The organism is Flavobacterium artemisiae, from assembly GCF_042678225.1.
Lineage (GTDB): Bacteria > Bacteroidota > Bacteroidia > Flavobacteriales > Flavobacteriaceae > Flavobacterium > Flavobacterium artemisiae.
In genome coordinates, this window is sequence record NZ_JBHUDZ010000007.1 from 575,000 (window position 1) to 632,670 (window position 57,671).

At 33.0% G+C, this 57,671-nt stretch carries 59 protein-coding genes (1 of these 59 cut by a window edge); 42 read left to right on the top strand and 17 right to left on the bottom strand.

Annotation, left to right across the window (positions count from 1 at the left end):
* Positions 1 to 14 precede the first annotated feature (14 nt).
* The 4 genes from ACFSC2_RS07710 to ACFSC2_RS07725 all read right to left on the bottom strand — a co-directional run bounded on the left by ACFSC2_RS07710 (position 15) and on the right by ACFSC2_RS07725 (position 4,349).
* A complete protein-coding gene (locus tag ACFSC2_RS07710; protein WP_379816819.1) occupies positions 15 to 869 on the bottom strand; it encodes a hypothetical protein in 855 nt (284 codons plus the stop codon).
* A 300-nt stretch (positions 870 to 1,169) separates the two neighbouring features.
* Positions 1,170 to 2,246, bottom strand: coding sequence for a cytochrome d ubiquinol oxidase subunit II (gene cydB, locus ACFSC2_RS07715; RefSeq protein WP_379816820.1), 1,077 nt, complete (start codon positions 2,244 to 2,246; stop codon positions 1,170 to 1,172).
* Positions 2,247 to 2,248: 2 nt separating this feature from the next.
* Positions 2,249 to 3,595: a cytochrome ubiquinol oxidase subunit I gene (locus ACFSC2_RS07720; protein WP_379816821.1), complete on the bottom strand. Its 1,347-nt coding sequence runs from the start codon at positions 3,593 to 3,595 to the stop codon at positions 2,249 to 2,251.
* Positions 3,596 to 3,758: 163 nt separating this feature from the next.
* Positions 3,759 to 4,349, bottom strand: coding sequence for an HD domain-containing protein (locus tag ACFSC2_RS07725; protein WP_379816822.1), 591 nt, complete (start codon positions 4,347 to 4,349; stop codon positions 3,759 to 3,761).
* Between the two features lie 203 nt (positions 4,350 to 4,552).
* Between ACFSC2_RS07725 and ACFSC2_RS07730 the strand changes: the two genes are divergently transcribed.
* The 25 genes from ACFSC2_RS07730 (at position 4,553) to ACFSC2_RS07850 (ending at position 29,764) form a co-directional block, all read left to right on the top strand.
* Positions 4,553 to 5,971, top strand: coding sequence for an MBL fold metallo-hydrolase (locus ACFSC2_RS07730; RefSeq protein WP_379816823.1), 1,419 nt, complete (start codon positions 4,553 to 4,555; stop codon positions 5,969 to 5,971).
* A gap of 255 nt (positions 5,972 to 6,226) precedes the next feature.
* Positions 6,227 to 6,790, top strand: a complete 564-nt coding sequence (locus tag ACFSC2_RS07735) for a YeeE/YedE family protein (RefSeq protein WP_379817014.1) — start codon at positions 6,227 to 6,229, stop codon at positions 6,788 to 6,790.
* 10 nt (positions 6,791 to 6,800) lie between these two features.
* The gene (locus ACFSC2_RS07740) at positions 6,801 to 7,277 is read left to right on the top strand and encodes a DUF6691 family protein (RefSeq protein ID WP_379816824.1); all 477 of its coding nucleotides are present in this window, start codon (positions 6,801 to 6,803) and stop codon (positions 7,275 to 7,277) included.
* A 423-nt stretch (positions 7,278 to 7,700) separates the two neighbouring features.
* A complete protein-coding gene (locus tag ACFSC2_RS07745; protein WP_379816825.1) occupies positions 7,701 to 9,278 on the top strand; it encodes a glycerol-3-phosphate dehydrogenase/oxidase in 1,578 nt (525 codons plus the stop codon).
* A 287-nt stretch (positions 9,279 to 9,565) separates the two neighbouring features.
* Entirely contained in the window at positions 9,566 to 10,024 is a 459-nt protein-coding gene (locus ACFSC2_RS07750; RefSeq protein WP_379816826.1) for a MarR family winged helix-turn-helix transcriptional regulator, read from the top strand.
* Positions 10,025 to 10,037: 13 nt separating this feature from the next.
* Complete coding sequence (locus tag ACFSC2_RS07755; RefSeq protein ID WP_379816827.1) at positions 10,038 to 10,670, top strand: NAD(P)H-dependent oxidoreductase; 633 nt, start codon at positions 10,038 to 10,040, stop codon at positions 10,668 to 10,670.
* A 39-nt stretch (positions 10,671 to 10,709) separates the two neighbouring features.
* Positions 10,710 to 11,276: a YceI family protein gene (locus ACFSC2_RS07760; RefSeq protein ID WP_379816828.1), complete on the top strand. Its 567-nt coding sequence runs from the start codon at positions 10,710 to 10,712 to the stop codon at positions 11,274 to 11,276.
* A gap of 208 nt (positions 11,277 to 11,484) precedes the next feature.
* Positions 11,485 to 12,765: a hypothetical protein gene (locus ACFSC2_RS07765; RefSeq protein ID WP_379816829.1), complete on the top strand. Its 1,281-nt coding sequence runs from the start codon at positions 11,485 to 11,487 to the stop codon at positions 12,763 to 12,765.
* A gap of 293 nt (positions 12,766 to 13,058) precedes the next feature.
* Complete coding sequence (locus tag ACFSC2_RS07770) at positions 13,059 to 14,459, top strand: anthranilate synthase component I family protein (RefSeq protein ID WP_379816830.1); 1,401 nt, start codon at positions 13,059 to 13,061, stop codon at positions 14,457 to 14,459.
* Positions 14,460 to 14,547: 88 nt separating this feature from the next.
* Positions 14,548 to 14,991 (top strand): hypothetical protein, encoded by a 444-nt coding sequence (locus tag ACFSC2_RS07775; RefSeq protein WP_379816831.1) that lies wholly within the window; start codon positions 14,548 to 14,550, stop codon positions 14,989 to 14,991.
* Positions 14,992 to 15,080: 89 nt separating this feature from the next.
* The gene (locus ACFSC2_RS07780) at positions 15,081 to 15,647 is read left to right on the top strand and encodes an anthranilate synthase component II (protein WP_379816833.1); all 567 of its coding nucleotides are present in this window, start codon (positions 15,081 to 15,083) and stop codon (positions 15,645 to 15,647) included.
* Between the two features lie 120 nt (positions 15,648 to 15,767).
* Positions 15,768 to 17,459, top strand: coding sequence for a right-handed parallel beta-helix repeat-containing protein (locus ACFSC2_RS07785; RefSeq protein WP_379816834.1), 1,692 nt, complete (start codon positions 15,768 to 15,770; stop codon positions 17,457 to 17,459).
* A gap of 44 nt (positions 17,460 to 17,503) precedes the next feature.
* Complete coding sequence (gene trpD / locus ACFSC2_RS07790) at positions 17,504 to 18,496, top strand: anthranilate phosphoribosyltransferase (RefSeq protein ID WP_379816835.1); 993 nt, start codon at positions 17,504 to 17,506, stop codon at positions 18,494 to 18,496.
* Between the two features lie 148 nt (positions 18,497 to 18,644).
* A complete protein-coding gene (gene trpC, locus ACFSC2_RS07795) occupies positions 18,645 to 19,424 on the top strand; it encodes an indole-3-glycerol phosphate synthase TrpC (RefSeq protein ID WP_379816836.1) in 780 nt (259 codons plus the stop codon).
* A 202-nt stretch (positions 19,425 to 19,626) separates the two neighbouring features.
* Positions 19,627 to 20,259 carry a phosphoribosylanthranilate isomerase gene (locus ACFSC2_RS07800; protein ID WP_379816837.1) on the top strand — a complete coding sequence of 211 codons (633 nt, stop codon included), beginning with the start codon at positions 19,627 to 19,629 and terminating at the stop codon, positions 20,257 to 20,259.
* Between the two features lie 11 nt (positions 20,260 to 20,270).
* Positions 20,271 to 21,452, top strand: a complete 1,182-nt coding sequence (trpB, locus tag ACFSC2_RS07805) for a tryptophan synthase subunit beta (RefSeq protein WP_379816838.1) — start codon at positions 20,271 to 20,273, stop codon at positions 21,450 to 21,452.
* A 70-nt stretch (positions 21,453 to 21,522) separates the two neighbouring features.
* A complete protein-coding gene (locus ACFSC2_RS07810) occupies positions 21,523 to 21,843 on the top strand; it encodes a gamma-glutamylcyclotransferase family protein (protein ID WP_379816839.1) in 321 nt (106 codons plus the stop codon).
* Positions 21,844 to 21,849: 6 nt separating this feature from the next.
* Positions 21,850 to 22,587 carry a carbon-nitrogen hydrolase family protein gene (locus ACFSC2_RS07815; protein WP_379816840.1) on the top strand — a complete coding sequence of 246 codons (738 nt, stop codon included), beginning with the start codon at positions 21,850 to 21,852 and terminating at the stop codon, positions 22,585 to 22,587.
* A gap of 190 nt (positions 22,588 to 22,777) precedes the next feature.
* Positions 22,778 to 23,539: a tryptophan synthase subunit alpha gene (trpA, locus tag ACFSC2_RS07820; protein WP_379816841.1), complete on the top strand. Its 762-nt coding sequence runs from the start codon at positions 22,778 to 22,780 to the stop codon at positions 23,537 to 23,539.
* Positions 23,540 to 23,657: 118 nt separating this feature from the next.
* Positions 23,658 to 24,212 (top strand): hypothetical protein, encoded by a 555-nt coding sequence (locus ACFSC2_RS07825; protein ID WP_379816842.1) that lies wholly within the window; start codon positions 23,658 to 23,660, stop codon positions 24,210 to 24,212.
* A 41-nt stretch (positions 24,213 to 24,253) separates the two neighbouring features.
* A complete protein-coding gene (locus tag ACFSC2_RS07830) occupies positions 24,254 to 24,967 on the top strand; it encodes a hypothetical protein (protein ID WP_379816843.1) in 714 nt (237 codons plus the stop codon).
* 173 nt (positions 24,968 to 25,140) lie between these two features.
* Entirely contained in the window at positions 25,141 to 25,770 is a 630-nt protein-coding gene (locus ACFSC2_RS07835; RefSeq protein ID WP_379816844.1) for a TetR/AcrR family transcriptional regulator, read from the top strand.
* Positions 25,760 to 27,079, top strand: coding sequence for a TolC family protein (locus tag ACFSC2_RS07840; RefSeq protein ID WP_379816845.1), 1,320 nt, complete (start codon positions 25,760 to 25,762; stop codon positions 27,077 to 27,079). Before ACFSC2_RS07835 ends, ACFSC2_RS07840 begins: the two co-directional genes overlap by 11 nt.
* A gap of 11 nt (positions 27,080 to 27,090) precedes the next feature.
* Positions 27,091 to 28,170 (top strand): HlyD family secretion protein, encoded by a 1,080-nt coding sequence (locus ACFSC2_RS07845; protein WP_379816846.1) that lies wholly within the window; start codon positions 27,091 to 27,093, stop codon positions 28,168 to 28,170.
* A 4-nt stretch (positions 28,171 to 28,174) separates the two neighbouring features.
* On the top strand, positions 28,175 to 29,764 hold the full coding sequence (locus ACFSC2_RS07850) for an MDR family MFS transporter (protein ID WP_379816847.1): 1,590 nt from the start codon (positions 28,175 to 28,177) through the stop codon (positions 29,762 to 29,764).
* Between the two features lie 227 nt (positions 29,765 to 29,991).
* On the opposite strand, the gene yaaA is transcribed toward ACFSC2_RS07850, so the two are convergent.
* Positions 29,992 to 30,750, bottom strand: a complete 759-nt coding sequence (yaaA, locus tag ACFSC2_RS07855) for a peroxide stress protein YaaA (protein WP_379816848.1) — start codon at positions 30,748 to 30,750, stop codon at positions 29,992 to 29,994.
* A gap of 450 nt (positions 30,751 to 31,200) precedes the next feature.
* Here yaaA and ACFSC2_RS07860 point away from each other — a divergent pair, with 450 nt between their 5' ends.
* From ACFSC2_RS07860 to ACFSC2_RS07870, 3 genes are all read left to right on the top strand, one after another.
* Positions 31,201 to 32,631, top strand: a complete 1,431-nt coding sequence (locus ACFSC2_RS07860; RefSeq protein WP_379816849.1) for a CCA tRNA nucleotidyltransferase — start codon at positions 31,201 to 31,203, stop codon at positions 32,629 to 32,631.
* Positions 32,632 to 32,983: 352 nt separating this feature from the next.
* Entirely contained in the window at positions 32,984 to 34,009 is a 1,026-nt protein-coding gene (locus ACFSC2_RS07865) for a COX15/CtaA family protein (RefSeq protein WP_379816850.1), read from the top strand.
* Between the two features lie 23 nt (positions 34,010 to 34,032).
* Positions 34,033 to 34,545, top strand: coding sequence for a hypothetical protein (locus tag ACFSC2_RS07870; RefSeq protein ID WP_379816851.1), 513 nt, complete (start codon positions 34,033 to 34,035; stop codon positions 34,543 to 34,545).
* 2 nt (positions 34,546 to 34,547) lie between these two features.
* Here ACFSC2_RS07870 and ACFSC2_RS07875 read toward each other — a convergent pair whose 3' ends face one another.
* The 9 genes from ACFSC2_RS07875 to ACFSC2_RS07915 all read right to left on the bottom strand — a co-directional run bounded on the left by ACFSC2_RS07875 (position 34,548) and on the right by ACFSC2_RS07915 (position 41,595).
* Entirely contained in the window at positions 34,548 to 35,315 is a 768-nt protein-coding gene (locus ACFSC2_RS07875; RefSeq protein WP_379816852.1) for a LytR/AlgR family response regulator transcription factor, read from the bottom strand.
* Positions 35,316 to 35,363: 48 nt separating this feature from the next.
* Complete coding sequence (locus ACFSC2_RS07880) at positions 35,364 to 35,732, bottom strand: 2TM domain-containing protein (RefSeq protein WP_379816853.1); 369 nt, start codon at positions 35,730 to 35,732, stop codon at positions 35,364 to 35,366.
* Positions 35,733 to 35,747: 15 nt separating this feature from the next.
* Positions 35,748 to 36,065: a 2TM domain-containing protein gene (locus tag ACFSC2_RS07885; RefSeq protein ID WP_379816854.1), complete on the bottom strand. Its 318-nt coding sequence runs from the start codon at positions 36,063 to 36,065 to the stop codon at positions 35,748 to 35,750.
* Positions 36,056 to 36,385 carry a 2TM domain-containing protein gene (locus ACFSC2_RS07890; RefSeq protein ID WP_379816855.1) on the bottom strand — a complete coding sequence of 110 codons (330 nt, stop codon included), beginning with the start codon at positions 36,383 to 36,385 and terminating at the stop codon, positions 36,056 to 36,058. Before ACFSC2_RS07890 ends, ACFSC2_RS07885 begins: the two co-directional genes overlap by 10 nt.
* A gap of 2 nt (positions 36,386 to 36,387) precedes the next feature.
* Positions 36,388 to 36,690, bottom strand: coding sequence for a 2TM domain-containing protein (locus ACFSC2_RS07895; RefSeq protein ID WP_379816856.1), 303 nt, complete (start codon positions 36,688 to 36,690; stop codon positions 36,388 to 36,390).
* 2 nt (positions 36,691 to 36,692) lie between these two features.
* The gene (locus ACFSC2_RS07900; RefSeq protein ID WP_379816857.1) at positions 36,693 to 38,036 is read right to left on the bottom strand and encodes a histidine kinase; all 1,344 of its coding nucleotides are present in this window, start codon (positions 38,034 to 38,036) and stop codon (positions 36,693 to 36,695) included.
* A gap of 18 nt (positions 38,037 to 38,054) precedes the next feature.
* Positions 38,055 to 38,675, bottom strand: coding sequence for a hypothetical protein (locus ACFSC2_RS07905; protein ID WP_379816858.1), 621 nt, complete (start codon positions 38,673 to 38,675; stop codon positions 38,055 to 38,057).
* Positions 38,676 to 38,721: 46 nt separating this feature from the next.
* Positions 38,722 to 39,129: a DUF2141 domain-containing protein gene (locus ACFSC2_RS07910; protein WP_379816859.1), complete on the bottom strand. Its 408-nt coding sequence runs from the start codon at positions 39,127 to 39,129 to the stop codon at positions 38,722 to 38,724.
* A gap of 306 nt (positions 39,130 to 39,435) precedes the next feature.
* Complete coding sequence (locus ACFSC2_RS07915) at positions 39,436 to 41,595, bottom strand: TonB-dependent receptor (RefSeq protein ID WP_379817015.1); 2,160 nt, start codon at positions 41,593 to 41,595, stop codon at positions 39,436 to 39,438.
* A 228-nt stretch (positions 41,596 to 41,823) separates the two neighbouring features.
* On the opposite strand from ACFSC2_RS07915, the gene ACFSC2_RS07920 reads away from it, so the two are divergent.
* The 12 genes from ACFSC2_RS07920 to ACFSC2_RS07975 all read left to right on the top strand — a co-directional run bounded on the left by ACFSC2_RS07920 (position 41,824) and on the right by ACFSC2_RS07975 (position 49,692).
* Positions 41,824 to 42,282, top strand: a complete 459-nt coding sequence (locus ACFSC2_RS07920; RefSeq protein ID WP_379816860.1) for a DinB family protein — start codon at positions 41,824 to 41,826, stop codon at positions 42,280 to 42,282.
* A gap of 10 nt (positions 42,283 to 42,292) precedes the next feature.
* Positions 42,293 to 42,553, top strand: coding sequence for a hypothetical protein (locus tag ACFSC2_RS07925; protein ID WP_379816861.1), 261 nt, complete (start codon positions 42,293 to 42,295; stop codon positions 42,551 to 42,553).
* A gap of 21 nt (positions 42,554 to 42,574) precedes the next feature.
* A complete protein-coding gene (locus ACFSC2_RS07930; protein ID WP_379816862.1) occupies positions 42,575 to 42,781 on the top strand; it encodes a hypothetical protein in 207 nt (68 codons plus the stop codon).
* A 54-nt stretch (positions 42,782 to 42,835) separates the two neighbouring features.
* Positions 42,836 to 43,294: a YciI family protein gene (locus ACFSC2_RS07935; protein ID WP_379816863.1), complete on the top strand. Its 459-nt coding sequence runs from the start codon at positions 42,836 to 42,838 to the stop codon at positions 43,292 to 43,294.
* Positions 43,295 to 43,329: 35 nt separating this feature from the next.
* Positions 43,330 to 43,854, top strand: coding sequence for a hypothetical protein (locus tag ACFSC2_RS07940; RefSeq protein WP_379816864.1), 525 nt, complete (start codon positions 43,330 to 43,332; stop codon positions 43,852 to 43,854).
* Between the two features lie 73 nt (positions 43,855 to 43,927).
* Positions 43,928 to 44,503: a sugar O-acetyltransferase gene (locus ACFSC2_RS07945; RefSeq protein WP_379816865.1), complete on the top strand. Its 576-nt coding sequence runs from the start codon at positions 43,928 to 43,930 to the stop codon at positions 44,501 to 44,503.
* Positions 44,503 to 44,892 (top strand): SMU1112c/YaeR family gloxylase I-like metalloprotein, encoded by a 390-nt coding sequence (gene gloA2 / locus ACFSC2_RS07950; protein WP_379816866.1) that lies wholly within the window; start codon positions 44,503 to 44,505, stop codon positions 44,890 to 44,892. Before ACFSC2_RS07945 ends, gloA2 begins: the two co-directional genes overlap by 1 nt.
* 461 nt (positions 44,893 to 45,353) lie before the next feature.
* Positions 45,354 to 46,631 carry a chloride channel protein gene (locus ACFSC2_RS07955; RefSeq protein ID WP_379816867.1) on the top strand — a complete coding sequence of 426 codons (1,278 nt, stop codon included), beginning with the start codon at positions 45,354 to 45,356 and terminating at the stop codon, positions 46,629 to 46,631.
* Positions 46,632 to 46,725: 94 nt separating this feature from the next.
* On the top strand, positions 46,726 to 47,325 hold the full coding sequence (locus ACFSC2_RS07960; RefSeq protein WP_379816868.1) for an HPP family protein: 600 nt from the start codon (positions 46,726 to 46,728) through the stop codon (positions 47,323 to 47,325).
* A 254-nt stretch (positions 47,326 to 47,579) separates the two neighbouring features.
* Entirely contained in the window at positions 47,580 to 48,122 is a 543-nt protein-coding gene (locus tag ACFSC2_RS07965) for an IS1096 element passenger TnpR family protein (RefSeq protein WP_379816869.1), read from the top strand.
* Between the two features lie 109 nt (positions 48,123 to 48,231).
* Positions 48,232 to 48,591, top strand: coding sequence for a four helix bundle protein (locus ACFSC2_RS07970; protein WP_379816870.1), 360 nt, complete (start codon positions 48,232 to 48,234; stop codon positions 48,589 to 48,591).
* A gap of 42 nt (positions 48,592 to 48,633) precedes the next feature.
* Positions 48,634 to 49,692 (top strand): nucleoid-associated protein, encoded by a 1,059-nt coding sequence (locus ACFSC2_RS07975; protein ID WP_379816871.1) that lies wholly within the window; start codon positions 48,634 to 48,636, stop codon positions 49,690 to 49,692.
* 84 nt (positions 49,693 to 49,776) lie between these two features.
* On the opposite strand, the gene ACFSC2_RS07980 is transcribed toward ACFSC2_RS07975, so the two are convergent.
* Together ACFSC2_RS07980 and ACFSC2_RS07985 are read right to left on the bottom strand one after the other, a co-directional pair.
* On the bottom strand, positions 49,777 to 50,358 hold the full coding sequence (locus ACFSC2_RS07980; RefSeq protein WP_379816872.1) for a TetR/AcrR family transcriptional regulator: 582 nt from the start codon (positions 50,356 to 50,358) through the stop codon (positions 49,777 to 49,779).
* Positions 50,359 to 50,431: 73 nt separating this feature from the next.
* Complete coding sequence (locus ACFSC2_RS07985; RefSeq protein WP_379816873.1) at positions 50,432 to 51,184, bottom strand: SDR family oxidoreductase; 753 nt, start codon at positions 51,182 to 51,184, stop codon at positions 50,432 to 50,434.
* Positions 51,185 to 51,411: 227 nt separating this feature from the next.
* On the opposite strand from ACFSC2_RS07985, the gene ACFSC2_RS07990 reads away from it, so the two are divergent.
* Complete coding sequence (locus ACFSC2_RS07990) at positions 51,412 to 53,781, top strand: GAF domain-containing protein (RefSeq protein WP_379816874.1); 2,370 nt, start codon at positions 51,412 to 51,414, stop codon at positions 53,779 to 53,781.
* Positions 53,782 to 54,116: 335 nt separating this feature from the next.
* Here ACFSC2_RS07990 and ACFSC2_RS07995 read toward each other — a convergent pair whose 3' ends face one another.
* A complete protein-coding gene (locus ACFSC2_RS07995) occupies positions 54,117 to 55,310 on the bottom strand; it encodes a Pycsar system effector family protein (RefSeq protein ID WP_379816875.1) in 1,194 nt (397 codons plus the stop codon).
* Positions 55,311 to 55,336: 26 nt separating this feature from the next.
* Here ACFSC2_RS07995 and ACFSC2_RS08000 point away from each other — a divergent pair, with 26 nt between their 5' ends.
* Positions 55,337 to 57,671, top strand: the 5' portion of a protein-coding gene (locus tag ACFSC2_RS08000; protein WP_379816876.1) for a metallophosphoesterase. It continues 1,397 nt past the right edge of the window; 2,335 of the gene's 3,732 nt are visible here — the first part of the coding sequence; its start codon is at positions 55,337 to 55,339; its stop codon lies off the right edge, out of view.

The following is a 57,671-nucleotide window of genomic DNA, read 5'->3' on the forward strand; positions in this document are numbered from 1 at the left end:
GAAAAAATAAAATTTTATCTCAATTCATAAGTCCATTTTGATGTCTTCTCATCAAAATCTACAGAAATATAAGCCATGTAATCGACGGCCATTTGTGTTGATTTAATTCTTTTTAGCTCCCAAACCTTTATCTTTTTCAGTAATTCTATAGTATAAATTTCAAATTCCGTTATAGGTCTTCTACTCTTTACATTAAATTCTTTAATTAAACCAAAATTCGGATCAATTTTGAAATCTTCAGAAGATTTATGCCAATCAAAAAAATTAAAAACAGAAACTAATTCTCCCCTTTTATTAATGTACAATGCAAAAAGCCCCGATGGTTTCTCAAACTTTAAAGATTTTGCATTATTAAAAATAGAATCCAGATTGGTAATTGGTTTCGGACTATTAAAATCATTTATATCTTGATAGTTTGAATCGTATATATAATCGTTCAATCTAAATTCATTTCCGTGATCCAAGACTTTTTGCAGTGTAGGATCTATACCATTTTTACCAATAGTATGAGAGTTGGAACACGTTTTATCAAAAACTAATTTACCTTTATACTCAGAAGCAAAAACAAGCAATTTCTGATTCTTGTAAACCTCCCAATAACAAGAACTTCCAACAAAATTCTCTTTTTTATAATAAAGTGTAAAAGACAGTTCTTTTGGGATATTTCCTTCCTTGTAGCTCTTAAGCACTTTAACTTTAATAGTATAAGTTGCAGAATCTTTTATGAATTTTTTATCTGTAATTAATCCTTCAAAAACATATTTGGAAGAATAAAACTCTAAAATTGGTTTTGATGTATAACAATCGCAAGCAGTTGCTTTTATACATACAAATAAGAAAATAAGTACCGTTATTATTTGTTTTTTCATAGATATTTTTCTGAATTGCCTACAGTTTTAACTGAAGGTAAACAAATGTAAGAGGAGATTATCATTAAAATTAGTTTTTTCATGGTTTAATTTATATTCTTCTTGAATTGCCTCCGGCTTTAGCTGGAGGTAATCAAATGTATACAAAAAAGGCTTTAGCCAAACTTTACATTTTTTTGGCTAAAGCCTAATCGAAATCCAAACAAAGACCTCCAGTTAAAACTGGAGGCAATTGATTTTATAGCGATATTAAAATAAAATTAGTGTAAATTGGTGTAATTCGTGGCAAATAAAAAAAACTCAATGTTCCCCATATCCAATATCATCCATTTTACCACTGAAAACACGATATTGAATAATGAAATAAACAACAACCAACGCCAAAGCCACAAAAAACCAACTTAAACCGGCATTCAAGCCATATTCGTGAGCGGCAGTGTTATAAATTGTCAAGGACGGATTTACTTTATTGGTTGAAGGCAAAACATTCGGGAAAATTGAAACCGCCGTTGAAGCAAATCCGCCGACTAGAAATAAAGTTGAAAATATAAAAGCTTGTCCGTCTTTTTTGAAGGAACGAACTTTAAACAATCCCAAAATTCCAATAAAAGTCATTAAAGGAAAAACCCATAAAATCGGATTCTCAATAAAATTATGAAATGGCTTCGGCTCGATAAAATGCCAGATTTGCAACGAAATACAAACTAAAATCAATAGAACGATATTCAAAGCAAAAACCACTTTTTTAAGTTTTTCATTTAAAGAAGAATTTGTTTTATAAATAATCCAGTTTGCTCCGTGAATTGTCAACGCAACAACACTTACAATTCCTAAGAAAAGTGTAAACCAATCGATAATTCCCAATTCATTCGCCTGCGGACTAAAAGTTGGATTCCACAACGGAAGAAAGAAATAATGTGCTTCCTGCGTTGAAACTCCGTTTTGGACCATTCCGAGATTGACACCGCGAACAATATTTCCTAAAGCGATTCCGAAAAACAAAGCCAAAAGCAAACTCGCAATTCCGAAAGCTTTGTCCCAAATAGCTTCCCACATGTGATTGTGAATCTGTCCGCGCATTTCTAATCCGATGGCACGGAAAATCAAAAGCCATAAAATCATAATCAAAGGCAGATAAAATCCACTGAAAGAAGATGCGTATAAAGTTGGAAAAGCAAAAAACAAAACGCCTCCCGCAGCAATCAGCCAGACTTCATTGGCGTCCCAAAAAGGTCCAATTGAATTTGTGATTACTTTTTTATCTCTTTCTGTGTCAGCAAAAAATAAATGAATAATTCCTGCGCCAAAATCATAGCCGTCTAAAACCAGATAAACAGCCAGAATTCCCATTAAAACTACGTACCAAAAAAATTCCATACTTATATTTTTTCTGTTGAAAGTTCCACATGATGAGGTCCTTTATTGATAATTTTTCCAACTAAAAGCAAAAACAGCATTCCGAGTAAAAGGTATAAACCAATGAAACCTAACAAGGTAAACAAGGTATTTCCTGAAGAAACTGTTGGCGAAGCTCCTGCTGCTGTTCGCAATAAATTGTACACCAGCCACGGCTGTCTTCCTAATTCGGCCGTATACCAGCCTGTTGTATTGGCAATATACGGAAAGGGCATCATGAACATGAGCGACCACAAAATCCATTTGGTTTGGAATAATTTTCCTCTGATTAATTGAAAAAGAGATAGAACCATTAAGCCGATAAAAACAGTTCCGAGTCCAACCATAATATGATAAGCATAATACAATCCCGAAATATTTGTTGGATGCAAATCTTCTTCAAACTGATCCAGACCTTTAATTTCCTGATCCCAATTTCCGTAAGTCAGGAAACTCAAAATATTTGGAACCGCAATTTTATTGTCCAACTTTTTATCTTTTACATCGGGCTGACCGATTAAAACAATTTCTGAACCTCTTTTTTCGGTATGAAAAATCCCTTCCATTCCTGCAAAAGTTACGGGTTGATATTTTACGACATTTTTCGCCAATAAATCTCCCGTTGGAACGGCTACAATAATGCTTGAAATCAATCCGAAGATTACTCCGGTTTTAAGAAACAATTTTCCGAAAGAAACATTCTTTTTACTTAAAATATAAAAAGCGCCAATTCCAGCAACCACAAAAGAACTTGTAACCAAAGAAGCTGCTTGATTGTGAAGATAAGAAGGCCAAAGCCAAGGATTTAGGAATAAAGCTTGAAAATTATTCAAAACAAATTTTCCGTTTTCTAAGATTTCGTAACCAACCGGATTCTGCATCCACGAATGTGTTGCAATAATTAAAAAACCGCTAGCCCAAGAACCAATCATAATTAATAATCCAGTTACAAAATGCCATTTATGTCCGAGGAGTTTTTCTCCAAATAAAAATATGCCTAAAAAAGATGATTCTAAGAAAAACGAAAACATTCCTTCCATCGCCAGCGTCTGGCCGATAATTCCTCCAGTTAATTCAGAGAACTTCGCCCAGTTGGTTCCAAACTGAAATTCCATCGGAATTCCGGTTACAACGCCCATTGCAAAATTGAGGGCGAAAATCTTCATCCAGAAATGGGTGGCGTGATTGTATTGTTCGTCTTTAGTTTTTAGATATTTCCACTTGAAGTATACAATGATGAGCGAAAGACCCATCGTAAGTTGTGGAAAAAGATAATGAAAAGTAATGGTGAACGCGAACTGCATTCGGTCATAAAAGAGCATTTCTTCCATAAGGTAATTTGTTTATGAAGTTCCACAAATTTAACCATTACAACCCGAATTGCCTCTTAAAACAACAGTTTCTTTTTAAAATTTTAAACCATATAAGTTATATAAGTAAATATAAATTTTGCTTAAAACTAAAATGAACTTATATGACTTATATGGTGAAATATTATTTCTCCAAAATTCCTTTTTCTACACTTTCGTTAATTAATCCTTCGGCATAATTCCATAGAATTTTCGAGCCATTTTTAATTACACTCTTTTTCTCATAAACTTTATCGTACTTTACTCCGAATTCTTTCCAGGTTCCGCCATTGTTAGACGTATTTTGCAAAAGAGGTTCCAAACGGTCCATAGATCTTGCAAATTTGGCTTCATTGGTTTCTCCGGCTTCAAATTCTTCCCAAATGGCAATAAATTCTCCTTTTTGCTTTTCAGGAAGTAAACCGAAAATTCTGTTTGCGCCTAAACGTTCTTCATCCGTATTATCGTGATTTTTTACAGTATCATAAATAAAAACATCTCCTGCATCTATTTCTACAATATCGTGAATCAAAACCATTTTTACGACTTTCAAAACATCAATCGGTTCGTTGGAATGTTCTGCGAGAACTATTGCCATTAAAGCCAGATGCCAACTGTGTTCCGCATCATTTTCACAGCGGTCGCTGTTGAATAATTTGGTCTTGCGCTGAATGTATTTTACTTTATCAATCTCTTTTATAAAAGCAATTTGATCTAATAAGTCTTTTGTGTTCATTTTATTTTTTGTTTTGAAATGACATTCATCATATGCAAAATTAAAGCTTAAAGCGTAATTGCTCAACTTTAAAATCATATATCTCAAATCACATGGAAGAATCTACATTTTTTTACACAAAAACCTAATTTCTGTAACATTAGTCACCCAATTTATTAAAAAACAAAGTTACCTTTGTAACCCATCATTTTACAATACCTATCATGAAAATAGAACAAATTTACACCGGATGCTTGGCACAAGGTGCATATTATATCACTTCAAATGGCGAAGCGGCCATTATTGATCCGCTTAGAGAAACACAGCCTTACTTAGATCGTTTGGAACGCGATGGCGTGAAGCTGAAATATATTTTTGAAACGCATTTTCACGCTGATTTCGTTTCTGGACACGTTGATTTAAGCAAAGAAACTGGAGCGCCAATTGTGTACGGACCAAATGCGGCCTGCGAATTTGACTGCATTTCTGCAAAAGACGGACAGGAATTCAAAATTGGAAAAATTACAATTAAAGTTTTGCACACTCCTGGACATACTATGGAAAGCTCTACTTTTTTATTAATTGACGAAAACGGAAAAGATCACGCGATTTTCTCTGGAGATACTTTATTTATTGGCGATGTCGGCCGTCCGGATTTAGCGCAAAAAGCTGCTGGAATGACACAAGATCAATTAGCTGGTATTTTATATCATTCGTTAAGAGATAAAATTATGACTTTGGCTGATGAGGTTATCGTTTATCCTGCGCATGGTGCGGGAAGTGCTTGTGGTAAAAACATGAGCAAAGAAACCGTTTCAACAATCGGAAATCAAAAAGCAACTAATTATGCTTTGCGCGCTAATATGACCGAAGCTGAATTTATTGAAGAAGTTACAGACGGTTTATTGCCTCCTCCAGCCTATTTCAGCATGAACGTTGCCATGAACAAACAAGGCTATGAAAGTTTTGAAACGGTTCTTCATAACGGAATGAAAGCTATAAACGTGAAAGAATTTGAAGCAGTTGCTGAAGAAACTGGAGCGTTAATTTTAGATACCAGAAGTGCTGTCGATTTTAGCAAAGGATTTATTCCGCAATCTATCAATATCGGAATCAACGGTGATTTTGCGCCGTGGGTTGGGACTTTAATTGCTGATGTAAAACAGCCAATTATTCTGGTTACTACAGTTGGTATGGAAGAAGAAACCGTTACGCGTTTAAGCCGTGTTGGTTTTGATACTATTATAGGACATTTGGAAGGCGGTTTTGAAGCTTGGCAAAAAGCTGGCTTTGAAACTGATACCGTAAACCGAATCACCGCAGAACAATTTGCAAACAATTTTAAATTTGGCGAAGATAAAGTGGTTGACATTCGTAAAGAGACAGAATACGAAGCAGAACATATTGATGAAGCTTTCAGCAAACCTCTAGCTTATATTAATGATTGGGTAAAAGATATTAACCCAAATGAGCATTTTTATTTGCATTGCGCCGGAGGTTACAGAAGTATGATTGCGGCTTCTATTTTACAAGCAAGAGGTTTCAGAAATTTCTCTGAAGTAGAAGGCGGTTTTGGAGCAATTTCAAAAACGAATATTCCGAAATCGGATTTTGTCTGCCAGAGTAAGGTTTTGAAAGCATAATATTGAACAAATTTTTCACCATATAAGTAATATAAGTTCATTTTAGATTGGGCGTAATCTTAACTCTTATATTTGCTTTAACTATCTAAGTCATATAAGTAAAATACGCTCCAACTTATAATTTCTTACATCACTTATATGGTTAAAAAATAAAAATCTAATTTTTTAAGGTACAGAGATGCAAAGGTGCAAAGCGACAAAGTTTTTCCCTTTGAACCTCTGCCCCTTTGAACCTTTGAACCTAAAAAAATGAGTATACTCGAAATCATTAAAGAACCTTGGCCTTGGTATATTGCAGGTCCACTAATTGGATTAACTGTTCCAATTTTATTAATTATCGGGAATAAATCTTTCGGGATTAGTTCTTCTCTTCGTCATATTTGTGCGGCTTGTATTCCTTCAAATATTTCGTTTTTTAAATACGACTGGAAAAAAGAAAGCTGGAATTTATTCTTTGTTTTGGGAATATTTTTTGGCGGTGTTATCGGGGCATATTTTTTATCAAATCCAAATCCGGTAGAAATTGCGCCTGAATTATCAGAGAAATTAGCCACTTACGGAATCACAGATCACAGTGGTTTAGTTCCGTCACAATTATTTTCTTGGGAAAGCTTATTAACGCTTCGCGGATTTATTATGATTGTTGTCGGCGGATTTTTAGTCGGTTTCGGTACTCGTTATGCGGGTGGATGTACGAGCGGACACGCTATTATGGGATTATCAAACTTACAATGGCCTTCATTAGTAGCAACAATCTGTTTTATGATTGGCGGTTTTGTAATGTCTCTTTTGATTTTACCTTATATTCTTTCACTTTAAAATTTCGAAAATGAGTTTAGAAAATAAAAATATCGACGGCGAAGGAATTAACGCAAGTCAGAAAAAAGAAAACGCATTCGCAAACCTTAAATATCTAATTGTCGGCATCTTTTTCGGAATTGTTTTCGTTAAAGCCGAAATTATCAGCTGGTTCAGAATTCAGGAAATGTTTCATCTAGAGTCATTCCACATGTATGGCGTAATTGGATGTGCTGTTTTTGTTGGATTACTATCAGTTCAATTGATTAAAAAATTCAATATTAAAACCCTTGACGGAGAAAAAATCGAAATTCAACCAAAAACATTCAGCAAAGGTCAAATCTACGGTGGATTGATGTTTGGTTTTGGATGGGCCATTACAGGTGCTTGTCCAGGTCCGCTTTTTGCGCAGATTGGAACTGGAGCAACGGTAATTATTATTACATTATTAAGTGCGATTGCCGGAACTTGGTTTTATGGATTAATTAAGGATAAGCTGCCACATTAAGATTTGTTTCATGTTTTATTTGTTTGGAGTTTCAAGTTATAAAGCACGATAAACCCGACAGGTTTTAAAAACCTGTCGGGTTTGTTGTTTAAGAAGATCTCATTCCGTTAGGAATGTCTTGTCGGTGGACTAAAATTTGTATGATGATTTTTCGTTCCGTAGGAACGTTTGATTCATATCGGATATATCATTCACATCATAACAGGTGTCCCTACAGGACACGATGACAAACAATCTTTTTTTTCTACATATGAGATATTCCTACGGAATATTAAGCATTCCCTATTTGTATTACTTTGAAATACTTGAAACCTGAAACTTAAAACAAATAAAAACTAGATTTTTTTCTTCATCCATTTTTAATTTCATTTCGTTAAGTTTGCTTCAAACAACATTTCCCAAAATAAATACCTAGAATAAAGCATGAATCGCTCCGAACAATTATCCAAATTACAAAATACCGAAAAATGGGACGTAATCATAATTGGCGGAGGTGCAAGCGGTCTCGGAACTGCAATCGACGCTGCAAGCCGTGGTTATAAAACTATTTTACTGGAAGCTATTGATTTTGCAAAAGGAACTTCGAGCCGAAGCACCAAACTGGTTCATGGCGGGGTACGTTATCTGGAACAAGGCGATATTCATTTGGTTAGAGAAGCTTTAAAAGAAAGAGGTTTGCTGGCTCAAAACGCAAATCATTTAGTCAAAAATCAATCATTTGTTATTCCTAATTATAATTGGTTCGCTGGTTATTTCTATACGTTCGGATTAAAGATTTACGATTTATTGTCGGGAAGTCTGAGTTTAGGAAGTTCTAAATATCTTTCGAAAAAGAAAACGATTCAACTACTTCCAAACGTTGAGGAAAACGGTTTAAAAAATGGTGTTATTTATCACGACGGACAATTTGATGATTCTCGTTTAGCTATAAATATGGCGCAAACTGCTGTAGAAAATGGAGCTTATGTTTTAAATTATACTAAAGTTGTCAATTTAGTTAAAGACGAAAAAAATCAGATTACTGGCGTAATTGCTGTAGATCAGGAAAGCGGTATTAAATATGAATTGAAAGGATCGGTTGTGATAAACGCAACTGGTGTTTTTACAAATGCTATCATGAAACTTAATGATAATGTTTACAAGAAATATATTGTTCCAAGTCAAGGTATACATTTAGTTTTTGATAAATCTTTTCTTCCTGGTGAAAATGCTTTAATGATTCCAAAAACAAAAGACGGACGAGTTTTATTTGCTGTTCCATGGCACAATCACGTTGTAGTGGGAACAACTGATACTTTAATTAAAAAACAAAGTTTAGAGCCGATTGCTTTAGAAAGCGAAATTCAATTTGTTTTGGAAACTTCTCAAAGATTCTTAGCCAAGAAACCAACAAGAGCCGATGTATTATCTGTTTTTGCTGGATTACGTCCGTTGGCGGCGCCTAAAGAAGAAGGTAAAAGTACCAAAGAAGTTTCGAGAAGCCATAAAATTATAGTTTCAGAAACTGGCTTAATAACGATTACTGGAGGTAAATGGACTACGTATAGAAAAATTGCCGAAGATATTATTGACAAAGCAATACTAAAAGGTAAACTGCCTAAAAAAAGTTGTAATACCCAGCATTTATCCATTCACGGAAATAAACCAACCAACTCTTTAGATAGAGAAAATCACCTTTATATATATGGTTCTGATATTCCTAAAATAATAGAACTTCAGGAAAGTCAGCTTGAGTTAAAAGAGAAACTGCATCCAAAATACGAATTCACAATGGCAGAAGTTGTTTGGGCAATTCGTTATGAAATGGCTAGAACTGTGGATGATATTTTGGCTAGACGTGTTCGTTTATTATTTTTAGATGCCAGGGCTGCAATAGAAGTTTCTGAAAAAACAGCACGATTAATTGCCAAAGAATTAGGACACGATGAAGTATGGATTTCTAAAGAAATTTCAAATTTTAATCAAATTGCGAAAGGTTTTCTCCTTCCTGAATACCAATAAATCATGATTTTTGATCATTTCTTCGAAGATTTGCCTTAAAATCATCTTACAAAAACTGTTTCGAATTATTTTTTAAAGAAAATCTTTTCTCAATTTTAAAAAATAGTTAAACACAACAATTTCAATACATTATATTAAATATTTGTTTTAAATTTAGCATCAAATTAATCTCGATTTTGTTCTTATAAATTTTGATTTCTTCGTATTAACAAAAAATTAACAAAACACTTGTATATACAACTATTAAAAGTTATACATTTGTATATACAAATTATACACTTACGACTATGACAATTGAAGAGGTTATTAAGAGTACGGTTAAGATGGATAATGCGAAAAAGGTTATTCTGAATATCATGTACACACAAAATGTGATTCAGGATCATTTCAACGAGTTGATCAAACCGTATGATTTATCTGGAGAGCAATATAATGTGTTACGTATATTAAGAGGGCAAAAAGGGAAACCTGCCAATATGTGCGTAATACAAGAACGAATGCTTGCTAAAACGAGCAACACAACACGATTGGTTGACAAATTATTATTAAAAGAATTTGTTACCCGAAATGTCTGCCCAGATAATCGAAGAAAAATAGAAGTCTTAATCACGCAAAAAGGATTGGACGTTTTAAAAGAATTAGATCCGAAAGTAGATGCGCATGAAAACACATTTGCTGAAAATTTAAAACCAGATGAACTGGTATTCTTAAATCAATTATTAGAAAAATTTAGAACCAATAAATAAAATAATAAATACTATGAGCAATTTCTTAGAAAATCAAAATTGGAGATATGCAACCAAACAATTTGATGCTTCAAAAAAGATATCAGATGCCGATTTAAATACATTAAAAGAAGCTGTTAGATTAAGCGCTTCTTCTTACGGATTACAACCTTATAAAGTGGTTATTGTTGAAAATCCAGAAATTAGAGAACAATTAAAAGGAGCCGCTTATGGACAAGGTCAGATTACAGATGCTTCTCACCTATTCATTTTTGCAAATGATTTAAGCCTTGACGCAGTTTCTGTTGATAAATACATCAGCAATATCAGCGAAGTAAGAGGTGTTCCAGCTGAAGCCTTAGGAGGATTCAGCGATATGATGAAAAATGTAATTGCAAATTTATCTGCAGATGCAAAACATATCTGGACTGCAAAGCAAACTTATTTAGCTCTAGGAAACTTATTAAATGCTGCTGCAGAATTAAAAATTGATGCAACTCCGATGGAAGGTTTCAATGCGGGAAAATTCAACGAAATCTTAGGTTTCGATAAACTAGGTCTAAATGCTTCTGTTATCGCTACAATAGGTTACAGACACGATGAGGACAACTCTCAGCACTTTAAAAAAGTTAGAAAATCACACGAGGAATTATTTATCACTATATAATTATTTATTAATCAAATTCAAATTTTAATTTTAACAAACATGAAAAATTTAAAAACAATTGCAATAGCATTATTCGTAGCAGCAGCTGGAATCTCAGTAAACGCTCAAACTAAAAAAATCGACGTAAAAGCATCTACTATCAAATGGGTAGGTAAAAAAGTAACTGGAGAGCACTCTGGAACTGTAAACTTCAAAGAAGGTGCAGTAGTTTTCAAAGGAAAAAAATTAGTTGGTGGTAGCTTCACTGTTGACATGACTTCTTTAACTTCTACAGATTTAACTGGAGAATACCAAGGAAAATTAAATGGTCACTTAAAAGCTGACGATTTCTTCGGAACTGAAAAATTCCCAACTTCAAAATTAGTTTTCAAAACTATCGGTGCAAAATCTGCTGACGTTTACACTGTAACTGCAGATTTAACTATCAAAGGAATTACTAAACCAGTAACTTTTGACATCACTGTAAAAGGAAACACTGCTACAACTGCTTTCAAAGTTGACAGAACTAAATACGATATTAAATACGGATCTGGTAGTTTCTTCGAAGGTTTAGGAGACAAAACTATCAATGACGAATTTGAATTAGCTGTAGCTTTAAAATTCTAATTTAGGACTTACTAATTCATACATTACGATAAACCCCAACAGTTTTAGGCTGTTGGGGTTTATTTTTTTTTATAAAACTTTCCATAAACATAACGTTCGTAACTTTAAAATAACACATTCGTAATAAGCATCGGGGTTTTGATTAACATATGGCTTCTAATTTTGGGAAAATTAAAAAAATCAAAAACTAGAAATTAAAATTATAGTTATGAAAACAAAATTACGAATTGCATTTATTACTCTGATTAGCAGCTTTTTTCTACACGCTCAACAGCAATCAAAAGGAATCATCGGTACATCAAACTGGATGAACAATTGGACAAACTTTAAACCGGCTGTAAATGAGTATAATGAAGCAACCAATATAATTGCCGGAACTATCGATAAAGATACTCGTTTATTAAAGCGCAATACTTACCATTTAGTTGGTGTTGTTTACGTTACCAACAATGCCACTTTGACTATTGAACCTGGAACAGTAATTCGCGGTGATGACAAAACCTGCGGTACACTTGTAATCACAAACGGATCAAAAATTATTGCAGAAGGTCTTGAAACGGATCCAATTGTTTTTACATCAGAAAATGAAAAAAACAACAGAAAACCAGGTGATTGGGGCGGTATTATCATTTTAGGAAAAGCGCCAATAAATACTTTAGGAGGTGTGAATACTTTACCTTTTGACCTAGAAGCCACTTTAAATCATTACGGAGGCCAAGATCCTGAAGATAATTCTGGAATTTTAAAATATGTTAGAATCGAATATGCAGGAAGAAAATTGAGTGCTTCAAAAGAACTTAACGGTCTTTCTTTGGCTGGAGTTGGAAGAAAAACAATTGTAAGTAATATTCAAATCAGCTTCTCTAACGACGATTCTTTCGAATGTTACGGAGGTGATTTGAATCTGAGTAATCTAATTTCGTACCGAACTACAGACGACGATTTTGATTTTACGCAGGGCGCGCAAATCAACATTACAAACAGTATTGCAATTCGTCATCCTTTTTCTTCAGATATTTCAGGCTCAAGATGTTTCGAGGTCGATTCTTATGAAAAAATCACTAATACTGATATGACAAAAAAGATGACTAAAATAAATGCGAGCAACATTACTTTGGTCAATTTAGAAGAAAACAATCAAGGTTTGGTTCGAGAATCTGCTTATATTAAAGAAAATACATTTTTTAGCTTGACAAATAGTGTTGTTTCAGGATTTACACCTTTTGCTTTATTAGAAGGAGCAATCGGAAATGGAGAAGCTAATTTGTCGAAAATCACTTTTAAAAATATCATTGCAAATAATTGCGTCGGAGAAATTGAAAGCGAATCATCAAGCAATAATTCTGGAATAAAAAGTTATTACAGCAACCCTGCAAATGGAATAGAATTTACCAAAATAAAGCTAAATGAGTTATTTGCACTTCCAAATATCAAAGGAAATCCAGATTTTAGATTAAATGTAAACAATACAATAGCTATTGGAAATTAAGGGTTTGAAGTAGTGTATCTATATAAAATTTAACAAATTTTCAGATTTCGAAAAGATTTTTTTGAAAATTTATGTACTTCAATTCAAATTACATTTATATCTTTGCTTCAACAAAAACAAATATGAACACGATTTTAAACAATACTTGGTGGTGGAACAATTTACGTCAGACGTCGTGAACAAAGCTTCCTATGGTATTGTAAAACTATAAAATATAAAAGGCTTGTCATCACGACAAGCCTTTTTTTTTGGCCGAAACTCAAACACAATTAAAAAATTAAAAAACATAAATTTTGAAACCTTTTATACTTAACACACATTACAAGCAAATTCTGGCAGACACGATTACGCCGGTAAGCATTTATTTTAAAATCAGAGATAAATTTCCAAATAGTCTATTATTAGAAAGTAGTGATTACCACGGAAATGACAACAGTTTTTCTTATATCTGCTGCAATCCGATTGCAACAATAAAAATCGAAAACGAAGTTATTTCTAAAACTTTTCCTGACGGAACTTCAGAAACTTTAAATATTGATGCTTCAACGAATATTCCGCAGGTAATTCAGGAATTTTCTAGTCAATTTAAATCGGAAAAAAACGACTTTAAATTTATCAATAATGGGTTGTTCGGATACATTTCTTATGATGCTGTTCGTTATTTCGAGAAAGTTTCGATTGCTAAAAAAGATACCGCAACTTCGATTCCAGATGTATTTTATGCGGTTTATCAAAACATTATTGCAATTAACCACTTTAAAAACGAAGCATACATTTTCTGCCACAGCGTAGACGGAAAAAACAATATTGCAGAAATTGAACAATTGCTTCAATCTAGAAATATCGCTTCATATAAATTCTCCAAAGAAGGTGAAGGTTTCTCCAATCTAACGGACGAAGAATTCAAGCAAAATGTAGCTTTAGCTAAAAAACATTGTTTTAGAGGAGATGTTTTCCAATTGGTTCTTTCCAGAAGATTTTCACAAGGTTTTAAAGGTGACGAATTTAATGTGTACAGAGCTTTAAGAAGCATCAATCCTTCTCCGTATTTATTCTTTTTTGATTATGGAGATTTCAAAATATTTGGGTCTTCGCCCGAAGCACAAATTATCGTAAAGAACAGAAAAGCCGAAATTCACCCAATTGCTGGAACTTTCAAAAGAACTGGAAACGACGAACAAGATGCGCTTTTAGCAAAACAACTTTCGGAAGATAAAAAAGAAAACAGCGAACACGTTATGTTGGTCGATCTTGCCAGAAACGATTTAAGCAGAAACGGACACGATGTCAATGTAGAAAAATACAGAGAAGTTCAGTTTTTCTCTCACGTCATTCACTTGGTTTCAAAAGTTACAGGACATTTACACGACAAAGCGACAACGATGCAGGTTGTTGCCGATACTTTCCCTGCTGGAACTTTAAGCGGTGCGCCAAAACACAGAGCGATGCAATTGATTGAAGACTTCGAAAAAACTAATCGTAACTTTTACGGCGGAGCTATCGGCTTCATGGATTTTGAAGGAAACTTTAACCACGCAATTATGATTCGAACTTTCCTTTCAAAAAATCATCAATTACATTGTCAAGCCGGCGCTGGAATTGTTGCAAGTTCTGACGAAGAAAGCGAAATGCAGGAAGTGTACAACAAATTAAGAGCACTGAATACAGCACTTGAAATGGCAGAAAAGATTTAGTTTCAAGTTTGTTTTGTTTCAAGTTTCAATTTGTTGAAACCTGAAACCTGAAACTTGAAACAATTAAAAACAAAAAACTATAAAAACCATGAAAAAAGCAATATCAATTTTAGTTTTAATTATTAGTATGACAGCTTGTAATTTAGAAAAAGAACGTAATCCGATTGAAGGAACCTGGCGTCTTATATCGGCAGAAACGACAGAGAAAGATTCTACTTTTTCTACTTTCAATACCAAAACTAAAATGATTAAAATTATTAATGAAACGCATTTTGCTTTTTTTAATCATGATTTGAAAAACGGAAAAGATTCAACAAATGCCGTGTTTTTTGGCGGAGGCGGAAAATATACTTTGAAAGACAGTACTTATACAGAACATTTAGAGTTTTTCAATAATCGCAATTGGGAGGACAACAGTTTTGAATTTACAGTGAAAGTTCAAAACGACACATTGATTCAAACGGGTGTAGAAAGAGTAGAGAAATTAGGAATCGACCGAATTATTACTGAAAAGTACGTTCGAGAAAAATAAAAATTTAGTTTCAAGTTTTTTCGTTTCAAGTTTCAAGTTATTGGAACGCGAAACTTGAAACCTGAAACTTTGAAACAAAAAACAACACAATGAAAAAGATTTTAGTTATAGACAATTACGATAGTTTTACTTACAACTTAGTGCACTATTTAGAAGATTTAAACTGCGAAGTTACCGTTTACAGAAACGACGAATTTGATATTGACGAAATTGCTTCTTTCGAGAAAATTTTACTTTCTCCAGGACCAGGAATTCCAGACGAAGCAGGTTTATTAAAAGCTGTCATTCAGAAATACAGTCCAACGAAAAGTATTTTGGGCGTTTGCTTAGGACAGCAGGCAATCGGAGAAGTTTTTGGAGGAACACTTACAAACCTTGACAAAGTGTATCACGGTGTTGCCACTCATGTAAAAACGGTTGTTGACGACGAAATTTTGTTTGAAGGTTTAGGAAAAGAATTCGAAGTTGGCCGTTACCATTCTTGGGTTGTAGACACGAACCTTCCAGACGAATTAGAAGCCACTTCGTTTGATGAAAATGGACAAGTAATGTCGCTTCGTCACAAAAATTATGATGTAAGAGGCGTACAATTTCATCCAGAAAGTGTTTTAACTCCAAACGGAAAAAAAATGCTGGAGAATTGGGTGAAGAGTTAAAATGATTTTTGTCAAGAAATCTAATCATAAAAAACCAGTTCAAAAATTTTATTTTAACTTTCAAGGATTAACATCAACTTGTTAATTCTTGAAAAAGTTAAACTTTAAAACCAATCAAAAATGAAAAAAATTCTACTCAGTTTATTTATTCTTATTTCGGCCTATTCATTTGCAGCTGACATAAACGGTAAAGTATTTTTAGATAATGTTGTTACTTTTGAAAATTGCACGATAACATTCACTCCTGTATCGCCAAGTGCAGTTTTCTCTCAAACCACATCTCTATCAAATGGTACATTTACAGCTAATGTTGCAAATGGTGTTTATAATATTAAGTATGAAAAAAATGGGTATCAAACTTATGAATTATTAAACTATTTTATAAATGGAAATGCAACGTTAAACGATATCACTTTATCTTCTAACAATTTAGTTTTAGTAAATGGTAACGTTAGTGGATTATGGACAAAAGGCAATACCTATAGAGTTACAGGAAATATAATTGTTCCTGCCGGACAAACATTAACGATTGAAGAGGGAGTTGACGTAAAATTTGATGGTTATTATTCTTTAACTGTTAATGGTACTTTATTAGCAAATGGTACCGCTGATAAATATATTAGATTTACATCGAACAGCACTTCCCCATCAAAAAAAGATTGGAATCAAATAGTTGTAAATGGTATTTCAAAAATGGATTATTGCATTATAGAGTATGGAAAAGCAAAGAATGATGACAATATTGGTATTTTAAACATAACAGGAAACCTGACTTTAACAAACAGTATCGTTAGAAATTCTGAGCAAAGTGCTATAAGTATCCGAAATGCAGGAAATATTGTGGTTGAAAAAAATAAAATATACAATTGCGCTTATGGATTTTCAATCTATACAACAGGAAAAGTTATAATTCAAAACAATGAAATATACAATCACATTTGGATAGGTATAAATATATATCAGGCTTCTACATTATCAATTTTTAAAGATAATATTATTCATGATTGTACATATCAGGGTATACAATCGATTGAATTTAACTACAAAATTGAAAGAAACATAATATTCAATACTGGAACTGCAATATTTGTTACTTACGGCCAGCCAACAATCATTAATAATACATTAATTTATAATCAACATGGTATTGGTTTATATGATAATCCATCGATAATACCAAATCCTATTATTAATTCAAATATCATAAGTAACAATTCAAATTATGCAATTTATTCTAGTGGAACATACAAACCTCAATTAGTTTCTTATAATTTAATTTACAATAATGGTTCTGGAATAGGTAATCTATTACCTGTAGGTGTGGGCACCATTATTACAACAAATAAAAACAATACACCTGCAGATGCCTATTACAATATTTTTGTTGATCCTCAATTTGAATCTACTGTTTTAGGAAATAACAATTTCTGTGATTTAAGAAGTGATTCTCCTGCGGTAGATGCCGGTGATCCATCTATAGTTATATTAAATGGTACTATTGCTGATATAGGTGCAAAAGAATTAGGCGGGAATTTATCAACTGGAGACTTTACAAATCCTAAGTCAATAACTGTTAAAGTTTTTCCTAATCCAACATCTGATTATTTATCTTTTGAAACAAACCAAAATTTAACTTTCGATTCAATTAAGTTCTTTGATATTAATGGAAAAACTATTGATCAAGTAAAGTTGTCAAATTCTACCTCTGCCTATCAATGGAAAGTGTCTGACCATCTTACAAAAGGAGTATACTTATACACAATTATGAATGGCAGTACCTCCATTAGCTCAGGAAAATTTATAAAAAAATAAACAAATTCTATTCTTAACAATAGAACACAACTTAGAATAAAAAAATGAAAACAATATTAAATAAATTAATCAACCACGAAGTGCTTTCTAAAGAAGAAGCAAAAAACGTTTTGATTAATATCTCAAGCGGTCAATACAATCCGAGTCAGATCTCGGCATTTTTGACTGTTTTTATGATGCGAAGCATTACGATTGATGAACTTTCGGGCTTTCGCGAAGCTTTATTAGAACTTTGCATCCGTGTAGATTTATCGGCTTATAATACTATTGATTTGTGTGGAACGGGCGGTGACGGAAAAGATACTTTCAATATTTCAACTTTGGCTTCTTTTGTTTCGGCTGGAGCAGGAATTAAAGTAGCAAAACATGGAAATTACGGAGTTTCGTCTATTTCTGGATCGAGCAACGTGATGGAAAAAATGGGAATAAAATTTAGTAACGATCCAGGATTTTTAGAAAAATGTATGGAGAAAGCTGGAATCTGCGTTTTACACGCTCCCCTATTTCACCCAGCTATGAAAAACGTTGGCCCGATCAGAAAAGAATTAGCGGTAAAAACATTCTTTAATATGTTGGGACCAATGGTAAATCCAGCATTTCCACAAAATCAATTGGTCGGCGTTTTCAATTTAGAATTGGCGAGAATGTATGCTTATTTGTACCAAAATACGAATGTAAACTTTACGATACTTCATTCGCTTGACGGATATGATGAAATTTCATTAACAGGTCCAACCAAGATTATTACCAGTCATATGGAAGGAATGTTGAATCCAAGTGATTTAGGCGTTAGACTTTTATCTCAAACCGAAATCGAAGGCGGAAAAACCATTGAAGAATCTGCTGCAATTTTCACCAATATTATTTCTGGAAAAGGAAATGAAGCGCAGAATAATGTGGTTTGTGCGAATGCAGCAATGGCAATTTCAACCGTGACAAAATGTTCTCCACAAGAAGGTTTTGAACTGGCAAAAGAAAGTTTATTCTCTGGAAAAGGATTGAAAGCTTTACAAACATTACAAGAATTAAGTAAATAATTTTTTAGTTTCAGGTTTAAGGTTTCAAGTTATTAGAACGTGAAACTAAAAAGACTTGAAACTTGAAACAAATAAAAACAAACACAAATTTCACGAATTTGCACTAATTAAATTTGCGCCTTTGTGACTTTGCGGCAAAACAACAACAATGAATATTTTAGATAAAATAATAGTAGACAAAAAACGAGAAGTGATTCTAAAGAAATCAATTATTCCGGTTTCTCAGTTGGAAGCTTCAGTGTTTTTTGGAAAACAAACCATTTCATTAAGTCAAAACTTAAGAAACAGCAATTCTGGAATTATCGCAGAACACAAACGTCGTTCGCCTTCAAAATCTATTATCAACAATAATTTTACGGTTGAAGAAGTGGTAAAAGGTTACGAAAATGCAGGTGCTTGCGGAATTTCGGTTTTAACAGACGGAAAATATTTTGGAGGCTCGCTTGACGATTTACTTTTAGCAAGAGCATCAGTAAATATTCCGCTTTTGCGAAAAGAATTTATCGTAGACGAATATCAAATTTTAGAAGCAAAAGCTCACGGAGCCGATTTGATTTTATTAATCGCAGCAGTTTTAACGAGAGAAGAAATCAAATCTTTATCTGAATTTGCTAAGAATTTAGGTTTAGAAGTTCTTTTGGAAGTTCACAATCTGGAAGAACTAGAAAAATCAATTATGCCGACATTGGACATGATTGGTGTAAACAACAGAAATCTAAAAACCTTCGAAGTAAGTTTAGATTTCAGTAAAGAATTGGCAGAAAAAATTCCAGACGAATTTGTAAAAGTTTCGGAAAGCGGTATTTCATCTATTGAAGCTATTCACGAGTTAAAACCGTATGGCTACAAAGGTTTTTTAATTGGAGAAAACTTCATGAAAACCGATAACGCAGGTCAAGCAGCAACAGAATTTATTAGTAGAATATAATTTTAGTTTGCCACAAATTACACAAATTTCCACGAATTAAATTAGTGTAATTCGAGTAATTCGTGGCAAAAAAAACAAAAACTTAGTGTCCTTGGCACTTTCGTGGCAAAAATAAGCACAAAGCTTTGTGAACTTAATCTTTTCAAAGCATAATCAAACACAAAAAACCTTAGCGCACTTTGCGGTAAAAAACACAACGAAAATGAAACTCAAAATATGCGGCATGAAATATCCAGAAAATATCCTCGAAGTAGGCGCGCTCCTACCCGATTATATGGGATTTATTTTCTGGGAAAAGTCCGCTAGATATTGCAATGGGAATGTTCCCGAACTGATAAAAACAATCAAAAAAGTGGGCGTTTTTGTCAATCAAAGTCAGAAAGAAATTCTGGAGAAAGTCGAAAAATACAATTTACAAGCCGTTCAATTGCATGGAGAAGAATCAGTTGAATTTTGTTCAGCTTTAAAGGAAAAACTTCCAAAGAAAATTGAAATCATCAAAGTATTTTCTGCAGATGAAAATTTCGATTTTGAAGTTATAAAACCTTTTGAAGAAGTCGCTGATTATTTCCTGTTTGATACCAAAGGAAAACTTCCAGGCGGAAATGGGACAACTTTCGACTGGACAATATTAAAAAAATACAATTCCAAAAAGCCCTTTTTCTTAAGTGGCGGTATCGGAATTAAAGAATTGAAGGCCATTGAAGAAATTTCAAAAACCAATTTACCGATTTATGCAGTCGATATAAACAGTAAATTTGAAATCGAACCGGGGCTTAAAAACAAAAATTTATTAACCAACTTCAAGCGAAAATTTGAGGTTGCAAACTTTTAAAATTTCAAAAAATGAGTTTTAACGTTAACGAAAAAGGATATTACGGAGAATTTGGCGGTGCTTATATTCCAGAAATGTTATATCCGAATGTAGAAGAACTACGTCAGAAATACTTAAGTATAATGGACGAACCTGACTTTAAAGTGGAGTTTAACCAACTGCTTAAAGATTATGTTGGACGCCCTAGTCCGTTGTATTTTGCAAAACGTTTGTCTGAAAAGTACAATACCAAAGTTTACTTAAAAAGAGAAGATTTAAATCATACAGGAGCACACAAAGTAAACAATACCATTGGGCAAATTTTGCTTGCAAAACGTTTAGGCAAAAAAAGAATTATTGCCGAAACAGGAGCAGGACAGCACGGCGTAGCTACTGCAACGGTTTGTGCTTTAATGGGAATTGAATGCATTGTTTATATGGGTGAAATTGACATTGCGCGCCAAGCACCAAACGTAGCACGTATGAAAATGTTAGGCGCAGAAGTTCGTCCAGCACTTTCAGGTTCAAGAACTTTAAAAGACGCTACAAACGAAGCAATTCGCGATTGGATCAACAATCCGGTTGACACACATTATATTATCGGATCGGCAATTGGACCCCATCCTTACCCAGATATGGTAACGCGTTTTCAGAGCATTATTTCAGAAGAAATTAAATGGCAGTTAAAAGAAAAAGAAGGCCGCGAAAATCCTGATTATGTAGTGGCTTGCATTGGCGGCGGAAGTAATGCTGCCGGAACGTATTACCACTTTTTGCACGAACCAGAAGTGGGAATTATTGCTGTTGAAGCTGCTGGAATGGGCGTTGACAGTGGTCATAGTGCTGCAACAAGCAAATTAGGAAAAGTAGGAATTATTCACGGTTGCAAAACCCTTTTAATGCAGACTCCAGACGGACAAATTACAGAGCCTTATTCTATTTCCGCAGGTTTAGATTATCCTGGAGTTGGACCTTTGCATGCACATTTAGCACAATCTGGAAGAGGAGAATTTTTCTCAGTTACCGATGATGATGCTATGAATGCTGGTCTTCAATTAACCAAATTGGAGGGAATTATTCCTGCTATCGAAAGTGCTCACGCCTTTGCTGTTTTAGATCAGAAAAAATTTAAACCTACAGATGTTGTAGTGATCAGCCTTTCTGGCCGCGGTGATAAAGATTTAGATAATTATATTGATTACTTTAAATTGTAATAAAAATTGTAATTTGGACCTTCGGATCAAGCCATCACGAATGCTAACAAATTAAGAGAAAATTATAATTATGGAACTATTATTCTCATACGGAACATTAAGATCGAAACAAATTCAAATGCAGATTTTTAATAAAGTTTTAGTTGGATCACCAGATCAAATACTGGGTTTCAAACTTAAAAGTTTACAAATAGAAGAAGAATTTGGAATGGCAGATTATGTTGTGGCTGTACCAAGCGAAAGTTTGGAGGACATTATACATGGTGCTGTTTTTGAAGTTTCTAATCCAGAACTGTTAAAAGTAGATCAATTCGAATCTAATTCATACAAGAGGGTTCAAGTCAAACTTCAATCTGGAAGAACGGCTTGGATTTACACCGAAAATAAATAATCAAAAATGATTTTAGCGGCAGCGCAAACAAAACCAAACAGATACAATATTGATGCTAATTTATTAGATCATTATCGTCTTATTGAATTAGCTGGTCAAAATGGAGCAGATTTGATTGTATTTCCAGAAATGTCTATCACAGGATATGAAAGGATTGATGCAGCACCTCTAGCTTTTACAAAAGACGATTCTAGAATTAATTATCTCAAAGAATTGGCTGCAAAACATAAAATCATCATTATTGCAGGTGCGCCGATTATAATTGATTCCGAGATGTTTATCGGTCAATTTGTAATTGCTCCAGATCAATCGGTTTCTATTTACACAAAGCAATTTTTGCATGAAGGTGAAGATGAATTCTTTATTTCTTCGTTCAATTATAATCCGATGATTGAGATCGAAAACAAGAAAATTTCTTTTGCAATTTGCGCTGATATTGACAATCCAAAGCATCCTGAAAATGCTTCGAAAAAAGGTACAGATATTTATATTGCGAGCATCTTCTTTTCGCCAAACGGAATTCCGAGTGCATATCGGGATTTACAAAGTTATGCTGCTAAACATCAAATGAATGTTTTAATGTCCAATTTTGCGGGAGAATCTTGGGGTTCGCCATCTGCAGGACAAAGCGCTTTTTGGAATAATAAAGGGGAATTAATTGCCCAAATGAATGACTCAGATTCTGGATTATTAATTGTTGAAAGCAAAAATAATAATTGGGAAAGTAGAGTTTTGAAAATTTAAAAATCAAAGATTTAAAAAGTTTTTTTACGCAGATTTTACAGATTTAAACAGATTTTAATTAAAATAAAATCATGTTGATCTGCTTAAATCATTCTAAATCTGCGTGAAACAAACTTTTAATCTTTGGCAAAACAAAACATAAACATACCTAACAGGTTTTAAAAACCTGTTAGGATAAAAAATATTAGAAATGAACAGAATAACTCAGAAATTACAAGAAGATAAAAAGATTTTGTCAATTTACTTTTCGGCAGGATTTCCTAATTTGAATGACAGCGTTCAGATTATTCAGGATTTAGAGAAAAACGGAGTTGATTTAATCGAAATCGGATTGCCTTTCAGCGATCCTTTGGCAGACGGACCGACAATTCAGGCGAGTTCGACAACGGCTTTACAAAACGGAATGACAACGCAGCTTCTTTTTGATCAGCTTAAAAATATCCGCGAAAGCGTAAAAATTCCGTTGATTATTATGGGATATTTTAATCCGATGTTGCAATATGGTGTTGAAGCTTTCTGCCAAAAATGTGCTGAAATCGGAATTGACGGTTTAATTATTCCAGATCTTCCGGTTGATGTTTATGCAGATGAATACAAAGCTATTTTCGAAAAATATGGCTTAATAAACGTTTTCCTTATTACGCCTCAAACTTCAGACGAACGTATTCGTTTTATTGACAGCGTTTCGAACGGATTTATTTATATGGTAAGTTCTGCGAGCGTTACGGGTTCACAAGCTGGATTTGGAGATACTCAAGAAACTTATTTCGAGAGAATTGCTCAAATGAATTTGAAAAACCCACAGATTGTTGGTTTCGGAATTTCGAACAAAGAAACTTTCAATCAAGCTACTAAATACGCAAAAGGAGCTATTATAGGAAGTGCCTTTGTTAAGCATTTATCCGAAAATGGAAGTGGAAAAATTTCGGAGTTTGTTGGAGGGATTCGATAGAATTTCTTTTCAAAATATAAATTGAGACGGCGTTTAATTTTTTAAATGCCGTTTTTTTTATTACTAAATTGTGTTGATAGATAATTATATTTATAAAGAAATTTATCCTAAAAATTATATGAAGAAACTGAATTTAGTTCTATTTATATCTGGTGTCTTTTTACTTTTTGCAAGCTGTAAAAAAGACGAGACTTTTTCGCAAATATCTTACAATAAAAAAGCTAATGAATTGATTCAACAGATTATTACAGATGATTCATGTGCATGCATTTTAGAAATACCGCAAGAGTCAATGATTAAAACAAGAAATAATGAACATCCAGATATTGAAATTAATATCGAGCCATTTATTGTCAAAAAACTTCATCTAAAAAACACAAAACAATTGGATAGCTTAGAAAAAGTTTCCGAAAAATTCATCTTAGATACTTTTTTTTTAAAGCAAAAAAATATCCAAATTATCAAAAGAGATTTTGTTTTAGACACAGCGATTAAAGACAGAGACCTCATTCTCTTAAAAAAATGTCCAAAAGGTATTTTATGTTTTTCGAAACCTATTATAGATGAACGAAATAATGTTGCAGGAATATTCTATACGCCAATGTTCGTCTGTTTAGGAAGTCCTTTATATATTTATAAATTCGAAGATAACAGGTGGATTATAAAGCAATAAAAATTCAGATATCACTTAAAAATAACATCTAAATTCTACTTATGAAAATTTGCAAGCTCATTATGTTTGTATCTACTCTGATTCTTTTTACAAACTGTGATAATAGTTGGGATTTATCAGAATTGTATGTTTTAAAAATTGAAAATTCTTCAAAAGTTATTTATAAATATGATGCTTGGGGAGGGCGAGATTCACATAAATTTGGATATATAATTTTAGATTCAATTTATGTATTTGATATTAATAATACTGAATCATTACCTTTTCAATATTTTGAAACCGTTCCAACAAAACAGAATATTTCTGGTGTTGTCTGCGAAGAATTTGATGATCAAATAGCCACTAACAAAATCTTTACTCCTTTAAAAATTAAGGATAGTGAGGAAAAAGAAATTAAAGTTACAACTAAGATTTTCCAAAATGAAGGATTTTTGCTTAGAAATCAAGGTTATAAAAGATATCAATTTGAAACATTTAAAGAATCTCGCGATAGTATTTTCTTTTATAATTTAAATGATATTAAGAGTTTGGAGCCTGAACATTTAGATGTTTTAAGAGTCAAAAAAACAAATGTTTTTATCAGAACAAAAAGCCCAAACATTGTTTCACAAATAGAAATTGAAGATTTGAAATTATCCCCAAAAAATGAAATTATTTCTAATATCCAATATGATCTGACACCAAAAAACAAAACTGACATTCGATCATTTTCTAATATTGGTATTTTTAAGCAAGTGAAATTACCAAAAAATTAAATTGAAAACAATTAGCCTGAGAGAGTAGATTTTTCAGGCTTTTTTTGCTCTATGTACAAACCTAAAGTCCAAAACACCGAAACTGTTTTATGTTAATGTTATGTTAAAATAAAATTAAACAAGTGTTTAAATTAAACAAGTGTTTAATTTTGTACTCGATTAGAAACAATACTATGTCAAACATCGAATTAAACGACAAAAAAATTCAGATTCTTGAAGTCGCAGAAAGACTTTTTTCTGAGAAAGGATTTGAAGGAACCTCGATACGCGATATTTCTAAAGAGGCAAAAATTAATATTGCCATGGTTTCGTATTATTTTGGATCAAAAGAAAAGCTATTAGAAGCTTTGATTCTTCATAAAACTGTTGATCTAAAATTACAACTCGAAAATTTATTGCAGGAAAATCTCGAACCTCTTGAAAAAGTCAAGAAATTAATCGAAATTTACGTTAACCGAATTTGCCTTAACAAAGGCATTTACAGGGTTTTACATTTTGAACTTAACAATAAAAAACGAGAAAAAAGCTTAAATGCTTTTACGGAACTTAAAAAAGGAAATCTAAAAGCTGTAGAGAGTATTATCAAACAAGGTCAGGACCAGGGTGTTTTCAGAAAAGATATTACGATTCAACTGATTACTCCTACTATCATTGGAACCTTTTTTCACTTTCACATGAATCGTTCTTTCTTCGAAGAATTACTGGATTTAAAAACTGAAGAAATGTTTAACAATTACATTAAAAACGATCTTACAAAGCACATTCAACAAACTATAAAAGCGCTACTTGTTTATGAAAATTAGTCAATTAATGCTCTTTGGAGTTTTCTTTATCGGAATATCTTCAATAGAAGCACAAGAAAAAACAAGTTTAACCTTAGACGAAGCCGTTAAAATGGCATGGGAAAAGAGTAACGAAGTTACGCTTGCCAACACTAAGGTAAACTCAAAAAAATATGAACTTCAGTCGGTTAAAAATAACCAATATCCAGATTTAAAAATTTCGGGGCAATACCAAAGATTAACAAAAGCTTCTATCGATATGCCAAATCAGGGTGAAAGTGGTTCTTTAGCTTCACCTGACCGCGCAATGATCGGAATGGCAAATTTAAGTTTACCAATTTTTGCTGGATTTAAAATTCAGAGCAATATTGATGCTTACGAAAGTTTGTATGAAGCGGAAACGGTTACTGCAGAAAAAACTAAAGAAGATGTTGCTTTACGAGTAATCACTTATTACACAGCTTTATACAAAGCACAAAAAACTTTGGATGTTTTAAATGAAAACCAAAAAAGTGCTAAACAGCGTGTAACTGATTTTATTGAATTAGAGAAAAACGGAATTATCCCGAGAAATGATTTATTGAAAGCGCAGTTATTGGTTTCAAAAACGCAATTATCTATCGATGAAGCTAATAATAATCTCAATAACATTAACTTTTATCTTGTCACATTACTTAAATTAGATCCTTCAGTAAAAATTCAGGTTAATGAAGATGATTTCTTCAATTTGAAAACAGCTAACGCCCCAACATCGGATGCGATGGCTCTTGAAAACAGAAAAGATTTAGAGGCTATTCGTTTACAGCAAAAAGCTTCAGAATCTAATGTTAAGATTGCAAAAGCAGGTTATTACCCAACCCTTTCGTTACTTGGTGGTTACACAGCTTTAGATCTTAAAGATATTATTACTGTAAAATATGCAATGAACTTTGGTTTAGGTTTATCTTATGATTTATCTGGTATTCTAAAAAACAGCGCACATGTAAAACAAGCTGAAAGCAGAGCGCTTGAAGTAAAAAATACAGAAGCTATTATGACTGACCGCATCAAGGTTGAAGTGCAGAAATCTATCGAAGATTACGATTTAGCAATCAATCAAAGTGTGGTTTATGAAGAAGCTTTTCAACAAGCTACTGAAAACTATAGACTTGTAAAAGATAAATTTGACAACGGTTTGGCAGATACCAATGATTTGGTTGAGGCTGATGTTGAACAATTAAGCGCAAAAATCAATACAGCTGTAGCAAAAGCGGCAATCATTCAAAAATATTACGAATTACTTTCAGTATCAGGACAATTATCACAATCATTCAATCTTTCTAAAATATAATCACAGCTCTCATGGAAAAGAAAAAGACAAATAAAAAATTCATCATCATACTAACCGTTTTGGTTTTAGTGGGCGGAACTTACGGAATATCTAAATACTTACACGCACAAGCTCATGAAGAAACTGATGATGCTCAGATTGAGAAAAAAATGAACCCAATTATTCCTAGAGTTTCTGGTTATATCAGCAAGGTTTATGTGAAAGATAATGATTTTGTAAAAAAAGGAGATACTTTATTTACAATCGATAAGAGAGATTATCAGTTAAAAATTGACGAAGCAAATGCTGCTTTATTAGGAGCTGAAGGTCAGTACGAAGCTGCAAAAGCTGATATTGGATCTGCTAACGCAAGTATTTCTGTTTCTGATGCTCAAATGAGATCTGCTACTGGTTCTATTGAAAGTGCAAAAATCAGATTGAGACAATTGACAAACGATTTTAACCGTTACAACAATTTATACAAAACACATACAATCACAAAACAGCAATTTGAGCAAGCTCAGGCTGCAAAAGATGAAGCTGAAAACCAAGTACGTGTTTTAGAACAACAACAAAAAGCAAGTTCTTACCAAAAATCGGTAATTGAATCTAAATCTAAAGTTTCTGACAAACAAACTGAAGTTGCTTCTGCAAACATCAAAAAAGCTAAAACAATGCTTGATGTTGCTCACTTAAACCTTTCTTATACAGTAGTTACTGCTGCAATTGACGGTCAGGTTTCTAAAGTTGATATTCAGCCAGGACAATTGGTACAACCAGGACAATCTTTATTTTATATCATTAATAATAATGAAGCTTGGGTTGTAGCAAATTTTAAAGAAACACAATTAAACAAAATGGTTGTGGGGCAAAAAGTAAGCTTAAAAGTAGATGCTTATCCAAACTATGAGTTTAAAGGAACTGTGACATCATTTTCTCCTGCAACAGGATCACGTTTTTCTTTACTTCCTCCTGATAATGCAACAGGGAACTTCGTAAAAACAATTCAGAGATTACCAGTAAAAATTAGTCTAGACGAATCAAACGATCCTGAAAAAGTAAAATTATTACGTCCAGGAATGAATGTTGACGTAGACGTACATTTAAAATAAATAAATGGCAGCAGCAGTACAAGCAGACGACGATTTAGTAGAATACGGTTACCGACGCGTCATTATTACGATTACGGCAGTACTTTGTGCACTGTTGGAAATCGTTGATACGACGATTGTAAACGTAGCTCTAACAGACATGCGCGGAAGTCTTGGTGCTACCTTGACCGATGTGGCATGGGTTATTACAGCATACGCAATTGCGAATGTTATTGTAATTCCGATGACGAGCTGGCTATCCCAGCAATTTGGAAGACGTAATTACTTTGTGGCCTCTATCATAATATTTACAGTCTGTTCCTTTTTGTGTGGTAATGCTACAAATATTTGGGAACTAGTCGCCTTCCGATTCGTACAAGGTATGGGTGGTGGAGCGTTACTGGTAACAGCCCAAACGATTATTACAGAAAGTTACCCAGTGGCAAAACGTGGAATGGCGCAAGCAATTTACGGAATGGGAGTTATTGTTGGACCAACTCTTGGACCACCTTTAGGAGGTTATTTGGTTGATAATTATTCTTGGCCTTACATTTTCTATATCAATATTCCGTTGGGAATTATTGCAACTATTTTAGCTTTAACTTTTGTTAGAAGCCCGAAATATGGAGAAAAATTGAAAGCCAATCAGGTTGACTGGTGGGGAATTATTTTGCTGAGTTCTTTTATTGGTTCACTGCAATTCGTATTAGAACATGGACAACAAGACGACTGGTTTAATGATTCCTTAATTGTAACTCTTAGTGTTGTTACTGTTTTAGGATTGGTTCTTTTTATATGGCGAGAGCTTACTTATAAGCATCCAATTGTAAACTTGAGTGTTTTAAAAGATGGAAATTTAAGAATCGGAACCATTATGTGTTTTATACTTGGTTTTGGTTTGTATGGTTCAACTTTGATTATCCCAATTTACACGCAGTCAATTCTAGGATGGACAGCAACTGACGCCGGATTATTATTGATTCCAGGGTCTATCACAACAGCGATTATGATGCCTTTTGTGGGTAATATGATTCAGAAAGGAGTACCGCAAGGATACATGGTAGGAGTTGGATTTTTAGTCTTCTTCTTCTTTACCTTTATGATGTACAGCCGTATGACACCCGATACTGGAGTTGAACATATGTACTGGCCTTTAATTTTAAGAGGAATTGGTCTTGGATTACTTTTCGTTCCGATTACGACACTTTCTCTTTCAACTTTAAAAGGAAAACAAATTGGTGAAGGTGCCGCTTTTACTGGAATGATGCGTCAGTTAGGAGGATCATTTGGTATTGCGATTATTACGACTTTTATCACCCGTTTCAGCCAGTCGCACAGAGTAGATTTGATTAATAATTTAGATCCTGCAAAATTTGAAGTACAGCAAAGACTTCAGGGAATGCAACACGCCTTTATGGCAAAAGGTTACACTGCTGATGTCGCTTTGAAAAAAGCCTATCAAGCAATTGAAGGCTCTGTAATGAAACAGAGTACAGTAATGGCATACATGGATATTTTCATGTATTTAGGAATTATGTTTTTATGTTGTATACCCATCATTCTTTTCATCAAAAAAGGAAAAAACAAAATTAATCCTGCTGATGCAATGCATTGATATTTAATAATTATTTATAATACGAAAAAGCCGAGTCAATTTCCTGTGACTCGGCTTTTTTTTGTTTTTGTTATTTTTGTTTCAGGTTTCAAGTTTCAAGTTTCAGGTTTTCTTAACTTTGTGAACCTCGTGTAAATCTTTGCGCTCTTGGCGGTTAAAATAGTAAGCACAAAGTAAAGAAACCTTAGCCCCTTTGTAACTCAGCACCTTTGCACCTCAAAAAAAATTTATCTCGTAAACACCAAATGATTTCCTTTAGAAAGATTCGCATCAAACTGATATCCATCATAATTGAAACCTTTTAAGTCGTCAATTGTTTCTGCATTTGTATCGATGATGTAACGCACCATCATACCTCTCGCCTTTTTAGCAAAAAAACTGATCATTTTTAGTTTTCCGTCTTTATAATCTTTAAAATCTGGAGTAATAACAGGAACTTTTAAAGCTTTTACATCAACTGCTGAGAAATATTCGTTACTAGCTAAATTCACGAATAATTCATCTTTTTTCAATTCTTTATTTAAAGCTTTGGTAACTGTAGGTTTCCAGAATTCGTGCAGGTTTTTAGATTCTCCAACTGGCATTTTTGTTCCCATTTCTAAGCGATACGCCTGCATTAAATCTAAAGGTTTTAAAAGTCCGTAAAGACCAGACAAGATTCTCAATTTATCTTGCAAAGCATCTAATTTTTCTAGCGGAATTGTATAAGCATCTAAACCAGTGTAAACATCGCCATCAAAAGTATAAACGGCTGGACGTGCATTTTCAACTGTAAAAGGCGTTTTCCAATCTTGATTACGTTTCCAGTTTAAATCGGCTAGTTTGTCTGAAATCGACATTAACTCTGATAATTCTGAAGGCTTTTTTGCTTTTACTATTTTATGAACGACTTTAGCTTCTTTTAAAAAAGCTGGTTCTGTATGCTGTGTTGTAGGTAATTCTTTTTCGAAATTTAATGACTTCGCTGGCGATATAACAATTTTCATTTGTGCATTTTTAATTGATTCAAAAATACAAATTGCATTTCTAAAAATTATCGTTTGTAATTGATTTGTTTGATGATGCTATAAATGTTTTTTGCCACAAATTACACAAATTTTCACAAATTACTCTTTGAGGTTCTTTGCCACAGATTTAAAAGATTTACACAGATTTTCTCAATCACTTGCCATTTTTTTTCTGCCACGAATTGCACAAATTTTCACTATTAAAAATCTTTTTTAAACCTTTAAATCTGTGGCTAAAAAATAAATTCGTGAGAATTCGTGCAATTCGTGGCAACCATTCCCATTTTAATAAAATTCTGCACTACAAAATGTGAAATTGTTCAAAAAAGTGAGCTCTAGATTATAATAGGCATTTTCTATGTTGTAAATTTGCATGCATTTTATTTCGATCGAAATTTGAAATGTGTTTTTTATTCAAAAATTGAATTCGTGGCTATACAAACAAACTACAAAACTGCTTTACAAAATAAAATCTTCGATATCATTTCGAAAGCTTCTCAAGAATTAAACATTGACTCTTATGTCATTGGCGGATTTGTTCGTGATTTACTTTTAAAACGTGGTTCTAAAAAAGACATCGACGTCGTAGCAGTTGGAAGCGGTATCGAATTGGCATTAAAAGTTTCAGAATTACTTCCGAACAAACCAAAAGTTCAGGTTTTTAAAACCTATGGAACAGCGATGTTGCGTTTTGAAGATACGGATATCGAGTTTGTTGGCGCGCGAAAAGAATCATATACCCGCGACAGCCGAAATCCTGTTGTGGAAAACGGAACTTTACAAGACGATCAAAATCGTCGTGATTTTACGATTAACGCTTTTGCTCTTTCATTAAATAAAAATAATTTCGGAGATCTTTTAGATCCTTTCGACGGTTTGACTGATTTGGAAAACAAAACTATCAAAACGCCTTTGGATCCAGATATTACTTATTCTGACGATCCTTTGCGAATGCTTCGTGCAATTCGTTTTGCAACTCAATTAAATTTCGAAATCGAAGAAAATTCATTGAATGCGATCACAAAAAATGCGGAACGTATCAAAATTATTTCTGGCGAAAGAATCGTTGATGAGTTGAACAAAATTCTTTTGACAGATAAACCGTCTACTGGATTTTTACTTTTATACAAAACTGGACTTTTAGATATAATTTTACCTGAATTGACTGCCTTGAATCAGGTAGAAGAAATTGAAGGTCATACGCATAAAAACAATTTTTATCACACTCTTGAAGTTGTCGATAATATTTGCCCGAATACTGATGATGTTTGGTTACGCTGGTCAGCATTATTGCATGATATTGGAAAAGCGCCGACAAAACGTTTCAACAAAAAACAAGGATGGACTTTTCACGGACATGAATTCCTTGGCGGAAAAATGGCAAAGAAAATCTTCGAACGTTTGCACATGCCATTGAACCATAAAATGAAATTTGTACAGAAAATGGTTGTGATGAGTTCGCGTCCGATTGTTTTGGCTGAGGATATTGTAACCGACAGTGCTGTACGTCGTTTGGTTTTTGATGCTGGAGAAGATGTTGAAAATTTAATGACTTTGTGTGAAGCTGACATTACAACAAAGAATCCGTCGAAATTCAAAAAATACCATAAAAACTTTGAAGTTGTCCGAAGAAAAATTGTCGAAGTCGAAGAACGTGATCATGTTCGTAATTTTCAGCCGCCAATTTCTGGAGAAGAAATTATGGAAATGTTTGATTTAAAACCTTCACGTGAAATTGGTGTTTTAAAAGAAGCGGTAAAAGAAGCGATTTTAGAAGGTGTTATTCCAAATGAATATCAGGCTGCTTATGATTTTGTGATTAAGCGAGCAGCTAAATTAAATCTAGCACTTAAGAAATAATAATGATAATTATCGGAGTCATATTTTTATTAATTATTATATCGGCACTTTTAGTAACTAATATACTTTTTTATAAAAAGCTCAAAAATATTAGTAAGGGACAACTTAAACATATTTTGCTTTATTTTTTGTTCTCTATTGGTTCCATGTTCATAATTGCGATACTATATTATTTTTTTGAAAAATACATTCTGCTCAATTTATTTGGGAATTCATTCCATGCATCTATTACTGAAAGAATAATAAAATTTATTATGCTATTTTCATTATACATATGTGGAAGTTTTTATTTTTCAAAATTTTACCTAAATAAACTTACAAAAATAAACGAAATCGAATTAATTGGAAAAGAATGAAAAAAGAGAATAAATCAGTAATCATTTGGTTACTATCGGGTTGTGTTTTATTATTTTTAATGGTTGTTGTTGGCGGTATCACACGTCTAACCAATTCAGGTTTATCAATGACCGACTGGCATTTGGTAACCGATACCTTCCCTCCTTTAACAGAAACCAAATGGCAGGCCGCGTTTGACGAATACAAAAAGTTTCCAGAATATCAGAAAATCAATATTCACAACGATTTTCAATTAGCCGATTATAAGTTCATTTACTTTTGGGAATGGTTTCACCGTTTCATCGGCCGTATCATTGGTTTGGTTTTCTTTGTTCCGTTTGTTTATTTCTTAATCAGAAAAAAATTAGATACTCCAACCATTAAAAAATGCATCGTTCTTTTGGCAATGGGAGGTTTCCAAGGATTTTTAGGCTGGTTTATGGTTAGAAGCGGTTTAATTGATAATCCAGATGTTAGCCATTTTAGACTTTCTCTGCATTTGACTTTTGCATTTATCACTTTTGCTTACACACTTTGGGTGGCTTTAGATTTAATCTATCCAGAACGAAATATTAATAAAATTCTTCCGCTTCGCACAATTGCTCGTTATGCTTTGGCCGCTTTATTAATTCAGATTATTTACGGCGGATTTGTGGCAGGATTAAATGCTGGTTTAATTCACAATCACTGGCCTTTAATGAGCGACGGAGAATTTATTCATGAATCGGTTTTTATTGAACAATCGACTTTAGTAAAAAATTTAATTGAAGGGAAAAGCGGTGTTCAGTTTGTTCACAGAACTTTTGCTTATGTTGTTGTCGCAGTTATTCTTTTTCTTTTCTTTAAAAGTAAAAAATATACCCTTACCCGCACTCAGGCAAACGGAATCAATACTTTAGTCGTTTTTGTTTTTATTCAGTTCTTATTGGGAGTTTTCACTTTGTTATACAGCGTGCCTTTGGCTTTAGGGTTAATTCACCAGATTATGGCATTTTTCCTTTTGAGCGCTATGACATTTACGTTGCACAGATTGAGTAAATAATGTACTTTTAGTAAAAAATATTTATGAAAAAGATCTATTTTTTACTTTGCTTACTATTTACTTGTTTTATTAATTCACAAGAGAATGCTAACCCATTAGTTATTTTTAATGCTGAAAATATAGGTTATAAAAGTCTAGAAGAAATTTTGAAACCTATAAAACAAGAAGACATTGCAATTCTTTCAGTACTTAAAGAAAATGGATTAGAAAAATATGGATCAAATTCTGGTGTAGTTGTAATCACAACCAAAAAATTCATCGTAGATAAATTTTACAAAAATATTATTGCAAATTCAGAATTAAAGAAAAAGATCCCAACAGCTGAATCTTTAGCTAAAATTGGAATTATCGGAAGTAAGGCTGAAAATAAAAATCAGCCTTATGATGAATTAGCAAAATATATAAACATTAATCTTGATGAGAATCAAGTACAAAAAATTGCATCAATTTCTTTTATAGAGCCTAGTGTTGCTCTTCAAATGAATCCAGATTGGAAATTTGGAGCTATCGAAATTATGTCAACAATGGATAGATAATTTTATCCCAACCAGCTTTTAAAATCCTGAACTTTTTCACGGCTTACAATAACCTCATCATCTTTATAACTTGGTAAAATCACTTTTAGACGAGAATTGGTGTAAACCTGAATTTCTTTAATGGCTTTTAGCGGTACAATAAATTTTCTGCTTACGCGAAAGAATTCCTTTTTGTCTATTTCTTGTTCCAGAATTTCCAAAGTTGAATCAATCAGGTAATCTCTGTTGTCGTAAGTGTGAATATAGGTTCCTTTGTTTTCGCTGAAAAAACATTCGATTTCTTCTGTGGTAATTACTTTTAAATGCTGTCCGATTTTAACCGTAAATCGTTTTTTAAAAGTTTTCTCAAACGGATTTGAAAGCATTTGACGAATCTGTTCAAAATCCATTCTTAGGTTTTGCGATTCTTCTGAAACTTTCGGAAGTCTGCTTCTAAATTTAGTAACAGCAGTTTCCAAGTCGTCTTCATCAATTGGCTTTAGAAGATAATCTATACTATTCAGTTTAAAGGCTTTTAACGCATATTCGTCATACGCTGTTGTAAAAATAATAGCGCTTTTAATATCAATTTTTTCAAAAATTTCGAAAGACAAACCATCAGAAAGCTGAATATCCAAAAAAATCAAGTCGGGATGACTATTACTGGTAAACCAATCTACCGCTTCTTCTACAGAATGCAGCATGGTTTCTACTTTAATATCTAACTTTTCTAATTTACGCTGGAGCAGTCTTGCGGCGGGTTTTTCGTCTTCTATGATTAATGTTGTCATGTATTGTTTTGGTCGATTTGGTCGGTTGAAGAATTTATTGGTTTAAAGTTATTCCCATTTATCGGCTTTAGCTTGTTCCTTGTCAATATACTGCTGAATCTTCTTTTTTTCCCAGTCTTCGCTGAAAAACCATTCTCTTCCGAATACTGAAATCCCATGAATCAACAAACCAATTCCCCAATAAAAGGCTGTCGAATACGTTCTCCAATCAAAAAAGCCAGTCTCGTAAAAGTTTCTGGTAAAGAAATCAGAATTAATATTGGCAACAATAATAATTAAGTTTACAATAATATAAATTCTTAAGTGAGAATAAAAACCTTTTAGTCTTTTTACTTGTTTGTATGCGATATCAAATCGTTCGTCTGTACTAAATTCCTGTCTGTAATCTTCGTACATGCGTTTTTTAAAGTTTCCCATAATTTCTAAAATTTATTATTGCCATTTATTTTTATTGTTCTTTTCTTTTTCCATCAGTTCTTTGATCTTTTTTTCTTCCCAGTCTTTTCCTAAACTTGGAAGCAGTTCAAAAACTTTCAAACCATGTATCAAAACTCCTACACCCCACCAAAGTAAAGGCCAGTAAAACCACAAATGATTTGGGCTTGTAGAAAGATTAACAATAATCAAAATAACATTTACTAATATATATGAGGTAAGATTTCCGTAAAAACCTTTAATATTCTCTACTTTCTTTTTTGCTAGAAGATATTTTTCATCTTCATTATAATTCATTTCCATAATTACTCCCATTTTTGTTTTTCTGTTTTTTTCTCTATTAAACTTCTAACTTTTCGCTCTTCCCATTCATCTCCAAAAACTTTGTTTGAAGCGAAAAAATCAACCGCAGAAACTAAAAAAATCATTGTAGCAATACACATTACAAATTCGTTAATATAGTTTAGCGGAAAAAAATTAAGCGGTGCTTCGGTGTTTTCTTTTAAAATATAAACGATTACTACAATAAGATAAATAAAGGCATCTGAGTAAAACGATTTAAGTTTTAAGACCTTCTTTTTTGCTATTTTTTGAAGTTCTACGTTTTCTTGCTCATTAAAATAATTCGTTTCCATAACTATTTCCAGTTAGCTTTTTTATTTTCTTCCTCGAGTATTTCTTTGATTTTTCTCGCTTCCCATTCTTTATTAAAAAAAGGAGCATAATCAAAAGCTTTCAATCCGTGCATCACAATTGCAATTCCCCATCCAAATAAGCAGTATAAAAACCATAAATAGTGTGGCGATGTCGTTAGATTTACCACTATCACAATCGGATTTGTAAGGACGTAGACGGTTAAGTGCTGGTAGAATTTTTTAATTTCTTCTACTTTCTTTTGAGCTTCATAATAACGTTCTGCCTCGGTGTAATTTCGTTCCATGATTACTTCCAATTAGGTTTATTGTTATTTTCTTTATTCAAGATTTCTCTAATTTTTCTTTCTTCCCAATCAGAGCTGTAACCAAAAACTTTAAATGCATGCATTACTATTCCAAATCCCCAGCCTAAAACTGAAAACCAAAACCACTGAAATTTAGGCGAGTAGGTCAAATTTACAAAAACTAGGATCGGAATTACACAGCAATATGAAATTACATTTGCATAAAATCCTTTTAATTCTTCTACTCTTTTTTTAGCTCTAAAATAAGCTTTATTTTCGTCGTTATTATAATCTAATGTCGTTTCCATAACTGTAATTTGTTTCGTTAAAATTGGAATTCTAACGGTGAAATTTTTCTCGTTTTGATCAATTAAAACTTTTCTGTTGGTTATAATACTATATCGGTCTACGATATTTTGAAGTCCAACTCCTTTTCTGTCCTGCAATACCTCTTTTTTCTGGTAATCATTTTGGATTGCGAGATAGCCTTTATCAATAAAAATTCGGATATGCAATGGTTTTTGTTCGCTTACCACATTGTGTTTCACTGTATTTTCAAGCAAAAGCTGCAACGATAACGGAACCACTTTTGCATCTGGATTTACACCAATTGTCGGCAGTTCGTAAAACAAACTATTTTCAAAACGCATTTTTAAAAGGTTCATATACGTTTTTGCAAACGATAATTCATCTTCTACAGAAACCAATTCTTTATCGCGCTGTTCTAAAACATAACGGTAAATTTTGGATAAAGAAGTAGTAAACCTTTGTGCGTTATCCGGATTTTCTTCAATCAAAGAACTTAAAACATTCAAGCTATTAAATAAAAAATGCGGGTCAATCTGATTTTTTAAACTCTCGAACTTTGCATTGGCTGTTCCTGCAATAATTTTTTGCTGCGTTACCTTGTTTTCCTGATAAATTTTATAGAACTGTAAAGCGTGAAAAAACAACAGTACAATAAAGGTAACGACTAACGATTCTATATAATTCGCTCCTTTTTCGTTGGCTATAAAACTTAAAATCGTTTGTTTCTCGATTATAACTTTAATAAAAAGTCTTAGAACGCCAATTACTAAAAGTGAAATAAAAAAAGAACTTACAAACCCAATAACTATTCTTTTTATTGAGAAGCGGTTTTCTTTAAAAACCCTGTCTAAAAATTCAAAAAGAGTTGCATTTACAATGTACAAAACCACACTGTACAACATGCAGTATAAAAAGTAGATGTACAGATTTTTGTCAAAAACATCCATTCCGTAAGAAGCAAATCGAAGCAGAAAAGAAAACATAAAAACGATTCCTCCAACTAAAAACGCTTTTAACAAATTAGGTTTTAATGTCATTCTAAAATAGTATTGAAATTATTTACAAGTTTTTTGAGTTTCTAACGCTCTTTCTAATCCCCATTTTGGAGAAAATTGCGTTTCTGGTTTAAAAGTACCAAAAAGTTCAATAGCTTTATTCACTTGAGCACACAAAGGTTTTGTATCTACACCTGTCCATTTTGCGCCTCCTAATTGATAATCTGCTTCACCAAAAACAGCTCTCGGATTGTTCGGGTCTATTGCTTTAGCTTTTGCGTAAGCTTCCATCACTTTAGAAGAATATTTCATTCCGTTTGTCATCGGATCCATTACAACATACGCCGTGTAGATTAAAGCTTGTAATACATAAAGTTCTGCATTACTTTGATCTTTGATCATTTCAACATCCAAAGCGTCTTGGGCTTTTGTAAGCATTAAAGCTACTTTAGTTTTGTCTTTTTCAGTAAAAGTAGCTGTTGTATTTACTAAAGCCACATAATAATTAGGAAGCCAGCTTGTTTTTTCTGCTGCTGCAATTCTTTCAAATAATTGAGAAGCTTCTGTATTTTTACCTTCTTTCCAAAGTCCGAAAGCTTTTCCCATTCCTTGTTCAAATTGTGTTTGTGCAGAAACTAATACTACTGCGAATAATGCGATTACTGTGATAATTTTTTTCATTTGATAAATAATTAAATGGTTATTTTTTGATGTTAGTTACTCTTTATTAAAATACAATTTCGATTTTTGAATCTTTACTGACACTAAATTTAGCATCTTTATAAGCTGGCGGTCCCATAAACCCTTTTGCGTTATTCGACGCAGCATAATCCTCTGACGGAATTCCCATCATGTTTTTATCTAGTTTTCCGTTATTATTTTCATCATGATAACTAGAAATTGCATATTCACCAGCCGGAAGGTTTTCGAATGTTACCGTTGCTGTATTATTTTTAATTTCAGAAGAAAGGCTTTTGTAAATCGTTTTAAGAAATGTTCCTTCTGAGTTGTACAATCCTACTTTAACAGTTCCAGTATTATTTTTTAAACCTGAAATAGAGACAGTCAATTTTGCATTTTGAGCAGACATTAAACTGAAGATGAATAACATGGTAATTGTAATAATTTTTGTCATGGTTTCTTTTTTTAAGGTTCTAAGTTACTAAGGTTCAAAGGCACAAAGTTTTTTTTATTCTTTGCTTTTAATTCTGATTGACTTTGAAACTCTGTTTCTTTGTTTCTCTGAACCTTTATTTTATACTTCAAAAGTATACTGATTTTAAGTCTTTTAAAATTAAATGATACTGAGTTGTTGATTTTGGTTACTGAATTGATTTTTTTGAGGTTCAAAGGTTCAAAGGGACAGAGGTTCAGAGAGTTTTCCTTTCCACTTTCAAAAAACTTTGTTTCTTTGAACCTTTGTCGCTCTGCACCTAAAAAACTACAAATTTTTCAACTGATTCTCATTTTTATTCTGGCTGATTGTCCAGAAGAAACCTACGAAGAAAAATCTGTCTGCTGTTGGCACTACCGCTTGTCTTTGATAAACACCTGTTGCATCTGGTGTTCTGGCATAATCGTATCCGAAAACGTTTTGTGTTCCAATTATGTTTGAAACTGAGAAGTATATAATCTTTTGAGTAGTTAATAAATAAGCCCAGTTAAAACTCAAACTGTTGTATGATTTTGTTTTTCCGCTCATAAATTGCGTCTGATTTGGATCGTTGTAAGGTCTTCCCGTTGCAAAACTGTTTGTGAATCCAATTTGTGATTTCCAATCTGTGATAAAATATTTTGTTACAATAGATAAATTATGATTGGCAATAAAATTTGGAGTCGCCATTGTTGGAAAATTCTTGTATTGTCTTTGAGAATCGATGTACGAATATGAAATCCAATATTCTAAGTTTTTGTACAAATTGCTGTCTCTCCAAAACAAATCTAAACCTTTTGCATATCCTGAACCGTTGTTATTGAAAACTGAGTTGTACTGAATATCTCTTGTATCATACTGCACCAAATTTCTATAGTCTTTATAATAAGCCTCCGCTCTAAAAGTCAATCCTGGTTTTGTGTATTGATAGTTTAAAATATAATGTGAAGCATGCTCACTTTCGAACTGATGAAATTTTGAATATTTGATGTAATCAACAACCGGTGTTTGAGAAAAATCTCCGTAAGCAAAAGAAAACTGACCTCCTTTTGAAACTTTGTATGCAATAGAAGCTCTAGGCGCTAATCTTGATTCGTCTAAAAGGCTATTGTTTGAAAAACGTACACCTACTTTTAAAGCTAAAGATTTAGAGAACAAAATATCTCCTTCTGTATAAGCAGCAAAAATATTAGAATCGTAACCTGTTGCTGTATTGATAGAAACGTTGTCATTAAAATCTTCATTGTATTTGGTAATGAAATAATCTGTACCAAAAGATAATTTAAAATGATCCGAAACATTTTTTCTAAGTTTCAACTTCAACTGCGCTGCATTTTCTCTGCTGTCTACATCGCTTATATTGAATTTGACTTTGCTGTTGTTATAACCATAACTTACTCCAGAAGTTAACTGCCATCCCGTTCCGATTGTTCCTTTGTAAGATCCATTTAAATAAAAATTATTGTTATTCATATCAGTTCTCACAGGATCTACAAAATTGACATTCTTTTGATTTAAATCGAATCTTTCTGAATCAAAAGCCGCGTATAGTTTAAAGGTTCCGTTTACAAAATGATAACGATAAACTGTTTCTCCAGAAAGTGACTGATATGGACTGTTCCAATCTACATTCTGCGGAATAACTGCTTGATAAGGCGCAAGATTAATATAAGCAGCATTTACACTTAAGGAACTTTTATTCCATTTTTGAGTATTTCCTAAACCTAATCCAACAGTCATTAAAGAAATATCCGTTTTATTATGATCGGCTTCGTCCTGCGTATTTAAAAGCAAAACACTTGATAAAGCTTCACCGTATTCTGCAGAATATCCTCCTGTTGAAAAAGAAATACCGCTGAAAAGAAATGGCGAAAAACGACCTCTTGTTGGAAGATTATTCGTCGTAGCTCCGTATGGCTGTGCAACACGAACGCCGTCTACAAAAGTCTGCGTTTCACTCGCTTCACCCCCACGTACAAACAAACGTCCGTCTTCTCCAACCGACTGTGTTCCCGGCAAGGTCTGCAGTGCTGCAATAATATTTCCGGCAGAACCTGCTGTCGTTACAATATCCAAAGGTTTTAAAACAGAAACTCTCGCTTTATCTCCAGACTCTAAAGTTCCTGCTGTAATAACAACTGCATCCAAAGTATTTACATTTTCTTTAAGTTTTATGGGCTGATCTTTAAAATTGGTAACATCAATTTCTTTTGAGAAAGTTTCGAACATTAAAAAACTTACAACCAAAGTTTTGTTTCCTGTTTCGGTAGTTTCAAAAGAAAACTCTCCAGTTTCAGAGCTTGATGTTCCGTCATACGTTCCATCAATATAAATATTTGCTCCTGCTACAGGTTTTCCTTTTTGATCCGTAACTTTCCCAGAAATAACGTTTTGAGCAAAAGTAAAGGCACTCATTAATAATAATATAAAAGTAATTTTGGTTTTCATACCTGTTGGTTTTAATTTTTTATTGGTCATGTATGTTATCGCTTTTTTTAAATTGTTTTTGCAAGCAAATTTTTTTAGTAGCGATTTCATGATTGTTGGTTTTTGATGAAGCAAATGTATTTGAACATTTCTTGTTAAAAAATATAAAATAACTCAATTGTAGAAATTTGAGGATGAGTTGTAAATTACTTCTTCGTATCTTAGCTACAGAACTTAAAAAACCAAAAAATGTCTGAAAGCAAAAGAATATCAAACCTTTACCAGTCTATTTATAATGGAAATCCTTGGCTGGAAGTTAATCTGACCAATACTTTAAAGGATGTGACAGCAAAACAGGCTTACCAAAAAATAAATCCTAATTTAAATACGATTTGGGAAATTGTTAACCATTTAATTCAATGGAGAAGAAACATTTTATTACGTATGCAGGGCGAAACGATTATAACTCCAGATCATAATTATTTTGTTCCCGTTTTAGATCCTTCCGATTTTGCCTGGGAACAATCACTGCAGACATTAGCAAAAACTCAAGAATCGTGGAATACCTTTTTTGAAGATTTTGATGATGAAGATCTTGCTAAAATATATGTCAATAACGGACATACCTATTATGAACATATTCACGGCATTATTCAGCACGATGTTTATCATTTGGGACAGATTGTGATTTTGAAGAAAATGCTTTAAAAGAATTATAATGATTAATGAAGCATTAGATTATCAATGGCGAAAGATTAAAAATGGAAAAAGTTATTTAGCTATTGTAAATCTTGAGGTTAGTCCGAATGAAAATCAAAACGAAATTATAGAAGAATATTCCGGTAAAGGCTGGGTTGGAATGGGTCATTTCGCATCTATTCCTGCTAAAGAAGAAGCTGGAAAAGCAGGTTTTTCAGACTGGAGAAAAGCGATTTTAAAAGCTTTAGAATTTGTTCTTTCTAAAACTGAAACCAAATAATGGACCATTAAGATAAAAAAAGTGGAAGGGCTTCTAATTACAGACACGAATCCAACTATTGTGGGATATACGGTCATTTTAGCTTTTTGTAAACAAACCAATTTAGAACTTAATCCTGATTTAATGCAGCAACTTGAAAATTTCACTTTTAGAAGCTGGGAAGGAAAAAACTATGAAAAAATTCCAAATTTTATGGATTTACAGTTTGAAGATCATTCACATTTTTAATTCATAAAAAAGTTTTTTTGCACTACTTTGATTGTAAACTAAAACCATTCTGTCATGAAAAAAATTCTATTCTTACTCTTTCTCTTAACAATATCAATTAAAGGATTCTCGCAGGAAACGAAAGTTAAATATGATGAAGTATTGGCGAAATCACTTCATGCCGACGAATACGGAATGAAAAAATATGTTTTTTGTCTTCTTAAATCTGGCACCAATACAACTGCCTCTAAGGAAGAAACCCAAAAACTATTTGAAGGTCATATGGCCAATATCAACAAACTGGCAAAAGAAGGAAAACTGGCTGTAGCCGGACCTTTTATGAAAAACGACCGAAATTATAGAGGCATTTATATTTTTAATGTAGAAACTATAGCCGAAGCTGAAGCGCTCGTTGCAACAGATCCTGCAATAAAAGCAAAATTACTCGAAGCCGAATTAACGCCTTGGTATTGTTCTGCCGCTTTGCAGGAAGTTCCGCAGATTCATGAAAAAATTGCTAAGACGAAAATGTAGCAATTACTTCTTATTTAAAACAATACAATAAAATTATGAATAATTTAATCGTGAGATTTTCAAAAAATATATTATTCATTATACTATTTTTGATGATAAGTTGTTCTGAAAATAAGATTGTCAAAGTATCCAATGAAACAAATATTATAGTAAATAAGATTGGAAAAAATGATATTTTGATGGGAGAAGCTGTTGGTATAGGCGGAACTAAACCTGAACAATTTACAAATTTTGAAGAGTTAGAAAAAACTGCTTCAAAAGAAGAATTAATACTATTAACAAATCATCAAAATGCCGTTGTGCGCTGTTACTCTTTTTGGGCATTGGCACAATATAGAAATGTAGATCTATTTTCTATCGTCAAAGAACATATGAATGATACGACTACAGTCGCAACAATGTTTGGCTGTTTACTTTCTTCAGAAAGAACTGGTGATTTTTATATGAATGTAGTTAATCCTAAATATAATTTTTTTAATGTTAGGAAATTAAGCGAAGAAGAGTTCAATGCGTTAGACAGTATTTTAATTCGTAAAAAAACAACAGCATTCCTAAAATAAATCAAAAAATCAGCAAAGAGTTGAAGAGAAGTGATTCTTTAGTTGAGATTCTAAAAAAGAATAACATTAAATAATGAAAACCGAAAAAGAAAAAATGATCTCTGGCGAGTATTACAATGCCTTTGATCCAGAATTAGTAAAAGGAAGACGCGCTGCAAAAAACCTGCTTCACAGTCTAAATGTAAAAGAATACCGAGTTACCAAAAAAGCAAAAGAAATCCTTAAAGAACTTATTCCAAACGCTGGAGCAGGTTTTTATATAGAACCTCCTTTTCACTGCGATTATGGTTATAATATTTTTGCAGGTGAAAACGTTTATTTTAATGTGAATTGCGTGGTTCTAGACTGTGCGCCGGTAAATATTGGATCAAATGTATTTATTGCTCCGAATGTTCAAATTTACACCGCATCTCATCCGCTTGACGCTGAATTAAGAAAGACTCTCGAAAATGCTTATCCTGTAACCATTGGCGATGATTGCTGGATTGGCGGAAATTCGGTTATTTGCCCAGGAGTTACAATCGGAAAAGGCTGTGTAATTGGTGCTGGATCTGTGGTTACAAAAGACATTCCAGACAATTCGCTTGCCGTTGGAAATCCGGCGAAAGTAATTCGAAAATTAAATCAAGAACCTGAATCTAAAAAATAATGCTTACCCTTAATAAAGTTCATCACATTGCCATTTTATGCTCTGATTACGAAAAATCGAAATATTTCTATACGCAGATTTTAGGTTTAACTATTATTCGTGAAATCTATCGCGACGAACGTCAATCATATAAATTAGATTTGGCTTTAAATGGTTCTTATGTTATTGAATTATTCTCGTTTCCAAATCCGCCGCAAAGACCTTCGAGACCAGAAGCGGTTGGTTTAAGGCATTTGGCTTTTGAAGTAATTAATTTAGAAGAAACAATTGCGTTTTTAACTTCAAAAAACATCGAAGCAGAACCTATACGAATTGATGAAACAACTGAAAAACGTTTTACTTTTATTGCTGATCCTGATCTACTTCCGATAGAGTTTTACGAAAGATAAGTATTTCATAGGGATAAAGGTTCAAAGTTACAAAGGGACAAAGTGGCAGGATTTATATTAACATAAAAATGAATTGCGTCCAGCTTTAGCTGGATGAACAAATTATAGTCTGAGAGAAGGGCTTTAGCCAAATAACATTTGTTTTGGCTAAAGCCTTTTTACTTGTGTTATTTTTAACCTCCAGCTAAAGCTGTAGGCAATTCAAATTCCATCTCCTATATTAAATGTCGAGCTTCTTACGAGGATCTCTCCTCGAAATGACAAACTATTACTAATACGATCGCTTAAAATAAAAACTTTGTCCCTTTGCTCCTTTATAACTTTGTCTCTTTTTAAAGAAAGAATTTTCCTGTTTATACGAGTTTTAACACACTAAAATAAAGATTTCTTAGAAAAAACCGAATTTGATTCTTAATTTTGTAATCCGCATGAAAAAAAATGCGAATTCAAATTTACTTCTGATGAACAAAACGGCGCAAATCAAAAAAAATCATCAATTAATCAAATTCCAAAAATTAGTAATTGTTTCTATTTTAATTGGCTTTCTTTCAGCCTTTCTTGGAATTTCACTCAAAAAAATCACCGAATATTACGAAGAAATCTTCTTTCACGAAGTCACAGTAAATCCGATTTATTACGTAATTTTCCCAGTTTTCGGATTATCCGTTATTTATTTTCTAAGACAGTATCTTTTCAAGAAAAAAGAAAATAAAGGCATCAAAGAAGTTTTTGAAAGTACCGCTTCAAAATCAAAAAACCTTCCTTCTTATAAAATTCCATCACATTTCATCAACGGATTATTAACCGTTATTTTTGGAGGCTCAACAGGAATTGAAGTTTCTACCGTTGTGGCTACAGCTACAATTGGCTCTGTTGCTCACGAAAAAGAAAATGTTTTCCGTCAATACAAAACAGAGTTGATTTGTGCGGGTGTTGCAGCTGGAGTTACAGCACTTTTCAGCAGTCCGATTGCAGGAATTTTATTTGCTTACGAAGTAATTTCACGAAAAGTAACCCGAGCTTTTTTAATTTCCAATATTATAGCAGTCTCGATTGCATTTGGTTTATTGACTATTTTAAAAGAAGAACCATTATTTGCTGTTTCCGTTACAACTTGGCACCTTAAAGCGATTCCGTACTTTATTCTTTTAGGAATTTTGGCGGGAATGAATTCGGTTTACCTGACTCGATGCGTATTGTTTTTCAAATCGCAATTCGGAAAAATTGGCAAACATTATTACAAAATCATTTTAGGATCTATTGTATTAAGCGTTTCATTATTTGTTTTCCCGCAATTGTACGGCGAAGGATATCATGCTATTAAAACCAATTTTATAGCTTCTAATCAGATCATGACATTGACTCTGGCTCTAACATTTATCGGAATTTTAATTCTAAAACCAATCGTAACATCTATTACTTTGGCTTCTGGCGGAGACGGCGGTGTTTTTGCGCCAAGTCTTTTTATTGGGGCTTTTTTAGGACTTTCGCTGGCTTCGATCTTAAATACCTTTTTTGGATTGCAGGTTATTCCAGTAAACTTCATGATTATCGGAATGGCAGCTGTTTTGAGTGCCAGCATTCATGCGCCATTTACGGCAATATTTTTAGTTTGTGGTTTAACGAATAATTATACTTTATTCTTCCCTATTTTGGCAGTTTGTCTGATTTCAAAATACACTGCTAAAACAATTTATCCTTATACTGTTTATAGTTATTCTCCGAGTTTGATCAAATAATATAGACCTTAAAAAATTAAAAGATTTACTATATCCAGCAAAATGTATTAAAAAACATAACGCTGCATTTTAAAGCAAAATATCACTCAAAAACATGCCTGTTCAGAAAATAAAAAGAAGTTATCGTAAAACGCGCTACATTTTATACAAAGAAACTTTAATTGATTATAAAGAGCATTTTTGGTCATTCTTAGGATCTTTTGTCGGAATCGGAATTTTGGCTTACGTACAATCGATACATTTTTCGGGTCCTGATGCTGTTTATTTAATTGGTTCTTTTGGAGCTTCGAGTGTTTTGGTTTACGGAATTATTCAGAGCCCTTTTTCACAGCCAAGAAATTTAGTCGGCGGACACGTAATTTCGGCTCTCGTAGGTGTTACTGTCAATAAACTGGTTCCAGATATTATGTGGATTGCTGCACCATTAGCGGTTTCTATTGCTATAATTTTAATGCAGATTACCAAAACGCTTCACCCGCCAGGAGGCGCAACAGCTTTAATCGCTGTTATTGGGACCGAAAAAGTAAAAGCTTTGGGTTATATGTATGTACTTTCGCCAGTTTTTACAGGAGTTATGATTTTACTTATAACAGCTTTGATTTTTAATAACATGACTTCAAGCAGAAGTTATCCGAGTCATAGTACGTATCACAAACATTATCATAAGATTAGAAAAAGATTGACTAGAAAATAAGTTATTTTCACGGCTAGTTTTTCATTTCGACGAAAGAAACCCGAGCGATAACGAATTGGCGAAGCAAATTACACACGGGAATCCGCACAGATTGGATAATTTGCTTTGCGGAATTTCTAGTGCGATTTCTCCTTCGTCGAAATAACAAACTAACTGAAATCCAGCTCAATAAAATCTTTTCAACAAATCACGATTCGTGATTCGTATTTCATTTTTTATATTTTACCTTTGACCTCTCAATAAAAACAAAGATTATGGTTTATAAATTTAGAGTAATTCTAGACGCCGAAGAAGATATTTTTAGAGACATTGCAATTCTTGATGAAGATACTCTTGAGGATTTACACAATGCAATCTTCAATGCTTTTGGTTTTGACGGATCAGAAGTTGCTTCGTTTTATACTTGTGATGAAACTTGGAATCAGGAAGATGAAATTCCGCTTTTTGATACGGGAGACGTTCCTGGCGAAATCAGAACTATGAACGATTATCCATTATCTAGTATCTTAGACAAAGAAAATACCAAAATTATCTATGTTTATGATTTCATCAGCATGTGGACTTTCTTAGTAGAATTGGCTGCTATCGAAGAAGAATCTGTTGGCGGTATTTATCCAGAAACTTTATTCTCTCACGGTGAAATGCCAGATGAAGCTCTTGAAAAAAGCTTTGAAGCTGATGACATGCACAACGATATCTACGGAGAATTTGAAGACGACCTAGACGAAGAAGATCTTGACATGTTCGAAGGCGACGACAGCTTCGAAGATTACGGATTTGAGGAAAATTGGAACTAGCGCAAAGGTCCAAAGATACACAGTCACAAAGGTTCAAAGATTTTAAAGCTTACGCTTTTATTTTGTAGTATTTTTCTTTATTTTATATTTTAAATTTAAATATGAAATTATGAATACTTTCAGAGGCCTTTTTGTTTGGCAGAAATCAATGAGCTTTGTAACAGAAGTTTATCAATTAACAGCATCATTTCCTAAAGAAGAAATCTACGGATTAACTTCTCAAATTAGAAGAAGTTCAATATCAATTCCCAGTAACATTGCTGAAGGTTATGGGAGGGATGGAAATAACGATTATTTACGATTTTTAAATATTTCTATGTCGTCTTTGTTTGAGATACAAACACAATTAGAAATTTCTTTTAATTTAAAATTTATAACAGAAAATCAATTTAATAAAATATATGGAGAAAGCAGAGAAATAGAACGAATGTTAAGTGCTTTTATACGAAAGATAAAAGATCGCAAATAACCTTTGTTCCTTTGAACCTTTGCAACTCTGAACCTAGAAAAAATGATAAACCTATTCAACACCCACATCGAGACCCTTGCGATACATCGCGTTGGGAACAAAAGTCGTAATGAAGCGATTTTTTTATCAGAGCAGCCATTTAATTTAAATGATGAAATTGTTCCTTTGATAAAAGAATTCTTTTTTAAGCCTTTTAGAGAAAAAGAAGAAAACTACTATCAGTTTGCACACGAAGTGGACTTGGATTACAATGACATGTTTAAATATGCCACTGAGATTTTTGCTAATCCGGCAAATGTTCATGAGGTTTCTAAAAACATCACAAAACACTTATACGAGCAGTCAAACCACCCGCATATTAAAAACGGTGAGGTTTATGTAACGTATCTAACAAATTTAAGTATTGACAATAATGTCGTTGATGCAATCGGAATTTTTAAAAGTGAATTACAAGCTGACTTTTTACAATTCGAAGAAAAAAACAGCAATCTTGAAATGATCTTACAACAAGGAATCAATTTAAATAAATTGGATAAAGGCTGTTTGATTTTCAATTACAAAAAAGAAGAAGGATATAAAATCTTAACAGTAGACAGCAACCGTTACGACGCGCGTTACTGGCTGGAACATTTCTTATCTGTTGATGCTTTTGAAGATGAAAATTTCATCACTAAAAAATATTTGAAGTTCTGCCAGAACTTCGCAAAAGATGTCGTTTTACCGGCAGAAGACAAGAAAGAGGAAGTAATGTTTATGAACCGATCTGTGAATTATTTCGCTAAAAATGATCAGTTTGAAGAGCAGAATTTCTTGAATGAAGTATTAGACAACCCTGATTTGATTCCTGAATTTAAAAACTATAAAGTTGATAAAGGAGAAAAATACAGCATCGAAGATGTAACTACATTCCCAATCGCAAACGCAGCAGTTTCTGACGCTAGAAAATCGATTAAAAATGTGATTAATTTAGATACTCACATTCAGATTAAAATGGATTTCATTAATCCAGAAAGCGCTGAAAAATTTGTTGAAAAAGGCTGGGATGAAGAAAAACAAATGTATTACTACTTAGTTTATTTCAACAAAGAAGAAAAAAGCTAAGAGTTTTCATTTTCTATTACTTACTTACAACACAAAAAAGGGCAATCACTTTCGTAATTGCCCTTTTTTATTTTCTTGAGATTTCTAAAATAAACTAAACATCGCTTTTAGAATATCATCATAAACTTGCTTGTTTTTTTCGCCGGCTCTTGCCAAAACCCTGATTCCAGAATAATTATTGAATACAAATCTGGCCAATGTCAGCGCATCGAGTTTTGTTGAAATTTGTCCTGCCTCCTGCCCTTTTTTTACAGCTTTTAGAAAAACATCTTCCATAGTTTGTCGATTATCGCTTACGATTTTGGCAATTTCTTCGTCATGCATAGCAAGTTCAACCGATGAATTCACCATAAAACAGCCTTTAGTAATTCGGTCTTCGAGACTTTCTATTACAGCTTGCTTAAAGATTTGAGTAAAAGCTTCTTTGACATCTTCGGATTCTTCCAAAAGTTCTTTTACAGCATCTTGGCCCTGCGTCTGGTATTTTTTTAAAGCTTTGGAAAAAAGCTGCTGCTTGTCACCAAAAGTATCGTACAAACTCGAACGACTCAAACCTAAATGTGTGACTAAATCCTGCGCCGAAGTGCCGTTATAACCTTTGTGCCAAAAAATTTCTACTGCTTTGTCTAAAGCTTGATCTTCATTAAATTCTTTTGTTCTAGCCATGACTTCAAAATTTGAATTACATTGTAAAGATGCAAAAAATACGGAACAATCGTTCCTGAATTAAAACAAAAAATTAAACTACTGCGTTTACTGTAAGACCACCGTCAACAACGATCTCTGTTCCTGTAATAAATGAAGCGTCATCTGAAGCAAGGAAAGCAACTGTTTTACCAATTTCTGAAGCTTGTCCAAAACGTTTCAACAAGATTTTTTCACCTAAAACTGCTCCAAAACCTTCTACTTCTTCTTTTTCTAAACCTAATTTTCCGTAAATCGGAGTTTCTACTGGTCCAGGAGAAACAGCGTTAATTCTAATTTTTCTTGGTGCCAATTCGGTTGCAAATACTCTGTTTAAAGATAAAAGAGCTGCTTTACTTGCTGCATAAACACTAGAATTTGGCATTCCAACACTTGCATTTACAGAAGTATTCAAAATAATAGAAGCACCATCATTAAGAATTGGCAACAATTTTTGAAGTGTAAAATAAACTCCTTTTACGTTTACGTTCATAATAGAATCATAATGTTCTTCTGAAGCTAATTCTAATGGTGCAAAAGAAGCAATTCCCGCGTTTAAAAATACAGTATCAACTTTTCCAAATTTTGAAGAAACTTCGGCAACCAAATTATCAATTGATTTTAAATCAGATTGATCTGCTGCAATTCCAGTAACGTTCAATTCTTGTTCTGCTTTGTTTAAAGCTTCTTTGTTTCTTCCGGTTACAATTACTTTTGCACCTCTTTCTGCTAATACAGCTGCTGCTGCATATCCAATTCCGCTGTTTCCTCCAGTAACGATAGCTACTTTATTTTCTAAATTTTTCATTTTATTTGTTTTTTAAGTTATTGATTATTCAATTATTATGGTACAAAGATATAATAACGGAACGATCGTTCCGTTATTATTATTGTTAAATTTTAGTTAAAATAAAAAAGTTATAAAACATTCCCTGTATTTGCTGGGAAAACGGTTATAGAACTATAGAAGAAAGAAATTGAAAATTGTCCGTCGTTCTTAATTAATCATTAATTTTGCATTAAAAATAAACTAAGATGGATATTCATTTTTTTAAAGAAAGTCCTTTCACTACCATAATCTCATTTCATAAGCTGATTGAATCTTTTGAACAGATTGCACTTTCAGACGTTGATTACAGATCGAATTACGCCAAAGCCATTTTAAAACAAATTGAAACTATTCCGGAATTAAGGACAGGAATTCAAGATTATTCAATTATTAAAGAAAATGAAGCTTTAATTAAAAACATATTAGCTGATTTATTTCCGACCGCATTGACGCAAAACGAAATAAAGGCAGTTACAATTCCATTTCAAAATATCTCTTTCAATTATACAGAGCGTTTTAAAAAAATTCTCAAAAATGCTGGAGACGAATTTTACATGGAAATTCGTGATTTTGATGAACATCAATTCTATATCAACAATTGCTGCTTGATTTTGAGCAATTATTACAAACAGCATATCGATTTCAACAAACCATTTTTCTATGATATTCCAAACGAAGAAGGTATAGAAAAACATTACCGTATTTTGTACAATGCCGATTTCATGGAAATTATTCCGACAGAAAACGCTGTGGAATTATCTCAGGAAGATATTGATCAATTGATCGATAATTATAATGATATTGAATTGTGGAAATCTAAATTCCCAAAAGGAAGCTGGGTTTTAAGAGGTTTCGGAATTGTATCATTATTTGATGCGACTACAGAAAGTGCTATTTCTACTTTGAAAAGTAATTTATTAAAACCTAGTACTTCGAAATTAGATTCAAATGATATTCTTGAAAATATTTTTAAATCTATTTTTGGTCTGCCGAATTTAAAAGTCGGGTTTATTATTTACAATCCTGAAGAAGAAAAATTTATTCGACCAATTAAATTTGACGAACAAATAACTAGTTTTTTACTTCATAGCGATCAAGAGGTTGATTGTAAAAATGCTTTTTTTGGCTGCTCTTTTGAAAATCTTCTAGATAAAAATGAGCCGTTTGTTATTTCTAACGTCAAAAAATTTATTGAAGAATCACCTAATAAAAATTTGGGCGAACATTTATTAAGACAAGGAATTCAAAGCTGCGTTTTTGCTCCAGTTACCAAAGATGGACATCTATTAGGTGTAATCGAATTGGTTTCTGAAAATCCAAGAGATTTAAATAGTGTAAATGCAACCAAATTAGAATTGGTTTTACCGTATTTGACTGATACAATTGATCGTTATAATACCGATATGCAGCATCAGGTTGAAGCGATTATTCAGCGTGAATACACTACCATTCACCCAAGTGTTTATTGGAAATTTAAGAAAGAATCTCAGAATTACTTTCAAAACAATAATCCAACTAAAGATTATATTTTTAAGGAAATCGTTTTTAAAAATGTTTTTCCGCTTTACGGACAAATTGATATTAAAGGTTCGTCTGAACACCGAAACGATACCGTTCGAAAAGATTTAAAAAATCAGCTGAATACGATTTTAGAGATTTTTGCAAATCAACAGCCAAACACTAGTTTAATGCTTTTGGAACAGCGAAAATTTGAATTGGAATCGCTTCGTGATGATTTGGACCAGCCTCTTAAAGCTGATACCGAACAATATATTCAACGTTATATTGAGGACGAAATTCATCCGATTTTAAAGAATACAAAAGATACCGCCATCAATAAAAAGCTGGAAGAGGAATATTTTGAAAGTTTGGATGAAAAAACGGGAATGTTTTATCAGGAAAGAAAGAAGTTTGATAACGCAATGTCTATCATCAACAAAAAGTTAGCTTCGGTTCTGGATAAAAAGCAATTGGAAGCGCAGCAGATTTATCCGCATTACTACGAACGTTTTAAAACGGATGGTGTTGAACATAACTTATATATTGGAGCTTCAATCGCGCCTACAAAACCTTTCGATATTATGTATCTGCACAATCTGCGTTTGTGGCAATTGCAGACGTTGTGCGAAATGGAACTGGAGCATCATCAACTGAAAGAATCTCTGCCATACGAATTAGACGTTACTTCTCTTATTTTGGTATTTAGTTCTGCACTTTCTATTCGCTTTAGAATGGATGAAAAACGTTTTGATGTTGATGGAACTTATAATGCAAGATATGAAGTTGTAAAAAAACGTATTGACAAAGCGCACATAAAAGGCAGTAAAGAACGTATTACCGAAAAGGAAAAAATCACGATTGTGTATTCACAAAATAGCGAAGAGGCTGAATATTTAAAATATATTAAGTATTTGCAGCACAAAAAGATTTTGGAACCTGCAATTGAACAATTTGAAGTTGAAGATCTTCAGGGAGTTTCGGGCTTGCGCGCCATTCGTGTAAAAGTGATCAATAATATTACAAATGCCAATGCAAAAAAAATCACTTATCAGGATTTGTTAGATGAATTGAACTAAGTTTTTGGCAATTTTTAAACACATAGTGTCATAGTAATACTCTTTGTTTAAAAAGGCATTTCATTTATTTAAACAATCATAGCAAAATCAAAAAAGCTTTGTCAAAGTTGAAACTTAGACAAAGCTTTTCTATTATTTATTCTATGTGTGAGAAACGAGTTTCTTTTTATATTCTTTTATGCAAAAAACAAAAAAAACTATGTTTCTATGTGTTTAAAACTTCGACAAAGTTTTTCTATTATTTATACTATGTGTGAGAAACGAGTTTCTTTTTATATTTCTTTTATACAAAAACAAAAAAACTATGTTTCTATGTGTTTAAAATAAATTTTTCACTAAAGCGTAATCCCTTTAAAAGCAATCACAAAGGCAATTACAGTTATAATAATTCCGACCATAAAAAAGTTATATGCAATTCTGAGCAGATTGTATTTACGTTGTAAAACCAAACCTAAATAATACAAATCTTTAATCATTGTAGAATAAAGATAGTCTCTATCTTTCATCATTTCATTCATTGCCCAATCATAATCTTCTAGGGGCATTTTATAGAAATTTCCGAAAAACATTAAATTTACTTTTTTAGCCTCAACATCTCCTCGGGTAAAAAAACCTGAGGTTACTTTTGGTCTTGTCGAAAGAATAGCAAAAATAATCGTGATGACGCTCGACATCAACATAATAAAAGTAGGAACAACCAAATGTGCATTTTTCGGACTGTCTAATTTTGGAATAATTGACGAAAGTGCAATCGAAATGATAATCGCGTTTACAGACAATAAAATATTCGCTTTACTATCAGCAATGCCACTCAAACGCGTATGATTTCCTAACGTAACGCGAAATAAAGTGTCAATACCACGTTCTGGTTTTTCGGCTTTTTCTCCCTTTTCTTTCTTTTTATTTTCTTCTTCTATTGCAGCAGCCGCTTTGAGTTCCTGCTTGTTTATTTTTTTCTGAATCAAAAGCAGGTTTTTTTCTTTTAAAGGCTGCCATTTTCTCAGCGCATAATCGGTATAGAAACGATGTTTATTCAATAAGAAATTCAAATTTTCTCGTGTCCATTCGGCATTAGAAAAATTGGCTAATCCAGTATTTTTTAATTCTAAACGAAGCAATTCGCAGGTTGTAGTATATTCTGCTCCCATCAAATGAGCGTAATCTGCATCTTTAATAATTTTTTCGAGATGTGTTTTCGGCTGGTATTCTTTGGCTGTAGCCAAAATTAAACTGGAAACCAATGCTATAAATTCTTCCGATTTTCCTTTTGTATGCAAAAAGTCTACAGCAATTTTTACACTCTTATTTTCATGATCTTCATAACCTTCAACATATCCCGTATCATGAAACCAAGCGGCCACCAAAAGTGCTTCTTTTTCCTCACTTTCAACATCTTCTTTTTTACATAGTTCCTTTACCGCAGTAACCACTGTGAAAGTATGGTTAAAATTATGGTAAGAATATAAATTAGAAAGTTTATCTTTGAGTAAATTACTGACGAAATCCTCGGATTGTTCTATTAGATTCATAAAGAATATTTTTATACCACTAAATTATGAAATTGTTTTTGGATAATCATTTTATTGCGAAAATTAAAACCCGCTTCTCAGCTGCAGCGATACTTTTCTTTGTTTTTTCTTGCGCCACTAAGCAACCGCAATATGGGAAAAATGTGAGCGCCAACCTAGACGAAAACGCAACCGACTCGATAAAAATTGCACATACGTATTATTTGGTCGGCGATGCCGGAAATGCTGATGAAACACAGGCACAACAAACGCTCGAACTTTTGCATCAAAGATTAAAAAAAGCGAGCAAAAAATCAACTCTTTTATTTTTAGGAGATAACATCTATCCTAAAGGTTTTCCTGCCGAAAAGAACGATGCAGAGAAAGCTTTGGCAGAAACAAAACTGACTAATCAACTAAAACTGACTGAAGGTTTTAAAGGAAAAACCATTGTAATTCCAGGCAATCACGATTGGTACAGCGGTATAAAAGGACTGGAAAAACAAGCTGATTTTGTAACCAAATATTTGAACGACAAAAAAGCTTTTTTACCACGTAAATCTTGTCCGATTGAAGATGTAAAAATAGACAGCACATCAACTTTGATAGCCGTTGATAGTGAATGGTTTCTGGAAGATTGGGACAACCACCCAACAATGAATGACAACTGCGACATTAAAACGAGAGAACAATTCTTTGAAGAGTTGGAAAATCTTCTAAATAAAAACCAAGAAAAAACGGTTGTTCTGGCGATTCATCATCCGTTATTAAGCAACGGAACTCACGGCGGACAATTTTCTTTAGAGAAACAATTATTTCCGCTAGAGAAAAAAATTCCGCTTCCGGTAATTGGATCTTTTATCAATTTACTTCGAAAAACATCTGGCGCGAGTCCACAGGATATTCAAAATAAACAATATACGATTTATGCAAAACGTATTAAAACGCTTTTGCAAAAGCAGAAAAATGTCATTGTAGTTTCTGGACACGATCATAATTTACAATACATCAGTAAAGAAAATATTCAGCAGATTATCAGCGGTGCGGGTTCAAAATCAGAAGCGGCAAGAGCTATTAATGAAAATGATTTTTCATACGGCGGAAATGGTTACGCAACTTTAACGATGTATAAAAGCGGAGACGCCAAAGTTTCTTTTTATGCAAATGAAAACAACAAAGAAAAAAAGCTTTTTGAACGTGAAATTATAAAGGCTAAAGAAATTAACTGGGCATCTGACATTCCGAATAAATTCCCTTCAAAAATTACCACTTCGATTTATTCTCCAAAAATGACCGATAAAAGCTGGTTCCATCAGTTTTTATTCGGACAACATTACAGAAAATATTACAGCATGCCGATTGAAGCAAAAGTTGCTACTGTAGATACTTTGCTAGGCGGACTAAAACCTATTCGCGAAGGCGGCGGCCATCAATCTGTTTCTTTACGAATGTCTGATCCAAAAGGTCGTGAATTTGTTATGCGAGGCATGAAAAAAAGTGCAACGGTATTTTTACAGTCTGTTGCTTTTAAGGATCAATATGTCGTTAATGATTTTCAAAATACCTATACCGAAGATTTCTTGTTCGATTTTTACACGACTTCGCATCCTTACGCTTCTTTTGTAACGGGAAGTATGTCGGATAAAATTGGTTTGGCGCACACAAATCCAGTTCTGTATTATGTACCTAAACAAAATGCTTTGGGCGAATTTAATGCTGGTTTTGGAGATCAATTATATATGGTCGAAGAAAGACCTGCCGATAATCATCTTGATGGTAAAAACTTTGGAAATCCGTCTAATATTATCAGCACAGATGATATGATGGCGAATCTTCATAAAGATGAAAAATACAGCGTCGATCAAAAAGAATATATAAAAGCACGTTTGTTTGACATTCTTATCGGTGATTGGGACAGACACAGCGACCAATGGCGCTGGGCAGAATTTAAAAAAGACGGAAAGGTAATTTACAAACCGATTCCGCGTGACAGAGATCAGGCTTTTGTAAAATATGATGGTGCATTACTTTCTATTTTAATGAATATTCCAGCTTTGCGTCACATGCGTACTTTTAAAGATAAAATTGGCAATGTAAAATGGCTGAGCCGTGAACCTTATCCGTTAGATTTAGCCTTTTTAAGAACAGCCGACGAAAAAGACTGGGTTGAGCAGGCAAAATACATTCAAGAAAACTTAACAGATGCAGACATTGACGAGGCTTTTAAAAATATGCCAAAAGAAGTTCAGGATGAAACTGTTAAAGAAATTCAGCGAAAGCTAAAAAACAGAAAGAAAGACCTTCAAAAATATGCAATAGAGTATTCTGATATCTTGAGCAAAACGGTTATGATTGCCGGAACTGACAAAAAAGACAAATTTG

Coding starts and splice junctions, on each gene's coding strand:
- ACFSC2_RS07710 (WP_379816819.1), bottom strand. CDS start 869: ATGAAAAAACAAATAATAACGGTACTTATTTTCTTATTTGTATGTATA.
- cydB (WP_379816820.1), bottom strand. CDS start 2,246: ATGGAATTTTTTTGGTACGTAGTTTTAATGGGAATTCTGGCTGTTTAT.
- ACFSC2_RS07720 (WP_379816821.1), bottom strand. CDS start 3,595: ATGGAAGAAATGCTCTTTTATGACCGAATGCAGTTCGCGTTCACCATT.
- ACFSC2_RS07725 (WP_379816822.1), bottom strand. CDS start 4,349: ATGAACACAAAAGACTTATTAGATCAAATTGCTTTTATAAAAGAGATT.
- ACFSC2_RS07730 (WP_379816823.1), top strand. CDS start 4,553: ATGAAAATAGAACAAATTTACACCGGATGCTTGGCACAAGGTGCATAT.
- ACFSC2_RS07740 (WP_379816824.1), top strand. CDS start 6,801: ATGAGTTTAGAAAATAAAAATATCGACGGCGAAGGAATTAACGCAAGT.
- ACFSC2_RS07745 (WP_379816825.1), top strand. CDS start 7,701: ATGAATCGCTCCGAACAATTATCCAAATTACAAAATACCGAAAAATGG.
- ACFSC2_RS07750 (WP_379816826.1), top strand. CDS start 9,566: ATGACAATTGAAGAGGTTATTAAGAGTACGGTTAAGATGGATAATGCG.
- ACFSC2_RS07755 (WP_379816827.1), top strand. CDS start 10,038: ATGAGCAATTTCTTAGAAAATCAAAATTGGAGATATGCAACCAAACAA.
- ACFSC2_RS07760 (WP_379816828.1), top strand. CDS start 10,710: ATGAAAAATTTAAAAACAATTGCAATAGCATTATTCGTAGCAGCAGCT.
- ACFSC2_RS07765 (WP_379816829.1), top strand. CDS start 11,485: ATGAAAACAAAATTACGAATTGCATTTATTACTCTGATTAGCAGCTTT.
- ACFSC2_RS07775 (WP_379816831.1), top strand. CDS start 14,548: ATGAAAAAAGCAATATCAATTTTAGTTTTAATTATTAGTATGACAGCT.
- ACFSC2_RS07780 (WP_379816833.1), top strand. CDS start 15,081: ATGAAAAAGATTTTAGTTATAGACAATTACGATAGTTTTACTTACAAC.
- ACFSC2_RS07785 (WP_379816834.1), top strand. CDS start 15,768: ATGAAAAAAATTCTACTCAGTTTATTTATTCTTATTTCGGCCTATTCA.
- trpD (WP_379816835.1), top strand. CDS start 17,504: ATGAAAACAATATTAAATAAATTAATCAACCACGAAGTGCTTTCTAAA.
- trpC (WP_379816836.1), top strand. CDS start 18,645: ATGAATATTTTAGATAAAATAATAGTAGACAAAAAACGAGAAGTGATT.
- ACFSC2_RS07800 (WP_379816837.1), top strand. CDS start 19,627: ATGAAACTCAAAATATGCGGCATGAAATATCCAGAAAATATCCTCGAA.
- trpB (WP_379816838.1), top strand. CDS start 20,271: ATGAGTTTTAACGTTAACGAAAAAGGATATTACGGAGAATTTGGCGGT.
- ACFSC2_RS07810 (WP_379816839.1), top strand. CDS start 21,523: ATGGAACTATTATTCTCATACGGAACATTAAGATCGAAACAAATTCAA.
- ACFSC2_RS07815 (WP_379816840.1), top strand. CDS start 21,850: ATGATTTTAGCGGCAGCGCAAACAAAACCAAACAGATACAATATTGAT.
- trpA (WP_379816841.1), top strand. CDS start 22,778: ATGAACAGAATAACTCAGAAATTACAAGAAGATAAAAAGATTTTGTCA.
- ACFSC2_RS07825 (WP_379816842.1), top strand. CDS start 23,658: ATGAAGAAACTGAATTTAGTTCTATTTATATCTGGTGTCTTTTTACTT.
- ACFSC2_RS07830 (WP_379816843.1), top strand. CDS start 24,254: ATGAAAATTTGCAAGCTCATTATGTTTGTATCTACTCTGATTCTTTTT.
- ACFSC2_RS07835 (WP_379816844.1), top strand. CDS start 25,141: ATGTCAAACATCGAATTAAACGACAAAAAAATTCAGATTCTTGAAGTC.
- ACFSC2_RS07840 (WP_379816845.1), top strand. CDS start 25,760: ATGAAAATTAGTCAATTAATGCTCTTTGGAGTTTTCTTTATCGGAATA.
- ACFSC2_RS07845 (WP_379816846.1), top strand. CDS start 27,091: ATGGAAAAGAAAAAGACAAATAAAAAATTCATCATCATACTAACCGTT.
- ACFSC2_RS07850 (WP_379816847.1), top strand. CDS start 28,175: ATGGCAGCAGCAGTACAAGCAGACGACGATTTAGTAGAATACGGTTAC.
- yaaA (WP_379816848.1), bottom strand. CDS start 30,750: ATGAAAATTGTTATATCGCCAGCGAAGTCATTAAATTTCGAAAAAGAA.
- ACFSC2_RS07865 (WP_379816850.1), top strand. CDS start 32,984: ATGAAAAAAGAGAATAAATCAGTAATCATTTGGTTACTATCGGGTTGT.
- ACFSC2_RS07870 (WP_379816851.1), top strand. CDS start 34,033: ATGAAAAAGATCTATTTTTTACTTTGCTTACTATTTACTTGTTTTATT.
- ACFSC2_RS07875 (WP_379816852.1), bottom strand. CDS start 35,315: ATGACAACATTAATCATAGAAGACGAAAAACCCGCCGCAAGACTGCTC.
- ACFSC2_RS07880 (WP_379816853.1), bottom strand. CDS start 35,732: ATGGGAAACTTTAAAAAACGCATGTACGAAGATTACAGACAGGAATTT.
- ACFSC2_RS07885 (WP_379816854.1), bottom strand. CDS start 36,065: ATGGGAGTAATTATGGAAATGAATTATAATGAAGATGAAAAATATCTT.
- ACFSC2_RS07890 (WP_379816855.1), bottom strand. CDS start 36,385: ATGGAAACGAATTATTTTAATGAGCAAGAAAACGTAGAACTTCAAAAA.
- ACFSC2_RS07895 (WP_379816856.1), bottom strand. CDS start 36,690: ATGGAACGAAATTACACCGAGGCAGAACGTTATTATGAAGCTCAAAAG.
- ACFSC2_RS07900 (WP_379816857.1), bottom strand. CDS start 38,036: ATGACATTAAAACCTAATTTGTTAAAAGCGTTTTTAGTTGGAGGAATC.
- ACFSC2_RS07905 (WP_379816858.1), bottom strand. CDS start 38,675: ATGAAAAAAATTATCACAGTAATCGCATTATTCGCAGTAGTATTAGTT.
- ACFSC2_RS07910 (WP_379816859.1), bottom strand. CDS start 39,129: ATGACAAAAATTATTACAATTACCATGTTATTCATCTTCAGTTTAATG.
- ACFSC2_RS07915 (WP_379817015.1), bottom strand. CDS start 41,595: ATGAAAACCAAAATTACTTTTATATTATTATTAATGAGTGCCTTTACT.
- ACFSC2_RS07920 (WP_379816860.1), top strand. CDS start 41,824: ATGTCTGAAAGCAAAAGAATATCAAACCTTTACCAGTCTATTTATAAT.
- ACFSC2_RS07925 (WP_379816861.1), top strand. CDS start 42,293: ATGATTAATGAAGCATTAGATTATCAATGGCGAAAGATTAAAAATGGA.
- ACFSC2_RS07935 (WP_379816863.1), top strand. CDS start 42,836: ATGAAAAAAATTCTATTCTTACTCTTTCTCTTAACAATATCAATTAAA.
- ACFSC2_RS07940 (WP_379816864.1), top strand. CDS start 43,330: ATGAATAATTTAATCGTGAGATTTTCAAAAAATATATTATTCATTATA.
- ACFSC2_RS07945 (WP_379816865.1), top strand. CDS start 43,928: ATGAAAACCGAAAAAGAAAAAATGATCTCTGGCGAGTATTACAATGCC.
- gloA2 (WP_379816866.1), top strand. CDS start 44,503: ATGCTTACCCTTAATAAAGTTCATCACATTGCCATTTTATGCTCTGAT.
- ACFSC2_RS07955 (WP_379816867.1), top strand. CDS start 45,354: ATGAACAAAACGGCGCAAATCAAAAAAAATCATCAATTAATCAAATTC.
- ACFSC2_RS07960 (WP_379816868.1), top strand. CDS start 46,726: ATGCCTGTTCAGAAAATAAAAAGAAGTTATCGTAAAACGCGCTACATT.
- ACFSC2_RS07965 (WP_379816869.1), top strand. CDS start 47,580: ATGGTTTATAAATTTAGAGTAATTCTAGACGCCGAAGAAGATATTTTT.
- ACFSC2_RS07970 (WP_379816870.1), top strand. CDS start 48,232: ATGAATACTTTCAGAGGCCTTTTTGTTTGGCAGAAATCAATGAGCTTT.
- ACFSC2_RS07975 (WP_379816871.1), top strand. CDS start 48,634: ATGATAAACCTATTCAACACCCACATCGAGACCCTTGCGATACATCGC.
- ACFSC2_RS07980 (WP_379816872.1), bottom strand. CDS start 50,358: ATGGCTAGAACAAAAGAATTTAATGAAGATCAAGCTTTAGACAAAGCA.
- ACFSC2_RS07985 (WP_379816873.1), bottom strand. CDS start 51,184: ATGAAAAATTTAGAAAATAAAGTAGCTATCGTTACTGGAGGAAACAGC.
- ACFSC2_RS07990 (WP_379816874.1), top strand. CDS start 51,412: ATGGATATTCATTTTTTTAAAGAAAGTCCTTTCACTACCATAATCTCA.
- ACFSC2_RS07995 (WP_379816875.1), bottom strand. CDS start 55,310: ATGAATCTAATAGAACAATCCGAGGATTTCGTCAGTAATTTACTCAAA.